Here is a 57671-nt window from a genome sequence, read left to right as displayed (position 1 = left end):
CATAAACAAATCACGTAGGGATAGCATTAGCACGGCGACAAGAATGAGAAACATTCCCGTAAAATCAATGGAGTAGAAGATTTCATGCATCACCATTACCGAGAAGAAGACTGAGGATACTGGCTCTATGGCTGCCAACAAACTGCCCTTGACCGCACCGATGATAGCACTGCCTTTAAGGAAAAAGGTGTAAGCAAAGACCGTCCCAACAATAATAATGCCAAATAAGGCAAGCAGGTTGTCAGGCGTCAAAACCAAGGGGTATTGCCAAGAGCGCGTCAAGATGGGAAAAACCACTCCGCCCATGAGCATACCAAGACCAACTACCGTAAAACTCCCAAATTCACGAATCAATTTTGCAGGGAGAACAATGTAAAAAGAATAAGTCACCGCTGAAAAAAGTCCCCAGAAAAAACCCTTGGGTGTTATGGCTAAACCGTCAAAACGGCCATGCGTGGCAATGATAAAGGTGCCCAAAATAGCTAAAAGAATAGCCACACTTTCAGACAAATCTGGCAGCTGCCTCTTTTTAGCAGACACATAAGCCAAAATCAAAATCGGTGCTACGTATTGCAAAACCGTCGCCGTTCCTGCATTGGTGTACTGAATAGCCATCAAATAAGCATATTGGTTCATCAAAAGCCCAATCAAAGCAAAGACTGCAATTTTAGCAAGCACCCTTTTTTGTCGAATGGCCAGTGAGAAGTGCTGGGGCTGATAGACCATGGCCATGACTGTCAATAAAAGACCTGACACAATCAAACGCAAGCTGCTTAGCAAATTGATATTCATGCCGTTTGCCATGAGGTACTGCCCAGAAATTCCTGAAATCCCCCAGGTAATACCTGCTACCAGCACCATGATTGTTCCCTTGATATTTTTATCCATCTCAGCTCCACTCCACAAAAAGTCATTTCGGCTATCAGTATAGCACAATTCCTGCCAAGGCGATATCCCTTTTCTGACAATACTTGTTAAAAAAGGGTAAAAAAAAGCCCAAAATAATTGGACTTTTTGCCCCTTAGTCTTCTTTTAGTTTTACCAATTCTTGTGCCAAGAGTTTAAGGGCAACTTGTGGGTTGGCTTTTCCTTTTGTGGCTTTCATCAAGAATCCTGTAAAAGCTTTGTCGGCATTGCGTTTGCCTGACTTGAAGTCCGCAACCGCAGCTTCATTGTCTTCAAAGACTTGGTGGATAATTGGAATGAGCACAGCTGGATCAGAAATTTGCACCAAACCGGCTTCTTCAACGTATGCACGTGCTGAACCACCGTTTTTAGCCAAATGAACAAAGACTTTTTTGGCGATTTTTGATGAAATGGTACCATCTGCAATGATAGCCAACATTTCAACAAGGTTTTCAGGGGTTAATGAAATCTCTGAAAGGGTTTTGTTTTCGCTGTTTAAGAATTGAGCGACTTCCCCTTGTAGCCAGTTAGACACTTGTTTAGCATCACCGCCAAGAGCTACGGCACTTTCAAAGAAATCAGACGTTTGTTTTGTTGCTGTTAATTGCGCCGCATCGTAGGCACTCAAGCCAAAGGTATTGATGTATTTGGCACGACGGTCTTTTGGAAATTCTGGCAAGGTGCCACGAACAGTATCAATCCACTCATCTGAAATTTCAAAAAGAGGTAGGTCTGGCTCTGGGAAGTAACGGTAATCTGATGACCCCTCCTTGACACGCATCAAAATGGTTTCCCCAGTTGCTTCATCATAACGACGGGTTTCTTGTTGGATTTCACCACCTGAACGCAAGACTTGGGCTTGGCGTTTTTGCTCGTAAATAAGCCCTTTACGCACGTTATTAAATGAGTTCAAGTTCTTCAATTCGGTTTTGACACCAAAAGCCTCTTGACCGTAAGGGCGAAGAGAGATATTGGCATCCACACGCATCGAACCTTCTTCCATTTTCACATCAGAAATGCCTGTGTATTGGATAACTTCTTTCAAGGCGGTCAAATAAGCATAGGCTTCTTCTGGCGAACGCATATCAGCTTCTGACACGATTTCAATCAATGGCACACCTTGACGGTTGAGGTCAACGTAAGAATAACCGTCTGTTCCGTGCGTGTTTTTACCAGCATCTTCTTCCAAGTGCGCACGCTCGATACGGATTTTCTTGGTTGAGCCGTCTTCTAATTCAATCTCAATCCAACCGTTGTAGCCAATTGGTTCATCAAATTGTGAAATTTGGTAGGCTTTTGGATTATCAGGATAGAAATAGTTTTTGCGGTCAAAGTGCATATTTTGGTGAATATCCATGTTCAGAGCCAAAGCAGCCTTGATACCAGCATCAATTACCCCTTTATTCATCACTGGCAAGACCCCAGGGAATGACCAGTCAATAACATTGGTGTTGGCATTTTGCTCATTACCAAAGTGGGCTGAGGTTGGTGAAAAAATCTTTGAATTGGTATTTAACTCAACGTGGACTTCAAGTCCAATGACAGTTTCAAAGTTCATTAGTCCTCACCTCCAAAAATAACGGGTTGTTGTTTGTGATAATCTGTTGTTGCTTCAAAGGCCGCAGCAGCTTGATAAATAGTTTCTTCACTGTATTTTGGACCGATTAATTGCATACCAACCGGAAGGCCGTGGGCAAAACCAGCAGGAATTGAAATACCTGGAAGCCCTGCTAAGTTGACAGGAATTGTTAAAATATCTGCCAAATACATAGCAACAGGGTCATGGTTTAAACTATCCAAATCAAAGGCAACGCTTGGAGAAGTTGGCCCCAAAATCAAATCGTAATCCGCAAAAATATTGTCAAAATCACGGATAATCAAGGTACGCACTTGACCCGCTTTTTTGAAATAAGCGTCGTAGTAACCTGATGACAAGCTAAAAGTACCAAGCATGATACGGCGTTTTACTTCGTCACCAAAACCTTCGCTACGTGTGTTGACATAAATATCGTCAAGATTGTTGTAATTTTCAGTGCGGTAACCATAACGAATACCGTCAAAACGTTGCAAGTTTGATGAAGCTTCTGATGAAGCGATGATGTAGTATACCGCAACACCGTACTTGCTATGTGGCAAGCTCACTTCTTCAACCGTCGCACCCAGTTTTTCAAAGTGTTTCGCAGCGTTAAGAATAGTTTCTTTCACTTCAGGGTCGATACCTTCACCAAGGTATTCTTTTGGCAAGGCAATTTTCATGCCCTTGATGTCTTGACCAATTTTAGCTGTAAAGTCAGCTACTTCACGGTTTGATGATGTTGAATCTTTAACATCGTTTCCAGCGATGACATTCAACAATTGGGCATTTTCTTTGACAGTTGGAGCAAATGGTCCGATTTGGTCGAGCGAGCTACCAAAAGCAATCAAGCCAAAACGTGACACGCGTCCATAGGTTGGTTTCAATCCAACAACACCATTGAAGGCAGCGGGTTGTCGGATAGAACCACCTGTATCAGATCCAAGTGACAAACGCACTTGACCTGAAGCAACTGCAGTAGCAGAACCACCTGATGAACCACCTGGCACCTTGCTGTGATCCCAAGCATTTTTAGTCTTTTTAAAATAAGAAGTTTCGGTTGAACCACCCATGGCAAATTCGTCCATGTTAGTCTTACCGATAACAATCATGTCTTTTCCGTAAACTTTTTCAACAGCTGTCGCATCAAAAATAGGTTCGTAGTTGTAAAGCATTTTAGACGCAGCCGTTGTCAAGATACCGCGTGTTGAAATATTATCTTTGACCGCCAAAGGAATTCCTGACATCACGTTATCAGCGTCAATTCCTTTTTCGTCAATCGCTGCAGCTTGTGCAAGGGCAGATTCTTCCGCCACCGTAATGAACGAATCAACTGCTGATTCGCGTTCTTTAATATCGTCTAGGGTTGCTTTGGTCAATTCAACCGCTGAGATTTCTTTGTTGACAAGAAGATTGTGCAACTCGTCAATTGATTTGCTATTAAATGACATTAAGCATCTCCTCCGTCTTCCAAGATAGCAGGAACTTTAATGTAGTAGTTCTCTGATTGAGGCACATTTTTAAAGAGTTCATCGCGGTCATCACCAGCCACCGCCACATCTTCACGCATAACGGTTTTACGATCCGCCATTGTTGTCGTGACAGGAACCCCATCTGTATCCACTTCGTTTAAGAGTTCTACCATATCGACAATTTTAGACAACGTTGTCGCAAATTCTGATGTTTCTGCTTCAGAAAAGGACAATTTTGACAATTCAGCCACATGACGAACTTCTTCTTCAGAAATTTTCATCTCTTTTCTCCTTGATCAATTAGAATCATAACCTAAATGACAATACAGTCCTTAAAATTATACCATAATTTAAGGTGCTTTTACATGAAAAAAGAAGTGCCTTCCCACTTCTTTCCTTGTTTTAAATCACTTTTGCACCCAAAACATTCTTAAAATGGTTGAGGGCAAACTGATGGTTTTCTTCCGTTAGACTGGCTACGGCATCCGCATAAACTTCGATGTCATACCCCAAATTATAGGCATCAATAGCCGTATGAAGCACACAAATATCCGTCAAAACACCTGTCAAAGCAAGGGTTTTAACCCCGCGTTCGCGCAAACGAATATCCAAATCCGTCCCAGAAAAGGCAGAATAATGGCGTTTGTCCATCCAAAAGACACGGCTGTCTTCTTTGATGGTTGCATACACATTGGCTAATTGACCGTATAAATCACGCCCATCGGTTCCCTTGATATTGTGTGGTGGGAACAACTTGGTTTCTGGGTGAAAGACATCACCTTCATCGTGCCCATCAATGGCAAAAAAGATATAATCCCCTGCCTCATAGGCTTCCTTGGTGATGCGAGCAATAGCTTCTTCAATGGCTTGAGCAGGCTTTCCTGCCGTCAATTTTCCATCATCAGCGACAAAGTCTTTTGTGTAATCAATCGAAATTAAGGCTCTTGTCATTAATAGTTATATTCCTTTAATTTGTCAAAAATACCTTCATTGATGACTTTGAGATAAGTTCCCTTCATTCCCAATGAACGGCTTTCAATGATACCTGCAGACTCTAGCTTACGCAAGGCATTTACAATAACAGAACGGGTAATACCAATACGGTCTGCAATGACTGACGCCGTCAAACGACCTTCTGTACCATCCAATTCACCCAAAATGGCTGAAACAGCTTTCATTTCAGAATAAGATAAGGTGTTAATCGCCATGTTGATAGCGGTTTGTTTACGAATCGTTTCTTCTAGATTTTCTGTTTGAAGGTTGAGCAATTGAATCCCCACTACGGTTGAGGCAATTTCGACAAGAATCAAATCATCTTCTAAGAATTCTTTATCGTTACGCCAAATAATTAGCGTTCCAAGGCGCATACCGCCTCCGTATATTGGTGCAATGGTGGTTAGACCATCTGGGTAAATATCTTTTGATTCAACTGGGAAAATCGTTAATTCGTTATCGACAGATAGGTTTGCTTCTGTATCATAGACACGACTCGCCGCTTTTACATAGCCTTCTGGAAATTGTTTGGTTTCAAAAAATTCCTCAACACGGTCAGTATTGGTTTTATACTTCATTGCATAACCAAGAAGGGTTCCTCCTCCGTTGATGATACAAGCATTACAATCAATAATATCAGCTAATTTAGATGCCATAGCATTATAAGGTAATTCAGCATCCAAATGGTCCACTGACCGTTGTAGAATTGATGTAATTTTACGTGTTTTTTCTAATAAATTCGGCATGTTTTACTTCCTTTGCTTTAGTTGCGTTACAATTATATCAGAGGTGTTCTTATTTTGCAAATAATTATCTGAAAATTCCTTTATCTTCTGACTCTTCTCTTTTTTCTCAGCTTTTAAACCGCAAAAAATAAGGTTTTCTCCTTATAATTAAGGAAAAAACCTATACCTTTATTAGCGTCGGTATTGACTTAAGACGCGGGTTAATTTGGCTTGAACTTCTGCTAATTCTTCCACTCGTGGCAAATAAACGATACGGAAATGGTCAGGTTCGGTCCAGTTAAAGCCTTTACCTGGCACGAGCATGACTTTTTCTTGTTTGAGCAATTCCAAGCAGAATTGTTCGTCGTCATCGATGCGGTACATCTCGCGGTCAATTTTAGGGAAAATGTAGAGTCCAGCAGTTGGTTTGACCGCAGACAAGCCTGGAACTTCGTTGACAGCCTTGTAAATAAAGTTGCGTTGTTCGTAGATACGACCACCTGGCATCAATAATTCATCCACTGACTGATAACCGCCGAGTGACGTTTGCACCACGTGTTGCCCAAGAACATTGGCACATAGACGCATATTGGCTAACATATTAAGCCCTTCGATATAACCGCGTACATTGGCTTTTGGTCCTGAGAGCACCATCCACCCCACACGGAAACCACAGATGCGGTGTGATTTTGACAAACCATTCATTGAAACACAGAAAACATCTGGTGCCAAGCTAGCAATAGCCGTGTGTTTTTGCCCGTCCATCACAAGACGATCATAGATTTCATCCGCGAAAATAATCAAATCATTTTGGCGAGCAATTTCCACAATCTCTTTCAACAAGTCCTCAGAATACAAGGCTCCTGTTGGGTTGTTTGGGTTGATGACAACGATGGCTTTGGTATTTGATGTGATTTTTGATTTGATATCATCAATATCAGGATACCAATCGGCTTGTTCGTCACAACGGTAATGAACGGCATTTCCACCCGCCAAACTAATGCAAGCTGTCCACAAAGGGTAATCAGGCATTGGCACCAAGACCTCATCACCATCGTCCAAAAGAGCTTGTAAAGAGATGGAAATCATTTCAGAAACCCCATTGCCTAGGTAAATATCATCGATATCCACATGTGGAAAACCTTTTAGCTGACAGTATTGCATAATGGCTTTACGTGCCGAGAAAATCCCTTTACTGTCTGAATAGGCTTCACTATTACGGGCATTGACAATTAAATCGCGAATGACCTCGTCAGGGGCTGTAAATCCAAATTCTGCTGGATTCCCTGTGTTTAGACGGAGAATTTTTTCGCCATTTGCCATCATGCGATTGGCTTCGTCTAAAATGGGACCGCGAATATCATAAGCAACGTGTTCTAGCTTTGAAGATTTGTCAAATGTTTTCATAGAATTTACCTCGTTGCCAATATTATAAACTTTCCGCCTTAAATTTTCAATTCTCTAACGATTCTAAAGGTAAATTTTCTTGTGTGAAAAAGGCTCTGATAAACTCTGCTTTTTCTGAATGGTTTTCTGTTAAGATAAAAAGAATTCAGAAAAATACTCAAACGTTTTCAATTTCACATAAAAAGGAGTATAATGAATGTGAGGATATTCATAGTTTAGGCCATTTAGGTGCCTATTGTCCTGCATATCACTTTATATCTCATAGGAATGAGGGAAATGTTATCTTTTCATTCTTTGGTTAACATAATTAAGGAGGCAGTTATGTCACAACATTATGAACGAATTATGATTGCGGTTGATGGTTCTTACGAATCTGAGTTAGCTTTTGAAAAAGGGGTAAACGTTGCTTTGCGTAACAAGGCTGAATTGATCTTGACACACGTCATTGACACACGTGCCCTACAAAGCATTGCGACCTTTGACACTTACATCTACGAACAATTAGAAGAAGAAGCTAAGGGTGTTTTGGAAGGTTTTGAAAAGAAAGCCCATGAAAGAGGGATTGAAAAAGTCAAACAAGTCATTGAATTTGGTAATCCTAAGACCCTTCTTGCGCGTGATATTCCTGATAAAGAAAAGGTGGATTTGATTATGGTAGGGGCGACTGGTCTTAATACCTTTGAACGCTTGCTTATCGGTTCATCATCAGAATACATCATGCGCCATGCTAAAGTGGACTTGTTGGTCGTGCGTGATAGCCAAAAGACTTTCTAAAAGGACAACTGAACTCGGCCTAGTTTTTGCGACTAGGTCTTTTTGCATACGAAAAAACCAAGCTTAGGATGTCTTAGCTTGGTTATTTTTTTGGCGCTGAAAAGCGTGTTGAATTTGTCGATTTAATTTCCGATGAATGGTTGGTTCTGGTGCAAAACGTTCTTCCCAATCATCTGGTTTTAAAATTTTATGAGTGATAGGGTCAAAATGCGCCTTGCCGTCAGGGAAAACTTTGCCCATATTAGCCTCATGAACCGCGTCAAATAACGGTTTAGGGTCAACACCCATCAATACAAATGAACCATAGGTCAAATACAGCAAATCCGTCAAGGCATCCACTTGCCCAACCAAAGGCGTTTCATGGTGTTCCTTGCTTTCTACCTTGCGTGCCGCCTTGTCAATAGCCGCGTGCAATTTGACCAGCGAATCGTTAAAGATAGCCTCATCTCCATGACTAGCTGCATAGAGAAATTCCACGATTTCTTCGACCTTGAAATCCGAACGGTGATTAGCCTCTTCATTTTCATAGACTCTTGGCATTTCGCAGGTTGTGCCATCCATGACCTTATGGAACATTTTCACCTTGTTGAAGTTTTCGTCTTGGCTATCAAAACTTTCTTCTTGCTCTAGATGAATCAAGCCAAAGTGAGCCAAAGCTTTTGAGATACCGTCGTTATTGTTGGTTTCTGTGGTGTAATGGGCAATGTCTTTGAGAGAAGCTTCCGCATTTCCCATCGCGACACCGATACCAACACCCGATAGCATTTCCTTATCATTGTCAGAATCGCCAAAGGCCATTACCTCAGACAAATCAAAGCCAAATTGCTTGCCTAAACGCTCGATGCCGTGTATTTTGGATTGGTTGTAAGAAATCAAATCCGCTGAATAAGGGCTGCTGCGCGTTACCTTAATCTGTGGAAAACGGTTCTGAATGTTTTCCGTTTCGTCCTCGGTCGCAATCAAAACCACCTGATAAATGGGCCGGCGCATCAAGGTCAGCAAGCCATTGACATTTTGCGGTTTGAAACGACGAATGAGGTGTTTAAAACTACGCTCGACTGCTTTTGCCCATTGCTTGGGAACAACCGAACTCACCACTTGCCCAAAACGGCTAGTCCCCATGTCAATAATACGCGAGCCAACCAAGCCCGAAGCTGTCCCCAAAGAAATCTCGCGACGCTTGTCATTGGCATAACGGATAATGCGGTAAACAGTGGACACAGACAAAGGATTTTGGTAAACCACCACATCACGCGTGAAAATATACTGCCCATTATAAGTCACTGCAAAATCCAAGCCCAGATTTTCAAGGTAAGGCTGCACAAAACTTGGTCCCCGACCTGTTGCCACGCCGACAAAAATTCCTTGTTCTTTTAAATTGTTAATGGCTTTTTTTGTGGATTGTTGGACGTTTTTTCGGTCGTTTAACAGGGTGCCATCAATATCAAAAAAGACTGCTTTTATCGCCAAATCAGTTTCTCGCTCTCCATCTTTATGTTAAAATAGATTATAACACATTTTTGAAGGAAGTTTTAGAACAATGAAAAAAATCCTTGTCTTGCACACAGGCGGTACAATTTCCATGCATGCTGATCAAGCGGGTAATGTTCGACCAGATACGGATAATCCTATGAATCATATTGGTGTCAGTCTTGATAACATCGAAGTGACAGCAATTGATTTTTTTAATATCCCAAGCCCACACATCACCCCTAAACACATGCTCCAGCTTTATCAAGAAATCAAGCAAAAAGCTGCGGATTTTGACGGAGTGGTCATTACCCACGGTACAGACACCTTGGAAGAAACGGCTTATTTCCTAGATACCATGGAAATTCCTAATATTCCTATCGTTATCACAGGCGCCATGCGCTCGTCAAACGAACTAGGAAGTGACGGGGTGTACAACTACCTCAGCGCCCTTCGTGTAGCCAGCCATGACGATGCTATTGGCAAGGGGGTACTGGTCGTGATGAACGATGAAATTCACGCTGCTAAATACGTGACCAAGACACACACGACCAACGTATCAACCTTCCAAACACCTATCCACGGCCCACTTGGCATTATCATGAAACACGATATTGTATTCTTTAAAATGGCCGATACGCGTGTTCGCTTTGATTTGACTGATATTTCAGGAACTGTGCCAATTGTCAAGGCCTATGCAGGGATGGGGGGAGATGGTATCATCAGTTTCCTTAACCCTGACAATGTTTGTGGAGTCGTGATTGAAGCCTTGGGAGCTGGTAATGTGCCACCACGCGCTGCCCAAGAAATCGTGCACCTCATCGAGCAAGATGTCCCAGTTGTCTTGGTATCACGTTGTTTCAATGGGATTGCGGAGCCTGTTTATGCCTACGAAGGCGGTGGCGTCCAACTCGCCCAAGCAGGGGTTATGTTTGTCAAGGAATTAAACGCTCAAAAAGCGCGCTTAAAACTCCTTATCGCTCTAAACGCTGGTTTGAAAGGGCAAGCCCTCAAAGACTACATTGAAGGTTAGGCCGCTTATCTTTTCAAAAAGACACTCAAAAAAGCTCAGCTTAAATCAAGCTGAGCTTTTTGCCATTCCATGGGCTTTGGTGTCTTATCATGGGTGTTGTTTTTCCGCTGCCCTTGTCATGTCAAAAAGGAGAGGTCAGCAACTCACCGACCGTAAGCAGGTCTAGGATGAATGGTTTTAGCAAAATATTTGTGATAAGTGACTCTTACTGTCATAAGCCTTCCCCCTCACTTCATTTGATGGTTTTATTATAAGGGAAAAAACTTAAGCATGGCTTGCAAAAAACTTGCACAAAGCTTAATCAAAGGTGTCCTTGTCTTTGAGATGGTCGGAAATCACCTGCCACCTAGCGTCTTTTTGCCAATTATCTTCCGCCACAATCTGCCTTGCCACCCGTCTGGCTTCCTCTAAAATGGGATAATCTTCCACGATATCCGCCACTTTAAATTCGGGAATACCTGATTGGCGAGTGCCAAAGATTTCACCTGAACCGCGCATTTTGAGGTCAGCTTCTGCTAATACAAAACCGTCCGTGGTTTCTGTCATGATTGTCATGCGCTCTTTTCCTGTGTCTGTTTTGGGATTGGCCACTAAGATGGCATAAGATTGCTTATCCCCACGGCCCACTCGTCCGCGTAGCTGGTGCAATTGGCTAAGCCCAAAACGGTCAGCATCCATAATCAACATGATAGTTGCATTGGGCACATTGACACCAACTTCAATGACGGTGGTTGACACCAAAATCTGACTTTTTTGCTGCTTGAAGTCTTGCATGATAGCATCCTTTTCTTCGTTTTTCATGCGACCATGCATGAGGGCAACTGTCGCAGTTCCTGCGAAATATTGGGACAATTCGTCGTGCAAAGCAACTGCATTTTTCAAATCCAAGGCCTCAGATTCTTCAATGAGAGGTGACACCACATAGGCTTGGGCACCTTTGGCTAACTCCTTTTTCATCCAATCCAAGACAGTAGGCAACTGCTCATGCTTGACCCAACGTGTGATAATAGGCTTTCGCCCCGCAGGCAATTCATCAATAATGGAAACGTCCATTTCCCCAAAAGCCGTAATAGCCAGCGTTCTGGGAATAGGCGTCGCGGTCATCATCAAAACGTCAGGGTTATTGCCTTTTTCACGGAAAATACGACGCTGATTGACACCAAAGCGGTGCTGCTCATCTGTAATAACCAAACCCAAGCGGTGATAGGTCACTGCGTCTTGAATCAAGGCGTGTGTTCCCACGACCATATCAATCGAGCCATCTGCCAACGCCGCGAGGGCTGTTTTTTTCGCAGCCGCCTTCATGCCTGACGTTAAAATCGCGATCGATAAGTCTGGAAACAATTGACGCAAACTTTCAAAATGTTGTTCCGCTAAAATTTCCGTGGGCACCATCAAGGCTGACTGAAAACCTGCGGTGTAGGCGGCATACATGGCAAGACTAGCCACAACAGTCTTTCCTGACCCCACGTCCCCTTGCAAAAGGCGATTCATGTGAGCACCTGAACGCATATCGGCTAAAATGGCCTCCAAACTGCGTTTTTGCCCACCTGTCAAGGCAAATGGCAGAGTAGCAATCTTTTCAGCCACTTTTTGAGCATCATAGGCAATCACCTGACCGTTGCTTTCTGCCTTATTATCCGCCTTTAGAACCTGCAAATTCATCTGAAAATAAAACAGTTCCTCAAACTTGATGCGGCGCAGGGCCTGTTTGTATTCGGCGATGTCTTTTGGAAAATGCATGGCAGCGGTGGCTTGAGCACGTCCTAACAGACGGTATTTGTCCAGAAGGACTTGGGGGAGATTTTCAGGTAACCAATTCAAAGCCCCCATATCAAAGGCTGACTGGATAGCCTTGACCAGTGTTTTTTGTGAAATGCCTTGAGCCACGCGGTAAACAGGTTGCATATCATCTGTGACCTGAGCCAAAATTTTCATTCCAGTCACCGTTGCTTTCAGGGCATCCCATTTTCCAAAAATAGCAATATCACTGCCCAAGGTCACCTTATCCGCTAAATAAGGTTGATTGAAAAAAGAAACAGCAACAACTGCTTCGCCCTGCCGAATTTTAAAGGACAGGCGATTACGTTTATATCCATAATACTGCACGTTCGCTGGTGTCACAACTGTTCCGACGATAACCGAACGCTCCCCGTCAACCAACTCAGAAATGCGTTTGCTTTTAAAATCCTCATAACGAAAAGGGTAGTAGAGCAACAAGTCCTCAATCGTATAAATACCTAATTGCTGGCATTTTTCGGCTGTTTTGGCACCGATACCTTTTATTTCCACAATGGGTGATTGTAAGTTCATAAAACCTCACTTTGCTGCTTAATAGCAAAAAGAGATTCTAAATCGCTGCTTTTTCGTCACAGCGAAGTAGAATCCAATTTATTTTGAATACACACGAGGCACACGGTCACTTAATAGACAAAGCACTTCATAATTGATGGTACCACGTTTTTGGGCTAAATCCGTCGCAGTGATAACTTGGTCGCCGTCTTGTCCAATCAAAGTCACCTTGGTACCAATTGGAAGTTTTTCTGGCAAGCGAATAGTGATTTGGTCCATTGACACACGCCCAACGATTTCACACCATTCCCCATTGACCAACACATAAAAGCCTTGCAAATCACGGGTCCAGCCATCTGCATAACCAATCGGAACCGTCGCAATGTATTCATCCCCTTGAGCCACGTAAGTAGCCCCATAACCAACAGAATCACCAGCTGAAATTTGCTTCACATGTACCAAAGAAGATTCCAAGCTGAGAGCAGGTTTGATCGGATAAGGCAAGGCTAATTCCGTACCGCTTGGGTTAAGGCCGTACATCACAATGCCTAAACGCACCATGTTAAAAATGGTTTCGCTATGCCACAGACTCGTTGCCGAATTGCTGGCGTGAACAAGGGCTGGCGTTTCGCTCAAATGCGTAATCAAGTCTGTGAAAAAGGCTAGCTGTTGATTGAATTTAGTGTCGTCAGCTTCATCAGCCGTTGCAAAATGCGTGAAAATTCCTGCCACATGAGCGCCAGCTTTTTTCAAATCCGCCAACAAATGCTCTGCCTCATCCAGACTTCTCACACCAATCCGACCCATGCCAGAATCGACTTTCAAATGAACATCCAAGTCCGCCAAAGAGATGCCTTGCGCCAAGGCCATGTCCAACCATTCCTGACTAGCCACCGTCAAGGTCAAATGATGCTCGCGCGCGATTTCCACTTCTTCTGGCATAATAACTCCCAGAATCAAAATGGTCTTGTCAATGCCAGCTTCACGCAACTCCAGCGCTTCATCAATATTGGACACGCAAAAGCCATCCACCAAATGCGAAATCGCCTGCGCCACTTGCTTAGACCCATGCCCATAAGCATTAGCCTTTACCACCGCAAAAGTCTGCTTCCCTTGAGGGATATTAGCTTGCACACTTTCAATATTTTGGCAAATCGCTTCTAAATCAATTAAGGCCTTAGTCGGTCTATGTAAACTCGAAATCATGTCATTCCTCCAAAGATAATCATTTATGAGAAGTCGTCTAATGTGTGATTTCTAATCCTTTCAACCAGAATCATCCTCTAAGATAACACTGGCCTGGGCATAATCTCCCGAGTGAGAGATGGAAATAAAAGTCCTTCCCGAAAAAGGAGAGCGGGTAATCACCGGCGCTCCTTGGGAATTATTTAAAATTTCGATATCCTGAAATCGCAGTTTTCCAATGCCCGTCCCCATTGCCTTAGCAAAGGCTTCCTTTCCAGCCCAACGCCCTGCCAAAAAGGCCATTTGGCGTTTTAAGTTGGTATGTTCTGAAAAGCGCCTAAACTCCGCTTCTGTTAAAATGCGTTGAGCAAATTTGGGGTTCTTCTCATAAGCTTGTTGAATTGCGGAAATGTCTTGTAAATCAATACCATGCCCAATAATCATGTGACTCCCTTACCTCAGCTTATCCGCACCTGCTAACTCTCCTCAAAACTAAGGAGCTGAGAGAAATCCCCAGCTCCATTATATGTTAGTGATTAGAAGAGCAAGTCCTCATAGGAATCATGTCGCAATGTTTCATGAATTTCACGGATTAATTGTTCAGTTTTATCCCAGCCCAAACATGGGTCAGTGATGGATTTTCCAAAGACTTCTGGCGTGTCTTGACGACCGTCCTCAAGGTAAGACTCAATCATGAATCCACGCACATAAGCTTTGATTTTCTCATTCCAATCTCGATTGATTAGGGTTTGACGAACAATACGCACTTGTTCTAGGTAATTTTTCCCTGAATTGTCGTGGTTGGTGTCAATCACGATAAATGGATTTTGAAGTCCCATTTTTTCGTACAAGCTGATCGCTTTGAGCAAATCATCGTAGTAATAATTTGGCTCATTTTCACCGTGTTCGTTGGTTGCCCCGCGCAAGATAGCATGAGCTAACGGATTGCCGTCCGTTTCCACTTCAGCATTTTGGTAAATGAAATTTTGCACATTTTGCGCGGCATAAATACCATTAAACATAACCTGTAAGTTACCAGACGTTGGGTTTTTCATACCTGTCGCCGCATCAATTCCTGATGCTACAAAGCGGTGTTCTTGGTCTTCAACCGAACGCGCCCCAATAGCGTGGTAAGAAACCAAATCATCTACTAGCGGTAAATTAGCAGGGTAAAGCATTTCATCAGCCGTAGTCAAACCTGTTTCAGTAATCACGCGATAATGCAAGTGACGAACGGCTGCCACTCCATTAATCAAATCAGGTAATTTTGAGGTATCTGGCTGGTGCATCAAGCCCTTATAGCCGTCACCATTAGTACGTGGCTTAGCGGTATAAACACGCATCACAATAAAGATGCTATCTTTAACTTCTTCTTGCAATTTTGCCAGGCGGCGAGCGTATTCCAAAACAGCCTCTTCATTATCTGACGAACAAGGACCAATCACAAGAAGCAGGCGCTCATCTTCACCTCTGATGATACGAGCCAATTCCTCGTCACGCGCCTCTTTCTTTGCAAGAAAGTCTCCTTCTAATTTTGAGATGGCCTTAACTTTTGCAATGTCAAGCGTTGCACTTTTTTGATGTATTCCCATAATTATTTTCCTAATGTGCCGTAAATTTCACGGATTAATTGTTCCGTGTTGTCCCAACCAAGACAAGGGTCGGTGATTGATTTTCCGAAGATTTCTGGCGTATCTTGACGACCATCTTCAAGATAAGATTCAATCATGAAACCACGCACGTATTGCTTAATTTTAGCATTCCAATCACGATTGATTAGGGTTTGACGGACAATACGCACTTGTTCCAAATATTGCTTACCTGAGTTGTCATGGTTTGTGTCAATCACGATGAATGGGTTTTTAAGCCCTAATTTTTCATAGTGTTCGATGGTTTCAAGAACATTGTCATAGTAATAATTTGGGACGTTTTTACCATATTCGTTGGTTGCTCCTCGAAGAATAGCGTGTGCCATGGCATTTCCTGACGTTTCCACTTCTTCACCGTTGAATAGGAAAGATTGTTTGTTTTGAGCAGCGTAGATACCGTTGAACATAACGTTCAAATTACCAGATGTTGGGTTTTTCATTCCTGTTGGAACATCGATACCAGATGCTACAAAACGGTGTTGTTGGTCTTCAACAGAGCGTGCTCCAATCGCGATATAAGACACCAAGTCATCCACCAATGGAAGGTTTTCAGGATAAAGCATTTCATCAGCAGTTGTCAAGCCTGTTTCTGAAATCACGCGGTAGTGCAAGTTACGTACCGCTTTGATACCGTTAATCAAGCTTGGTGATTCTGATGTATCAGGTTGGTGCATCAAGCCTTTATAGCCATCCCCATTGGTACGTGGTTTGGCAGTATAGACACGCATCACCATAAAGACGCGGTCTTTCACTTCTTCTTGAAGTTTTGCCAAACGATGAGCGTATTTGAGAACAGCCTCTTCGTTATCTGATGAGCAAGGACCGATGACCAAAAGAACACGGTCATCTTCGCCTTTCATGATCGCTTCTAATTCGTGGTCACGCGCTTCTTTTCTCGCCAAAGCCTCACCAGTTAAGGCAGATTCTTCCTTTAGCGCATCGAAATCGATTTTTTTACTTGTTGCTTTAAATGACATGAATCATCCCCCTTAGTATCGAAAAGTTTAGATTTTTTCTATTATATCACTTTTGGCTCTGTTTTCAATCAACTTTTCTGAATTTTCAGTAGACAGTCTAAAATTGTTTGCGACCGTGACAGTTTTTGAATTTCTTACCTGAACCACATGGGCAAGGATCGTTACGTTTAACGTGAGAGAAATCAATATCTTGTGTCGCTTGGTTTGGTGTTTGCGCCGCAATATTCTTTTCAGCCATTGTTGTGGCGTTTTGTGACACACGTTCACGTTCTTGTTGGTGAATTTGTGCTTTCATCATGGTTCTTGTTACATCAAATTCAATCGCACCAATCATAGCTTGGAACATACGGAAACCTTCAGATTGATATTCCACCACAGGGTTATTTTGGGCATAACCACGCAAACCAACAGATTGACGCAATTGATCCAAAGCATCAATATGGTCTGTCCATTTATTGTCAACAACCATCAAAATAAGCACTTTTTGGAATTCTTTGACGGCATCAGGTGTTTTCAATTTAGCCATTTGCGCATCGTAAACGACCATCGCACGGTTAAAAAGTTCTTCTTTGATCTCATCAAAGCTCAAGTTTTCCAAATCAGATTGTTGGATAGATTGCTCATCAACTAGGTTGTTCTTAGCAAAATTCAAAATAGCGGCAAGTGCTTCGTCACGATCTGAATGGCTGTGTGCCTCAACAGTACGTTTGATGGTGCGTTTAATCATCGCTTTGATTTCAGGACCTAAATCACGGTCAGCTGTAATCACGTCACGACGTTCTGCATAAATGATTTCACGTTGTTCACGCATAACATCATCGTATTGCAAGACTTGTTTACGTGTATCGTAGTTGTTCCCTTCAACACGTTTTTGGGCAGATTCCACTTGACGTGTCAACATACGCGAACGAATAACCGCATCTTCTTCATCAAGATTCATACGGTCAAGGAAGGCCTTAATACGGTCTGAACCGAAACGACGCATCAAATCATCTTCAAGTGACAAGTAAAATTGTGATTCACCTGGGTCACCTTGACGTCCTGAACGTCCACGAAGCTGGTTATCAATACGACGGCTTTCATGACGTTCTGTTCCGATAACGCACAAACCACCCAATTCACGCACACCTTCACCAAGTTTAATATCGGTACCACGACCAGCCATGTTGGTTGCGATAGTGACTGCACCACGTTGACCAGCGTTCATGATGATTTGAGCTTCTTTAAAGTGGTTTTTCGCATTCAAAACTTCGTGTGGAATGCCTGCATCCACCAAGCGTTTTGAAATAATATCAGATGTTTCAACGGCAACTGTACCAACAAGAACAGGTTGTCCTTTAGCATGACGTGCCTTAACATCTTCAACCACTGCTTTGAACTTAGATTCCAAAGTTGGGTACAAGAGGTCTGGATGGTCAATACGAGCAACTGGTTTGTTCGTTGGTATCGGAATGATACGCATGTTGTACACTTCACGGAACTCTTCTTCTTCCGTTTTAGCGGTACCAGTCATTCCTGCCAATTTCTTATACATACGGAACATATTTTGGTAAGTAATTGAGGCACTTGTTTTTGATTCTTCTTGAATGCGGACGCCTTCTTTAGCTTCGATGGCTTGGTGCAATCCATCAGAGAAACGACGACCTTCCATCGTACGACCTGTAAATTGGTCAACGATTAGAATTTCACCTTCTTGGCTAACCACATAGTCAATATCCAAAATCATGATGTAGTTAGCGCGAAGAGCATTGTCGATATAGTGCGTCAAGGCAACATTTTCCAAATCGTAAAGATTGTCTAAGTGGAAGTATTCTTCTGCCTTGTCAATCCCGTAATCCGTCAAGCTAATGGTCTTAGTTGGCACATCGACGATGTAGTCTGTGCTTGTCAAAGTTTTAACAAAACGGTCCGCACGAATGTACAACTGACTCGTTTCTGAGCTAACTTGACCAGACACAATCAATGGTGTTCTAGCTTCGTCAATCAATACTGAGTCCACCTCGTCAATCAAGGCGAAGTTTAGCGGACGTTGTACCATGTCTTCCTGACGAACAACCATATTATCACGCAAGTAGTCAAAACCAACTTCTGAGTTGGTTGAATAAGTGATGTCACAGTTGTAAGCTTCACGTTTTTCAGATGATGATTTCGCTGACAAGTTGATACCAACAGAGAGTCCTAGCCAGCTGTACACTTCACCCATTTCTGTCGCGTCACGCGTTGATAGGTATTCGTTAACCGTAATAACGTGCACCCCTTCGCCAGAAATGGCGTTAAGGTAAACTGGCATAGTCGCTGTCAAGGTTTTCCCTTCACCAGTACGCATTTCAGGAACATCACCATTGTGCATCACGATACCACCCATAATTTGCACACGGTAAGGGAACAAGCCCAATACACGTTTGGCTGCTTCACGCACAACCGCGAAAGCTTCTGGCAACATCTGGTCGAGGGTTTCGCCGTCCTTGTAACGTTGTTTAAATTCAGGAGTCTTTGCTTTCAATTCGTCGTCTGACAAAGCTGCCATAGCGTCAGCATAAGACTCAACCTTTTTTGCTATTCTTTCTAATTTTCTTATTTCACCTTTATCGTTTTCGATAACAGTCCGTAGAATATTTGCCATTCCAATTCCTTTCGATAAACTTGTCAGCCCATTCTATCATAAAAACCCTTTAAATTCAAGAATTCAGCGTACTAGCATCTGCTCAATTGAGGGTGTTAGAAGCGTTTTTCAAACGCGCAAAAAGACTGAGGTAACGGCCCTCAGTCCTAACATTCTTATAAGAAATTAACGTTCTGATACTTTCTTAGCCAAAGCAAAATTACCTAGGGTTGCTGAGCCATTTTCGGCTACACCTGGTGTAACAATGTACTCTGCAACATCTGGAACAGGAACATAGCCATTTAACAGGGCGCTAAATTTATTACGAACGCGATGCAGCATATGCTCTTGTGCCATAACACCACCACCAAACACAATGACTTGTGGGCGATAAAGTAAAGTTGCTTGAACAGCCGCTTGGGCGATGTAGTAAGCTTGGACATCCCAAACTTCAGAATTGAGCTCAATCAATTCACCGCGAATACCTGTACGCCCTTCAAGCGAAGGACCTGCTGCCATACCTTCCAAACAGCCCTTGTGGAAAGGACAAGAACCTGTGTAGTCATTAGTAACATCTTGTGGGTGTGGCGCCACATAAACGTGACCCGCTTCGGTGTGTCCGATCCCACCAACAAATTCACCATTTTGGATAGCACCCGCTCCAATTCCTGTACCGATAGTGTAGTAAACAAGGCTCTTAACCCCTTTACGAACAAGGGTTTCACCATATGCAGAACTGTTAACATCGGTTGTAAAGTAAAAAGGTACTCTAAAATGTTTTGAAATCAATCCAACCAAGTCCACATTTGCCCAATGAGGTTTTGGCGTAGTCGTAATGTAGCCATAGGTTTCTGAATTTTCATCCACATCAATCGGACCAAAAGACCCAATAGCGACACCTGCTAAGTCTTCCTCAAAGCGCTTGAAAAAGGCAACCACTTTGTCAATGGTTTCATAAGGTGTAGTCGTTGGAAATTGCGCCTTTTCCACTACTTGAAATTGCTCATCACCGACAGCACAAACAAATTTCGTCCCGCCAGCTTCTACGCTACCGTATAATTTTGTCATGTTTTTTACCTCAATATATTATATTTTTTCGATTTGTCAGTGAAAGAGTGGTGACAATCACCTCTCTACTGAATCTTTTTTATTTAACGTCTAGCAAGTTATCCCCTTCACGGACGCTACCATCAGCGACTGGTGTTACTTCAGAGTAGTCAGCTGTATTTGTGATGATAATCATAGTCGTATCATCAAGTCCCGCGTCAGCGATTGCTTTGCTATCAAATGTTCCAAGAACATCGCCTTTTTTCACTTTTTGGTTAGCTGATACTTTTTGAGTAAAGCCTTTACCTTCCATTGACACGGTGTCAATACCAATGTGAATCAAAACTTCTGCTCCGTCGTCAGATTTAAGGCCGTAAGCATGACCTGTTTCAAAGGCAATTTGAACCGTACCATCAACTGGTGAGTAAACTATGTCACCACTTGGTTTAACAGCAATCCCTTGACCCATTGCCCCAGATGAGAATACAGGGTCGTTAACAGATGCCAAGGCAACTGTTTCACCAGCTAATGGGCTAACAATTGTTTCTGCTACTGCTTGAGTGGTAGGAGCTTGACTTGGTGCTGCAGTTGTTGTTTCTGCTTGTTTAGCAGATTCTTGAGCCGCTTGTTCTGCAACTGCTTCTGCTTCGAAAAGACCTGCTTCTCTTGTTTTACCGTAGATGTAAGTCAAAGCAAAGGCAATGGCGAAGCTGATAAGTTCACAAAGAATGTAGAATGGAATAGATGTTGCTTTGATTGAAAGGAATCCAAGGAAACCTGCTGAACCAAGTGATACGGCAACAACTTTAAGCAATCCTGCTACTGCAGCTGCTACCCCTGAACCAATCAAGGCACAGAAGAATGGGAAACGGTATTTCAAGTTAACCCCGAACAAAGCAGGTTCGGTAATACCTAGAAGGGCTGATACCCCTGCAGATGAAGCAAGACCTTTTGTTTTAGAATTTTTCGTTAAGAACCAGATGGCAAATGTCGCCGCACCTTGGGCAACGTTGGCCATAGAAGATACTACGAAGATGAAATCTCCGTATCCAATACCTTCACGCCAAGCTGAAAGCAATTGTGTTTCGATAGCTGGGAAGGATTGGTGCAGACCTGTCATAACAATCAATGAGTAAGTACCACCAAAGATACCCATACCAATGAATCCAGTTGTGTTATACAACCATACAATCCCATCTGTGATTGCATTTGACAACATCAACATCACTGGACCAATGACTGTGAAGGTTACAAAACCTGTAATCATCACAGACAAGAGTGGTGTGAAGGTAAAGTCAACTGATGATGGCAAACGTTTGTGGAAGAATTTTTCTAAGACTGAAAGCAACCAAACTGCTGCCAAAACTGGAATAACTTGGTAAGCGTAGTTGGTTTGTGCTACATGGTAACCAAAGACATTCCAATATTCGCTAGCCCCACCAAGGTCTGGTGTGGTCATAATCATACCAATGGCAGCCCCTAGGAATTGGTTAGCACCAAAGCGTTTCGCAGCTGAGATTCCGACCAAGATAGGCAAGAACATAAATGGTGCAGCTGACATCAATTGAATCATTGCTGAGATACCCTCAATAGCAGGGTACATCTCTTCAAGTGATTTTGGTCCAAATAAGTCTGGTGAGGTTAAGAAGTTGCGCAATGCCATCAACAAACCACCTGCAACCAGGGCAGGAATAATTGGAACAAAAATGTCTGACAACAACTTAATCAAAGCCATGATTGGGTTAAATCGCCCATTGTTGTTAGCAATTTGTTTTAAATCATCTGTAGAAACTTCTGACAAACCTGTCTTTTTAATCAATTCGTCATACACGAAGTTGACATCCCCAGCACCGATGATAACTTGGTACTGACCGTCAATTTTGAAAGTTCCTTTAACATCTGGATTTTCATCCAATGCTTTTTGATCGACTTTGCTATCGTCTTTCAATACAAGACGAAGACGAGTCGCACAGTGGGCAGCTGCAACAAGATTATCTTTTCCGACCGCTGCAATAACGTCAGAAGCTACTTTTCCATAATCCATTACATTAACTCCTTTTGTCTATTTATTAAGCGTGTGAAAGCGTTTCACTTGTTTACGTTTACATTCTACCACATCTGTCAAAAATATGTCAAGCGTTTGATATATTTTTTTATTTTTTGCCAAAAACAATTGATTTTTAAATAGAAAACGTTTACTATATAGGTATAGATGGATTACTAAAAGGAGAAAGACCCCTATGGATTTACCTAAAGAAATACGATACCGAGCGTATTCCGACTGGAGTACCGAAGAAAGAGCTGCTATTGCAGAAAATGTCAACAAGTCACCTTGGCATGTCACTTATCACATTGAGCCAAAAACAGGCTTATTAAACGACCCAAACGGCTTTTCTTTTTTTAACGGCAAATACACCCTTTTCTACCAAAATTGGCCATTTGGCGCAGCTCATGGCTTGAAAGAATGGGTTCATACCGAGTCAGAAGATTTGGTGCATTTCCATACAACTGGCGCAGAATTGCTGCCTGACACCAAGCACGATAGCCACGGGGCTTATTCAGGTTCAGCCTACGAAATCGACGGCAAATTATTCCTATTTTACACAGGAAATGTCCGTGATAAAAACTGGGTACGTGACCCTTTGCAAATCGGGGCTTGGATGGACAAAGACCACAAGATCACCAAATGCAAAGACGTGCTTATTCAGCAGCCTAGCGACGTGACTGAACACTTCCGTGACCCACAAATTTTCAAATACGATGACCAATTTTATGCTATTGTTGGAGCTCAAAGTCCTGAAAAATCAGGCTTTATCAAGCTTTACAAAGCCCTTGACAACAACGTTGAAAACTGGGAAGAAGTGGGTAATCTTGACTTTGGCGGAACAGGGTCAGAATACATGATTGAATGTCCAAACCTTGTTTTTGTGGATGGAAAACCAGTCCTACTTTACTGTCCACAAGGTCTGGATAAGGCAGAATTGGATTACCAAAACATTTACCCAAATACCTACAAAGTGTGTCAAACGTTTGATACAAAGATCCCTAAATTGGTTGATCCATCAACAATCAACAACTTGGATTATGGATTTGAAGCTTACGCAACACAAGGGTTCAATGCGCCTGATGGACGTGCTTTGATTGTGAGTTGGATTGGATTGCCAGATATTGATTACCCAACTGACCAATACGACTACCAAGGGGCACTTAGCTTGGTCAAAGAATTGTCTATCAAAGACGGCAAACTCTACCAATACCCTGTCGAAGCCATTACAAGCCTGCGTTCAAGCTCAGAACCGCTTGCTGACAAAGCCGAAACAGCAAACATTTACGAATTAGAAGTTACTTTTGCTGCTGACCAAGTATCAGAATTATTACTATTCGCTGACGACAAAGGAAACGGCCTACGTTTGACTGTGGATACTGCCAACGGAAAAGTCATCCTTGATCGTAGCAAAGCTGGCGTGCAATACGCAACTGATTTTGGTCAAACCCGTGAATGTGACATTGAACCAACAGAAACCACTGCCAACATCTTCGTCGATCGTTCAATTGTTGAAATTTTCATTAACAAAGGAGAAAAAGTATTTACCAGCCGCGTCTTCCCAGAAGCAGGGCAAAGCGGTATTCAGCTCACAGCTGGGGAAACGACTGGAACATACTTTGAGTTAACAAAGTAACATGGTAGCAAAATTAACAGATGTCGCTGAATTAGCTGGTGTTAGTCCAACCACCGTGTCGCGTGTCATCAATAACAAAGGGTATTTATCTGAAAAAACCAAAAGCAAGGTTCAAAAAGCCATGCAAACCTTGGGTTACAAGCCCAACAACCTCGCTAGAGGTCTGCAAGGCAAGTCAGCCAAATTGATTGGGCTCATCTTTCCAAATATCAGCAATATTTTTTATGCCGAACTCATCGAACATTTGGAAATCGAGCTTTTCAAACGTGGCTACAAGACCATTATTTGCAACAGTCAAAACGACCCTGCAAAAGAAAAAGAATACCTCGAAATGCTTGAGGCTAATCAGGTAGACGGGATTATTTCATCTAGCCACAATCTTGGCATCAAGGACTACAATCGTGTTGAGGCACCCATTGTTTCTTTTGACCGCAATCTCGCGCCAAATATCCCGATTGTATCCTCTGATAATTTCGAGGGAGGAAAAATGGCCGCTAAAACCTTGCAAAAGAACGGTTGCCAGCAAATCATTATGATTACAGGAAATGACAATACGGACTCACCAACAGAACTGCGTGCCCTTGGCTTTTCTTTCCAAATTCCACAAGGAAAAATCTTCAAAGTGCCAAACAACCTCTCTAACATTCGCCGTGAAATGGAAATCAAGTCCATTATCGCCAACAACAAACCTGATGGGGTCTTCGTTTCTGATGATTTGACTGCAATTTTGACCATGAAAATTGCCAAGCAACTCAAACTTCAAGTACCTGAAGATTTGAAAATCATTGGCTATGACGGCACGACTTTCACCGAAAATTTCATTCCTGAACTTACCACGATTAAACAACCGATTGACGAAATTGCTAATTTAATTGTTGATGTTCTGATCAAAAAAATAAAGGGAGAAAAGACCAGCAAAGACTATGTTTTGCCGATTTCTTTACTCCCTGGTGGCAGTATTTAAAAAGCAAAAAAACAAGCTGAACAATCAGCTTGTTTTTTTACATTGTAATAAACTGGCTTAGCAAACCATTGACAAATTTTGCAGATGTGTTATCTGAATATTTCTTAGCAATTTCAATGATTTCATTGACAGCCACGCGACCTGGTGTTTCGTCAAAATACTTGATTTCAAACAAACCTAGGCGCAACAAAGTTTTATCCGTTAGGGTCAAGCGTTCCAAAGACCAACCTGCTTTTAAATGCTCTTCAATTTGCTGGTCAATGTCTGCTTGAAAGTCTTGCACACCTTTGACAAGGCTAAGGAGAAAGACAGGAATATCAACTGTCACTCCTTCATCATCAAGCATGGGTTTGTCGTAAATGTAGGCAAACTCCGCAGCTGACAAGACATCTCCCCCAAATTCTAGGCTAAACAGGGCTTGGAAAGCACGCTCACGAAGGTCACGTCTGGAATTGGTAAAATTATTAGTCATCCAAAAAATCCTCATCAAACAATGCTTTTAAGTCTGGTTTAGGAGTCTTTTCAGGAACAATGCCTTCTACATGAATGTTTACAGATGAGATGGTTACTTCTGCCATGTCATAAACGGCTGCTTTTACCGCTTTTTGGATAGCAATAGAAACAGCAGGGACATTGACACCGTATTGTAAATAGACATAAATATCCGCATTAACTGTTCCATCTTCTTCTGTTTTAAGATAGACACCTTTGCCCAAAACGGTTTTGCTAAAGCTATCTGTCACCGCTTTGTTACGAAGGGAGTGAACACCATCAACCTTAGTTGCAGCAATACCTGTAATGACTTCCAGTACACGTGGTGAAATGACGATATCACCAATATTTTCAGTTGTCATAAGCATTCCTTTCTAAATACATAAAGGTAAAAAAGTAAAGAGTACAAACTGCCTCTCTACTTACTTTACTGGCTATTACGCACGTGATACGTAAGTACCTTCTTGAGTGTTGATGACTAATTTTTGACCAACTTCAATAAAGTCTGGCACGTTAACCACAAGACCTGTTTCAAGAGTGGCTGGTTTACCTGAACCTGTAACAGTTGCTCCTTTGATTGAAGGTTGTGTGTCAGTAACGATCAATTCAACAGTTGTTGGAACAGTTACACCGATAACTTCTGTACCGTAGAATTGAATTTTAACTTCTGAGTTTTCAAGGATGTAAAGCAATTCTTCTTCAACGTTGGTTACTGGAATTTCGTATTGTTCGTAGCTTTCAGTATCCATGAAGTATGCGGTGTCATCCATTTTGTAAAGGTATTGGGCAGCACGCGTTTCAATGATTGCTTGTTCAAATTTTTCTTCTGGGCGGTAAGTCGTATCAAAAGTTGAACCAGAACGAACGTCGCGGAGTTTCATACGCATAACAGTGTTCCCTTTACCTGGTTTGTGGTGGCTTGCTTCAAGAACTTTGATAAGTTTGCCATCTGATGTTACGAAAGTCATACCTGCTCTAAGCTTACTTGCTTCAATCATTTATTCATTACCTCTTATAAATTAGTTATCGTCTTATTTTACCATAAAATAGAGCATGGCTCAAATGTTTTATAGGGGAATGTCTAGTCAAGGGCTTTAAGCATCTTTTCCCAAATGCACTTCTGGGATGTCATGCTGCACATAAGCCACGCCTTTTTGCTCCATCAGTTCAATGGCAAACGGATGCATGCGGTAAGCTGTCTTGTAGGTGATTTTCTTGACACCTGCTTGTAACAAGGCTTTGGTGCAGTTGATGCACGGAAAATGGGTCACATAGATTTCGGTACCTTTTGTAGAAATGCCTTCTTTGGCACATTGGATGAGGGCATTCATTTCGGCATGAACCGTGCGAATACAGTGCCCGTCCTCCATCTTATGCCCAACCTCATTGCAGTTATCAGTAGCAGACACCCCACCGTTGTATCCTGTGGCGATGATGCGGTTATCCTTGACCAATACAGCCCCAACAAAAGCACGGTCACAGGTGGAACGCTTGGAAATCAGCTCCGCATTTGCCATAAAATAATCTTGCCAAGAAAGTCTATTTGTCATCGTTTCTTCCTCTTATGCTTATCTAACGCTTGTACAGGCTCGTTTAAGGTAAGACAATCAATTCTTTTGGTGCCAAGGTCAAGACTTCGCAACCCTCTTCTGTGACGATAAGGTCATCTTCGATACGGACACCAAATGCATTGTCCAAATAAATGCCTGGCTCGTCTGTAATCACCATACCTGCTTCAACCACTTCTTCTGATTGACCAAAGTAAGGAATTTCATGGATATCCAGTCCGATACCATGACCAATACCGTGCGTGAAATAATCACCGTAACCCGCATTGGTAATCACATTACGCGCTGCCTTGTCGTAATCTTTACGAACCATACCTGCCTTAACCGAATCAATCACAGCTTGGTTCGCTTCCAAAACCAACTGGTAAACCTCACGCTCCTTGTCGCTAATGTCACCGATGTGAATGGTGCGTGTCATATCGCTAACGTAATGATTGTAGTAGCAACCAAAATCAAGCGTCAGCATATCGCCAGATTCAATGACCTTGTCACTCGCTACACCGTGTGGCATAGCAGAGCGTTTACCTGACGCTACGATGGTTTCAAAGGAAATACCTGATGCCCCATATTCACGCATCCGAAAATCAAGGAAATTGGCGACTTGCAATTCTGTCGTTTGCCCTGCCTTGATAAAGTCCAGCACATCTGTAAAGGCACGGTCAGAAATGGAACAAGCCTTACGGATGGTTGCCATTTCAGAAGCATCTTTAATCATGCGCAATGCTTCCATGAAGTTGGTTTGGGCTTGCAGATGATAACCTGCAAATACCGCTTGCAGATTTTGATAGTAGGCAAAAGACACTTGACTATCAAAGCCAATTCTTTCCAACTTATCTGCTTGGATAACCTTGGCAATCTCTTGCAGAGGGTCACGGCTTTCAATGATGTCAAATCCTTGTACGGATTGTTTCGCAATCAAGGTATAGCGGGCATCTGTCACAAACAAACAGCGTGTTTTAGAAATAAAAACCGTCGCTGACGTCCCCCAAAAACCAGTCATGTAGTAAATATTGTTTTGACCAGTCACCAAAAAACCATCAATACCAACTTTGTCCAACTTTTCTTCAAAACGTTTCAATCTTGTCAACATAGGACTCTCCTTTGCAAGTCTTTTCCCCATTATATCAAAATAAGTTAAAAGCGGATACAAGATTTCGGCATATCACGGAAAAAGCCTCTCCAAATGGCATATACCTTGGAAAAGCTTTCTTGATATTATGATAATTTGTCTTTCAAATATTGTCCTGTGTAAGAACCTTTGACTTTGGCGACTTCTTCAGGCGTACCTGTGGCAACGATTTGACCCCCGCCGACACCACCTTCTGGACCAAGGTCAATCAAGTAATCCGCCGTTTTAATGACATCTAAATTGTGTTCAATCACGATGACGGTATTACCATCATCCACAAAACGTTGGAGAACTTGAAGCAAGCGTGCAATATCATCCGTATGTAAACCCGTGGTTGGCTCATCAAGAACATACAAACTCTTACCTGTTGAACGTTTGTGCAATTCACTTGCCAACTTCATGCGTTGGGCTTCCCCACCTGATAAAGTGGTTGCCGATTGTCCCAAAGTGATGTAGCCAAGCCCCACGTCTTTAATCGTTTGCAGTTTCCGAGCAATTTTAGGAATGGCTGCAAAGAATTCTACCGCGTCATTGACTGTCATTTCAAGAACTTCGGCAATATTTTTATCCTTGTAACGAACTTCTAGGGTTTCACTGTTGTAACGTGTCCCATGACAAACCTCACAAGGCACGTAAACATCAGGCAAGAAGTGCATTTCAATCTTGATAATCCCATCACCCGAGCAGGCTTCACAACGTCCACCCTTGATATTAAATGAGAACCGTCCTTTTTTGTAACCACGAATTTTGGCTTCGTTGGTTTGGGCAAATAAATCGCGAATATCATCAAATACACCTGTATAAGTAGCTGGGTTTGACCGCGGTGTTCTTCCGATAGGGCTTTGGTCAATGTCAATCAAGCGGTCAACGTATTCCACACCTTCTAGGGCACGGTGTTTGCCAGGTTTGGCAGCATTACGATTTAATTTTTGGGCGACAGCTTTTTTCAAAATGCCATTTACCAAGGTCGATTTTCCAGAACCTGACACACCTGTCACGGCAATAAAGGTTCCCAAAGGAAAATCAACGTCAATGTTTTTCAGGTTATTTTCACTAGCTCCCTTGATAGACAAGAAACGCCCATTGCCTTGACGGCGTTCTGTCGGCACAGGAATAGCTTTTTTCCCTGACAAATACAAGCCCGTGATGGAATTGGGGTCCTTGGCCACTTCTTCTGGGGTACCTGAAGCAACGATTTCACCGCCAAAGGCTCCTGCTCCTGGCCCCACATCAATCAACCAATCCGCCTGACGCATGGTGTCCTCATCGTGTTCCACAACAATCAAGGTATTGCCCAAATCACGCATTTTCTTCAAACTAGAAATCAAGCGGTCATTGTCCCTTTGGTGCAAGCCAATTGAAGGCTCGTCAAGAACGTAAAGCACACCAGAAAGGTTGGAACCAATTTGCGTTGCTAGGCGAATGCGTTGGCTTTCCCCACCAGACAAAGTCCCTGCCGAACGTGACAAGGTCAAATAATTCAAACCAACATTGTTTAAGAAAGTCAAACGGTCTTTGATTTCTTTTAAGATAGGTTTGGCAATGACACTTTCATTTTCAGAAAGTTCCAAGTGTTTCAAGTGTTCCAAATGGTCAGACACAGACAAATCAGACACTTGCCCAATGTTCAAGCCATCTTCACCACCCACGCGTACACTGAGGGCTTGCGGGTTCAAACGGTAACCATGACAAGCTGCACAGGTCAATTCGTTCATGTATTCTTTCATGACCTTGCGGGTGAAGTCACTATTGGTTTCATGGTAACGGCGGTTAACATTGTTGACAACCCCTTCAAAAGGAATATCAATGTTGCGTTCGCCACCAAAATCATTGACATAGTGAAAATGAAATTCACGCTCACCTGAACCATATAAGACAAGGTTCTGGTCGTCCTCGCTCAAATCCTCAAAAGGCGTATCCATATCCACGCCAAAGGCTTCCATAGCTTGCTCCAACATGGTTGGGTAATATTGTGACGAAATGGGATTCCACGGAGCGAGTGCCCCTTCACGCAGCGTCTTGTGACGGTCAGGCACCACCAAATCCACATCCACTTCTAATTTAATTCCTAAGCCATCACAGGTCGGACATGACCCAAAAGGCGCATTAAATGAAAAGAGGCGAGGTTCCAATTCTGGCACGGTAAACCCACAAACAGGGCAGGAATAATGTTCTGAAAAGAGCAATTCATTGCCATCCATGGTGTCAATGATGACATAACCATCAGCCAAACGAAGGGCTGATTCGACCGAATCAAACAAACGCGACCGAATGCCTTCTTTGTTAATCAAGCGATCCACAATGATTTCGATATTATGTTGCTTGTTCTTAGACAACTCAGGGACTTCTGAGACCTCGTAAACATCTCTATCGACTCTAGCACGCACATAACCATCCTTTTGAATGCGACTAAAAATGGTCTTGTGTTGCCCTTTTTTACGACGAACAATAGGTGCCAAAATCTGCATCCGTGTCCGCTCAGGCAAGGCTAGGACTTGATCCACGATTTGCTCAACAGACGAAGCCTTAATCGGTCCATGCCCATTGATACAATAAGGCGTCCCTACACGCGCGTACAACAAACGCAAATAATCATTGATTTCCGTTGTCGTTCCCACCGTTGAACGAGGGTTTTTACTGGTAGTTTTTTGGTCAATGGAAATGGCAGGGCTAAGCCCCTCAATCGAATCCACATCTGGTTTTTCCATGTTACCAAGAAACATACGGGCATAAGCTGACAAGCTTTCCACATAGCGGCGTTGCCCTTCTGCGTAAATCGTATCAAATGCCAAACTCGACTTTCCCGATCCAGACAAGCCTGTCACCACAACCAGCTTATCCCTAGGAATATCCACATTAACATTTTTCAAATTGTGGGCACGCGCCCCACGAATCGTTAGTTTTTCTTGCATATTTCTCAACCAGCAGTTCCAGTCCGCCGCCATATCTCAATAGTAGCGCACCTCTAATAAGAACTGATAATCCTTTCTAATTAGGCATTTCCACATGTTCCATCTTCATTATAACAAATTTTCTGTGACTTACTTTCCCAAAAAACTCCGAATTGTAGTATAATAGGAGAGTATGTAAATTTTCCTTTTTTCGTTATGAAAAACAGTGTCTTTTTACAGGCTAAAAATTTAGAACACGATTTGGCTGATAGTGAAAGAAATGTCAAATCCTGTATCTCAGGTAAAAAGGAGGGGTTGTTTTTATGGAACAAATGTTTCTATCAACAGCGTTAGAATTTAAAGAAATCAATACATTCGAGCCAGGCGCTTGGATTAACTTGGTTAACCCCTCCCAGGAAGAATCAGTGAGGCTGTCTGAACAGTTCAACATTGATATCACTGACCTACGTGCACCACTTGACCTCGAAGAAACCTCACGTATTGCCGTTGAGGACAACTACACTCTCATCATCGTTGACGTACCGACCTATGAAGAGAGGAACAACAAAAGTTACTACGTCACCATTCCTTTGGGAATTATCGTGACAGAAAATGCCGTTATTACGACTTGTCTGCAAGAGTTGACCCTTTTTGACAACTTTTTCAATCGCCGTGCGAAAAATTTCTACACTTTCATGAAAACACGCTTTGTTTTCCAATTGCTTTATCGCAATGCTGAGCTTTTCCTAACTGCTCTTCGTTCTATCGACCGCCAAAGCGACCGTATCGAAGCCGAACTGGAAAATGCCACACGCAATGAGCAACTCATCGACATGATGGAGTTGGAAAAATCTATCGTGTACTTGAAAGCGTCTCTAAAATTCAACGAGCGTATTGTCAAGAAACTCTCAAGCAGCAACAGTTCTTTGAAAAAGTACATTGAAGACGAAGATTTGCTGGAAGACACCTTGATTGAAACGCAACAGGCCATCGAAATGGCTGGCATTTACGAAAATGTCTTGAATGCCATGACCGAAACAACAGCCTCTATCATCAACAACAACCAGAACACCATCATGAAGACACTCGCCCTCATGACCATGATTTTGGATATTCCAACCGTAATCTTCTCAGCTTATGGTATGAACTTCCAAAACAACTGGCTACCGCTAAACGGTTTACCTCATGCCTTTTGGTACATCGTCTTTATCGCCGCTTCTATGAGTGCCGCTGTCGTGATTTACTTCTTTAGAAAGAAGTGGTTCTAATGAATGAATTGCCCCACACCCTCTTGTTAAATCCTAATCATTTGACGCAGGGTGTTTACTAGTTAGAGAAAGTAAATCATTTGTTTTCTCTAACTAGTAATTTCTCTTGATGTAAAGACATTACTGGATACACTTAATCATTTGTTATTTCAAAAAACAGGAGAATAGACCTAATGGATCTCAATCAGCTTACTAAAAAGAATCAAGAATTCATTCACATTGCTACCAATCAGTTGATTCGTGATGGCAAATCAGATGAGGAAATCAAAGCTATTTTAGCAGATGTTTTACCAACCATCGTTGAAAATCAGAAAAAAGGGATTACCGCCCGTTCACTTCTTGGCGCACCAACAACTTGGGCTGCTTCTTTCACAACACAAGAATCAGAAACCCAAGACGCTAACAAAAAGAAAAACGATAACCCTTGGTTGATGTGGTTGGATACATCACTATTATTCATCGGCGTCGTAGCCCTTTTAAATGCTGTTATGGCTTTCTTTAGCACGTCAGCAACAAGCTTTGGTTTGCTCTCACTTATCGCCCTTGGTTTTGGTGGTGGGGCTGCTATGTATGTCACTTACTACTTTATTTACCGCCACGCTGGCAAACCAAAAAGCGAGCGTCCTGGCTTTGGTAAAACCATCCTTGTTATCGGACTTTCAATGATGGCTTGGGTATTGGTTTACACGGCAACAGCCTTCTTACCACTTGCCCTCAACCCACAATTGCCAGCAGTTGTCATGCTTATCATCGGAGCTGCTGCTCTACTTGGACGTCATTATCTTCAAAAACGCTACAACATCCTTAGCGCTATGACGCCACAAGCTTAACAGTCAAACCCCTCACTTTTAAAAAGTGAGAGGTTTTTTTGATGCTTTTGATCATACAAAAAACGACTTCACAAGGAAGTCGTTTTTAGCGTCATCACAACGAATTAGTCTTCGTTTACGAATGGCATAAGAGCCATAACGCGAGCGCGTTTGATAGCTGTTGTTACTTTACGTTGGTTTTTAGCTGATGTTCCAGTAACACGACGTGGAAGAATTTTACCACGTTCTGATACGAAACGGCTAAGAAGCTCAGTATCTTTGTAATCAACATATTCAATTTTGTTAGCTGCGATGTAATCAACTTTTTTACGGCGTTTGAATCCGCCACGACGTTGTTGAGCCATGTGTATTCTCCTTTATATTATAGTGTTTCAAGTCCGATAAACTTGGTCATTCCATACTTTAGAATGGAAGGTCGTCGTCTGAAATGTCCATTGGGTTTGAATTGCCAAATGGGCTTTCGTCGCGACCAAAATTTGGTGTTTGTTGTGAAGGTTGTGATGAAAAACCACTATCATGTGAATTATCCCCAAATGATGGTTGGTTATTGTAACCAGCATTGTAAGAACCACCTGATTGGCCTTCACGTGTAGCACGACTTTCCAAGATTTGGAAATTATCTGCAATTACTTCTGTTACGTAAACGCGTTGACCTTGTTGGTTTTCATAGTGACGGGTTTGAATACGTCCTGTAATACCAACCAATGTGCCTTTTTTAGCCCAATTAGACAGGTTTTCTGCTTGCTGACGCCAAATCACACAGTTGATAAAGTCAGCTTCGCGTTCACCATTTTGGTTTTTAAAGTTGCGGTTTACCGCTAGGGTAAAAGTCGCAACAGCTTGATTTGATGGGGTGTAACGAAGTTCTGCATCGCGGGTCATACGACCAACAAGTACTACATTATTTATCATAACACACCTTCTTACGCGTCAAGTTTAACAATCATGTGACGAAGAATGTCGCCGTTGATTTTTGAAAGACGGTCAAACTCGTTAAGAGCTTCAGCGTTTTCAGCTTCAACATTGACAATGTGGTAAAGTCCTTCACGGAAATCTTTGATTTCATATGCAAGACGACGTTTTTCCCAGTCTTTTGATTCTACAACAGTCGCACCGTTGTCAGTCAAGATAGAGTCAAAACGTGCTACCAAAGCATTTTTAGCTTCTTCTTCAATGTTTGGACGAATAATATAAAGAATTTCGTATTTAGCCATTGATATTTCCTCCTTTTGGTCTAATGACTCGCATCCTTGGACACGAGTAAGTGAGGCATACTCACAATAAATAATTATACTATATTATCCTAGAATGTGCAAGAGATTTATCTAAGGTCAAGTATTTCAAAACCGATACAAAGATTGAGGCAGGTAAAACAATGTTCATCACAAGTTTAGAAACATTCCCACCAAAGTCTGGTCCAAACCAGCCTTTTTCATTGAGGTAAAAACCTAGGGCAATGATAAAGATAATGGGTAAAATATTTTCAATTGATGTTAAAATACTCATCTCCTGATACCCCCTAAATTAGTAGTTAGGATACCATTTAATGTCTTGAACGGCTTTTTCCATATCACCGTCAACTTGTGCCAAACCTTCTTCTTGTGCTGTTTTGGCTACGGCATTGGCAACGTAGATAGAGAACTCTGTCAAGCGAGAAACTGGTGGCAAGACAGGTGCTCCTGGTTTACCTGAGTCAACCAAACCACTAAGTGAGTGAGCTGCTGCACCAATCATTTTATCAGTCAATAATTTTGCTTTAGAAGCCATAACCCCTAGACCAAGACCTGGGTAAATCAAGGCATTGTTAGCTTGACCGATTTGGTAACAAACACCTTTGTATTCTACATCTGCTACTGGAATACCAGTCGCAACGAAGGCTTTACCATCTGACCAACGAATCAAATCCTCAGCAGTTGCTTCAGCCAATTTAGTTGGGTTACTCAATGGGAAGATGATTGGGCGTTCTGTAAAGCTGCACATATCTTCAACGATTTCTTGTGTAAAGGTACCAGGTTGTGTTGACGTACCGACAAGAATAGTTGGTTTGATCGCTTTGACCACTTTTGAAAGTTCGGTTAATTCTTCGCTGTTTTCAAATTCTGAACGTTTACGTGCAAATGGTTTTTGTTCTGGTGTCAAATCATCCATGTCATCAGAGAGCAAACCTTGTTTATCTACCATGTAGAAACGACTGTAAGCTTCTTCTTCTGTAAGGCCTTGTTCCATCATTTCCAAAAGAACGCGGTGGGCAATACCTGCACCCGCTGTTCCTCCACCGAAGCAAAAGTAACGTTGGTCTGTTAATTTTTCACCAGTGATATCAAGCGCACCATAGATACCTGCTAGAGTAATGATACCAGTTCCTTGGATATCGTCGTTGAATGTTGGGATTTTATCTTTGTATTTGTTAAGGATAACAGACGCATTGCTACGTCCGAAATCTTCCCAGTGCAAGTACAAATCAGGGAACAAATCTTCAGCTTCTTTAACAAATTGGTCGATAAAGTCGTAGTAAGCTTCACCACGGATACGTTTGTGGCGATTTCCTAGATAAAATGGGTTGTTTAATAATTCTTCGCGGTCTGTACCAGCGTCAATGACAACTGGTAAAACCGTTTTAGGGTCAATACCTGCTGCTGTGTAAATCATCAATTTTCCGACTGAAATATCCACACCTTGTGTACCCCAGTCACCAATACCTAAAATACCTTCTGCATCGGTTACAACGATAAGGCGGATATTACGATCGCCTGCTGCATTTTTAAGGGTATCAAGAATGTCTTCAGGGTGTTCAACAGAAAGGAAAGCCGCATATTGCGGATCAACAAACAAATCACTGTATTGTTCGATAGATTCTGCAATAACTGGATCGTAAACAATTGGGTTAAATTCAACAACGTGTTCGTTAAACAAATAGTAGAACAAGGTTCTATTTGTGTTGAAAAATTCCATCAAGAAATGGCGTTTTTCCAAATCGATGATTTACGTTGATAGTGAGCATACGCTTGTTCTGCTTGTTCTTCTATGGTTTGAACTTTTGGAGGAAGTAAACCAACTAAACCAAGTTCTTTACGTTCTTCCAAAGTAAAAGCAGTTCCCTTATTCAAAAAAGGATCATTCAAAATGTCATGTCCTAACATAATAAATATCCTCTCTTTTAATAAATAAATTAGCAAACAAAATTACATAGGCATATTACAACTTTTCACATAAAAAGTAAAGACATAGGTTCTGATATTTTAAAAAAAACGTACCCACCTCTAAACTCTGCCCAACAGGCATAAGAGCAAGAGGTTGGATACGTTAATCTTGGTCTAGTGTGCGATTGTCAATACGGTAAATCGCTAATAAATCACAGGCTAACCATGATGATTTCATGTAACTAATGTAGCGTGGTTGCCATTCTGGTGCAAATTTTTGCTTGTATTTACGCAATCCTTCAAACGAGTAAAAACGTGACGTGAAGGAATAAACAAGGAAACCAATGCGTTCTTGGATAAAACTGTCTTTATTGATTCCCACATTTGATAGCGGCGCCATGCCCAAATCAAAGTAGCGGTAGCCTTCTTCCTTGTAGTGCAAGAAGAGAGAAATAAAGAGGTAATCCATAACGCCAGATGGGCTTTCTTCCTTGTCATAACGCATTAAATCAACGGTAACAACAGATTCTTCTTCAGCTAGGATAATGTTGGCAAAAGCCACGATTTTTCCTTTGTCATTACGTACCAAAGCTATCGGCGTCATTTGCAAGTAATCTTCCTTGAAAAAACCTAGTGAGAAGCCTTTTTCCTGACGGCCATCCAGCCACGAATCTGAAATGCTGCGAAGCTGTGTGATTAGCTCAGGCGCATAAGGCGGTTGGATAATATCAAATGTGAAGCCTTCTTTTTCCACAAAGTTAAGGGCACGGCGGAAGCTCTTGCTGCTTTTACCCGTCAAAGTGAAATCTTGCAGATGAACCAAAGCAGACTCCCCAAATTTCATGAATTCAAACCCACATTCATGCAGGTAGAGGGTCAATTCTTGACCGATTTCATAAAAGACTGGCGAATAATTGAGGTCCCTAGCTGCTCGGATAAAGGCGTTGATAGCAGGCTGGAAGTTGTCCTTATCGCCAATCGGCTCGCCCATCACCACGGCTTTGTTATTATCCAGTGAAAATTGAAGCACAACACTTGCTTCTGGTTTATTAGGGTACCAAAACAGCTGCTTGTCCCCCAAGAATGGTAAAAAGCTATCAGAGGTGTTGCCATGTGTGTCCAAAAACTGACGATAGGCTTCCGCATCGAAAGACTCGCCTAGTTTCTTAGAGCTCTTTCGCAAAAGGTGCACGATAATCGTGTAGCAAATACCCACGACAATAATCGTTCCAAGGAAAGAAATGGCAAATTTATTAAGCTGTAAAATTTCTTTGTGATGAATCAAATAATGCGGCATGCCTAGGAAAAGGTAGCTAATGATTAAGCCTAGAAAAATCACGCTATCTTTCAGCAAGGATTCCCAAGAATAAATCAAACGGTCAACAGTCAGGTTATTTTTGAAGAAAACCAATAACAGTAACAAGATAATCAAATAAAGCGACGTGAAATTGCTAAAGGATTTGGCATTTATCCAAATAAGCGACACGAAAATGAGCCCAATGCCAAAAGGCAGTGCTTGACGCACGCGCTCTAACAAAGAACGCCCTAAAAGAATGTAAAGACTTCCGATTAAGATACTTGGAAATTGCCAAATGAGGTTGGCATGAATAGGATTCATCTGTTTCAACCAGTGAATTTGATTGACCTTCTCTGGAATGGTAGCTGATAACACGAGGAAAATCCCAAACAAAACCACCAAACCATAAATCAAACGTCTTAGCAAAGTAACGGTTAATTCTTTTGGAATGCCTTTGTAGTGGTCGTTGATGGTTTTACCAAGATTTTTAACAAATAGCACCACCCCAAGGGCAAATGGCAAAATATCGTAAACCATACGGTAAAGCAAGGTCCACAAAATTACGTCAGTGCTGGCAAATCCCATCATGGTCAAAGCTGTCATCATAGTCAAATCAAAACTTCCGATTCCACCAGGAATGAAAGAAATCATCCCAAACAAAATGGCTAAGATGTAAGCTCCAGCAACTTGGACAATTGAAAAATGGAAGCCCATCAAATACCCAACTGCAAGGAATGACCCAACACAACCTGACCATTCCAAAACAGAAATCAAAGTTAATTCCAAACGCACCTTTCGCTCAACATTACCAAAAAAGGTGAGGTTTTCCCTTGATGATATCCACAAGACGACTGGGAAATAAAAGGCTGCTACCACAAAAATAATCAAAAAACGGTGTAGATAGGAGCCTTCTGTGAACAACCCTGCAAACAGCAAAATCACTGTGGATAAGACAGACAAACCAGAGCTAAAATAAGGGAGCAGACGGGACAAGACCTTGATGCTTTTCCCGTTGTCAATGCCGTCACTGTACAAGGCTAGACGCAAACCAACATCTATAATTCCACCAAAACCAATCATATTATTTATGGTGTTGATACTCCAACTATTTTCAATAATGTACTTTTTAGAGTGCGACGTCCCAAGCAAACGGTTGAAAATAACGTCATAACCAATCATCGGCATAACGGCCACTAAGCCAATCAAAATCATTAGAACGATATTGAAAGGGGGAATGCTAGCAAAGGCTGACTGTAAGGTCGGCCACGAAATGGTTTTAGACAATCGGAAAAATTCGACTAAAACCAAGATGAAAATCGATAAACTAAATCCTATTTTGATCTTGGATTCATTGGTTTTGAAAAAATTGATGACTTTCTTCATGCGTTCTTATTCTCCTCTAGTTGCGTCAAAAAGTGATTCACTTCCTTATTAAAACGTTTGGGACTGAGGTAAGCCATATTGTGCAGACGAAATGGTACTGAAACCAAATGACCATTACCAAGATGATTAGCAATTTCAAGCGAATGCTCATAAGAAATCAAGTCCCATCCACCAATCAAGACCAAGGATGGAACGGTAACACGAGCTAAATCATTCAGATGAATGGGCATATCCTCCATCATCAAACGCATATTTATCATATAATTTTCCAATTGTGGGAAATACGGCAACAATCGCTTCATCACACGGTACAAAACGTGTGTGGACAATCCAGCATACCATTTCTCACCATACAGGCGAATGTTTCCAGCATTTAAGACCAAACCTGTCACCAAGTCAGAGTATTTCAAAGCAATAGTCAAAGCCAAGTTTGCCCCGTCACTATAACCAATGAAAATAGCCTTGTCGATGCCCAATTCCTTCAGCGCATAAGCAATATCATCTGCCATCAAATCAAAGGAATTGACCGCCTTTTCATTAGTTGATTGCCCATGACCTCTGCTGTCAAACAAAACCAACTGGTATTTTTGAGAGAAATAAGGAATTTGTTTGCTAAAGTAATGGTAATTGCCGTTATTACCGTGTAAAAAGACTAAGGTTTCACCCTCACCGACAATCTGATAATGCAATTGTGAACCGTCAGGTAAAGGGATAAAGGTTTCTGATTCAGTATCCTTACTGGCATCTCTACGGCATTTGATAAGCAGCAACAAGCCAATGCTTAACAAAACAGGAAAGAGATAGGTTTTTGGAAAACCAATAAAAGAATAGACAATCATACCTGCTGTTAGCGGTGCATTCATGGTAATTCCCAAGAAACTACAAGCAGCAACGGCTAGATAGATTTGAGATGGGTCATTAAAACCAAAAAGAGCAGCCACCAAGCACACCACCTCTCCAAAAGCAACTCCCAGTGAAATCGATGGCGTCATTGTCCCACCGTAAGACCCAAATCTCAAGCAAAGTAAGACAATGGCGTATTTACATGTAAATAAAACCAAGGCATCAGGCAAACTCAAGCTGTCAAATCCAGCTTGCACCAAAGGTGCCCCATTCCCCAGCAATTCTGGAAAACGATAACTTTGCACAGCAAGAAGGACAAAAACCAAAGGCAATTGCCATAAAATGCGACTATCTTTGGTGCGATTTTGGCTGGCGTGTTTACTAATACGGCTAAACAAACGCGCCACAGGTATGGTCGCAAAGGTTAAAATAACCGTCACCACAAAAGTCACCCAAGTCACAGGCTGAGGATTGACATGGTAAAGCGGTGCATCGCTAATTCTCAAGTGGGCAATAGCTGTCGCTCCATAAGTCGTGATGAAAGCCACCACCACATTTATAGCCGTCAAAGGAATGCCAAGCACTTCAAAGACAAATATCAAGCTGGCAAAAGGAATTTGGTAAATGGCTGCTAAACCTGCTGCCGCCGAACTCGCCACCAAAACCGAACGCTGGTCACTATCTAGCGGAATTTTTCTAACCAAATGCGTTGAGAACAAACTCCCTAATTCACGCGGAGCCACTTCTTTACCAACAGGCGCCCCCATACCAACCGTGATAACTTGCAAAAACAAATGCCCTAATTGTCGCCAAAAAGGGGGATATTCTTCTATTTCTGATTGAGGTGAAATTTGCTTTTTCAAAGGAATTAGACGTCTTCCTTGCCTCTGAAGAAAATACCACCCCAAAGCACTTAGCAAACCAGAAACCAAAACAATGCCGCTACGTTGCAGCGCTGGCACGGTGTGTAAAATGTCTTCCCAAAGAAAATCAAAAAGATCATGCAACACAATAGCGCCTAAACCAACTAGAATAGCCATAACAAGCGCTAATAGTATTAGCCTAATCTTATTTCTACTCGTAAATACTGTATCCATACCTTCTTACCTTAAACCAATTGAAAAAGTTAGCTGTCCTTAACAAATCTGTTAGGTGTATCAGAAATATTCTAACATAAAAACGAACGAACTGCACCTTGTACTTGTCGAAGATCAGTTATTATCTCTATTATGGTATCACAAAAGCCCCGCAAAAGAAAAAGACTAGAACTGCTATTTTGCTTTTCTAGACTTTTCTTTGATAGCATCAAAAAAGCACTCTAGAAAGTAGCTAGAATGCTCTTTAGTCAACGTTTTTAAGTTATTGTCATTAATAAGTGATTTTCACTATTGCTTTTTTAGGGTTATTTATATCTCATAGAGTTGTCATGGGAGTACACTAGAGTTAATTGTCACCGTTTTTATAACGGCCTACATTCATCTTCATCATATTGCACCTCCGTGGGTTCTTTCAAATCAGAAGCCTCATTTTACATTGGACTCACTCCTACTAATGTTTGTTAATCCGAAAAGAGCGATTGACTCGTCGCCACTTTGGCTTAACTTGCTCTACTTTAAAACTCCTAACATGAATTGCTTTCATATCTATCTTTTGTCTTATCAAACATGGAAGCAATATGATTAGAAGCCCTATCGATTACTATTGTTACTAGCGAAAAAGTCAACCGGTTGCTTTTTCCATCTAGCCGTATCTAATCGTCTGCTTCCAACACCATTTCTTCTAAAATATGGCACCACTCCCTTTAGAAATAACGTCGTTTTATGCCGTTATTGATCTCCATTCTTATAACGTCCTACATTAACCATCAACATAAGGCATCCCTCCAATGTACTTTGTTACAAGATTTCTCGTTTACGATTAGGGTGATTAATCACCATTTTTATAGCGTCCTAGATTAAACCTCATATAGTCCACCACCTTCATAAGGTTATCCCTGCCTACCTAAATCCAAGTTGGAGACTAATCTCCGTTTTTATACCGAGCGACATGATGTTTCAACATAAGAATCATTACCTCCTTATCTTGTTTTATCTGTCATCCTTCTTTACACTTTTATTATAATGTAACCGATTACAATTGTCAAGAATTTTGCTGCTTTTTTTGTCTATTTTTTTCGATAAGTCGCTTTTGCTACTATCCGCCTAAAAACTTTGATACAATAAACGCATGATTGATTTAAAAGATTACGGTATTGAGATGTGGGAGGATGATACCATTTTGTCCTTTCGCCGCACTTTGTTGGCTTGGTACGACCAAGAAAAACGGGATTTGCCTTGGCGACGAACCAAGGACCCTTACGCGATTTGGGTGTCTGAAATCATGCTACAACAGACACAGGTCCGCACGGTTATTCCCTACTACAAGCGCTTTTTAGATTGGTTTCCCACCATTGAAAGTCTGGCAAACGCTCCTGAAGAAAAGCTCTTGAAGGCTTGGGAAGGACTGGGGTATTATTCTCGTGTCCGCAATATGCAAGCAACTGCACAGGATATCATGATGCGATTTGGCGGGCAGTTTCCAGCCAACCACAAGGACATTCTTTCTTTGAAAGGAATTGGACCTTACACGTCTGGAGCTATTGCAAGTATTGCTTTTGGTCTGCCTGAACCAGCTGTGGATGGCAACGTGATGCGCGTGATGGCTAGGCTTTTTGAAATTAACTACGATATCGGTGACCCTAAAAATCGGAAGATTTTTCAAGCTGTGATGGAAAAACTCATTGACCCTGACCGTCCTGGGGACTTTAACCAAGCTTTGATGGATTTGGGAACCGACATTGAATCTGCCAAAAACCCACGACCACATGAATCACCAATTCGCTTTTTCTGTGCGGCTTACCTAAACGGTACCTATGACAAATACCCCATTAAATTGCCTAAGAAAAAGCCTAAACCGCTTGATTTGACTGCTTTTGTCATCCGAAATGCTGACGGGGAATTTCTCATGGAAAAAAACACCGAGGAACGATTGCTAGGAGGCTTTTGGTCTTTTCCTATCTTGGAAATGCCTGACCAACAAACTGATAAAAAGGCAGACTTTGAGGAAGGTTACCACATACACCCAACTTGGAGTACGGCCACTTTCACGCCTGTTAAACATACCTTTAGCCACCAAAAGTGGACCGTCACATTGATTGAAGGCACCGTCGCTTCACCACAATTGACGAAAGGCAAAGAACTGCGCTGGGTGAAAAAAGACGCTTTGAGCGACTATCCCATGGCAACCCCACAGAAAAAATTATTAGAAAACTATTTGACGTCTAAAAAGACCCAATAGACACAAAAAACCTCAACGCCAAGCGTTGAGGTGCATTAGGAGATTTATGGGAGTTCTAGGCTAGGATACCTATCACTCACCAAACAATAACTTCAATCAGTGATTAAAGCCACTGCTATGAAAAAGAAAGTTTATTAGGAATGATTATAGTATAAGCGGTCTAGCTTAATGAAACCTAAACGTTTACTTATAGAAACCGTAAAGCAAACCAATGGAGATTTAAAGATAGTTAAAATACGCCAAATCAACTGTCAGGGCATTAGCCGTCACAAACTGGTGCTTGCCATTAAACTGAGCAAAATGGGTTGCCGCTTGAATGCGATAAACCTTGGCAAATTCCTGATAAAGCACAGCATCCATCTCACTCACATTTAAGAAATAAACGGTTTGGTTCATCTGTCCCAAACGGTCCAAACCTCTTTGGGTTTCAGCCTGTTCCAAGCGTCCGATAAACAACAAAAACGTTTCTTTCATATCCATTTTATTAAGCAATTCATGCAAGGTGATGAATTGGATATTGTCAGAAATGCCTTTTTTATCACGGCAGAAAAACCATCTGCCTGCTAATGTCAATAACCCTAAAACAAGAAAAGCCCTCATATCATACCTCCCACTTATTTATTCGTAAACGAAATGACTTGTGGGTGGAAATGAGGGATTTTTTTGAATGAAACTACTTAATCCATGACTAGCATTGATTTAATGGCTTTGCGGTCACGCATATCTTGATAGGCTTGATTGATATCATCTAGAAAATAAGTGTGGGTAAAGACACGGCCTGGATTGATATCCCCGTCAAGAACAGCCTTGAGAAGAATTTGCTTATCGTAGGTTGTCACAGAAGCTGAACCACCACCGATGATAATGTTTTGTGAAAAGGTTGAACCAAGTGGGCGATTATCGTAATGGGGCACACCCACAAAACCAACACGACCGCCGTTGTGGAGAACTCCCAGAGCTTGGTCAATAGCTGCTTCCGTACCGACACATTCTAGAGCAACATCCGCACCACCACCGAGAATGTTACGCACCTTGGCAATACCTTCTTCGCCACGTTCAGCAACGACAGCATTAGCACCTGAAGCCAAAGCCATTTGCTGACGGTCCTCATGTCGGCTCATCAAGATAATCTGAGAAGCCCCGCGCATTTTGGCCGCAATAACCGCACATTGACCAACGGCACCATCACCGATAACAACGACCTTGTCGCCTGGCTTAACGTCAGCAACACGCGCAGCATGATAACCTGTTGGCATAACATCAGCCAAAGTAAGGAGTGATTTCACCATACCTTCTGAATAATCAGACGGTTGCCCAGGGATTTTAATCAAAGCCCAGTTAGCATAGTGGAAGCGAACATATTCTGATTGGAAACCAGAAGACCAGTTTGTATAGCCAGGGTGGTTATCACACGTTCCGTCAAAACCAGCACGGCAAGCATCACATTCCCCACAACCGTGAGTAAATGGCACGATGACAAAATCACCAGGTTGAACAGTAGTAATGGCAGGGCCAACTTCTTCGACAATACCAAGCGCTTCATGACCTGAATTGACCGAATGCGCTGCTTTTTTATCTCCATTGGCATAAGCCCAGAGGTCAGAACCACACACGCAAGCACGAACGACTTTGATAATGACATCATCATCGGCTTGTAATTGTGGTTTTGGTACCTCTTCAATAGTCATCAGACCAGCTTTTTCAAAAATGGCAGTTTTCATTGTAAATACAGGCTTTGCTTGCCATCAACATGATGACAAGTGAGCCCCTCCTTTCTTAATATTGATATTGGGACAAAACGCTCACTTATCCGCGTCCCAAACGAGTAAGCGCCAAAAGTGTGAAAACACTTTCTATTTGATTGACACCGTTATTATAATCCTTTGAGTGCACTCTAAATCAAGCCATATGAACAAAAAAAGTCAGGAAAATCCCGACTTTTATGATTAGCTTAATTCTGCGACGATGTCTTTGATTTGTTCTTTGGTGTGAACCCCAGCTACTTGTTTAACCACTTTGCCATCTTTCTTGAATAACAAGGTTGGGATTGACATGATACCAAATTCTTGTGCGGTATTTGGGTTTTCGTCCACATCGATTTTAACGATTTTAAGAACATCTTCATCGATTTCTTCTGATAATTGGTCTAAAATTGGGGCTTGCATCAAGCATGGACCACACCAAGTTGCCCAAAAGTCCACTAGGACAAGCCCTTCGTTTGTTTCTGCTTCAAATGTTGCATCTGTCACGATATGTGCCATAATCTTACCGAGAACTGCCAAGACGTCAGTTCTTTTTTCCTTTTCTAATAGTCTATGTGCCTATTTTACGGGAAACTTTAGCGTTTGACAAGTAATTGCTACGTTTTCCGTGATATAATGCTATTATCATCTCAATTAAGGACAAACCATGAAAGATTACGCAGATTTTTACCAACGGCTAACGCAACCTATCCGAAAAAGACCCGCATCCATTCGCTGCTTACGCTTAAGCAATAGCCTCGTCACCAAGATAATGTACCTCATCTATCCTATCTTACTTATCTATCTTTGGTGGCAAGCTCCCAAGCGTCTAATGGCTTTTATCCTTATCCCAGCTCTTGCTTTTGTGCTGGTGTCCGTCATTAGAAAACGCCTCAACGTCCCACGTCCCTACGAGGCATGGGCCATTACTCCTTTGATTGCTAAAAATACCAAGGGGCAATCTTTTCCAAGCCGTCACGTTTTTTCAGCGACCATTATCAGCATGGCTGTCTTACGACTGAATATCATCTTGGGCAGCATCTGCTTACTTCTGTCCCTCCTTTTAACTTTTTGCCGTGTGCTTGGGGGCGTCCACTATCCACGCGATGTCACGGCAGGTTTTCTCATCGGACTTGCTTGCGGGGCATTGCTCTTTCTTTTTTAATCATCACAAAATCTCCCTAGCGATGCCGTTAGAGAGATTTTTTTGTTTAACCTAAATTAGCAATGGTACAACCGCTACCGCCTGCGTTTTGCGGAGCGTATCCAAATGATTTCACGTGTTTGTTACGGCGAAGGTATTTGGTAACACCCTCACGGATAACACCCGTTCCGATACCGTGAATAATGTCCACCTGCGCCATATTATTAAGCAAGGCTTGGTCGATAAACTCATCCAATTCTTGCATGGCTTCTTCGTAACGTTTGCCTCGCAAATCCAATCTAGCACGCGGTCCTGTGCTTTTTTGGCTTTTCTTAACCACATTGACTTGTTTTTTCTTCGGTTTTTGAGCTTCCTCTTGGACTTTGACAAGGGTAAATTCGTCCTCTTTCAAAGTCATCTTAATCAAGCCAATCTGAGCTTCCCATTTGCCATCTTTGACTTTATTGGTCAAAGTACCCCGTTGTCCGTAAGCCGTCACGATGATATCATCACCCACGCGCGGCGCGCGTAATTTCTTGGCTTTCTTGAGAACCTTATTTTTAGACAAATCAACCTCAGGCGCCAATTTTTTCAGCTGGCTTTTGGCTTCGATGACTTCATGTGGTTTTAAGCGTGCTTTTTCATGCAGATTTTTGAGAATAGCTTCGCTTTCTGCCATCGCTTTGTCTACAATTTCCTGTGCTTTGACGCTGGCCTTTTCCAACTCCTTGTCCTTGGCGTGTGAAAATTCATTGTAAAGCTTCTTGACTGCACGGTTGAATTTGAGATTTTCTTGCTCCACTTCTTTGATGTGGTCCAGGCGTTTGCGGCTTTCACGCGTCTGAGCTTCCAAACGTTCGATGATGCGGTTAACATCGGTATCTGAATCCGTCAATCGCTCTGCTTCATTGACAATAATTTCTGCCAAACCAAGACGGCGAGCAATTTCAAAGGCGTTTGAACGTCCAGGAACCCCTTGCATGAAATGGTAGGTTGGACTGAGTGTGTCCGTATCAAATTCCATGCTTGCATTTTCAACAAAATCCGTTTCGATGCCGTAGGCTTTTAACTCTGGATAGTGGGTGGTTGCCATGGTTTTGACTTCCAACAAACGCAAGTGCTCCAAAATCGCCATGGCTAGGCTAGCCCCTTCTTGTGGGTCCGTACCAGCACCCAATTCATCGACCAAAACAAGGCTATCTTTATCAGCTTGGTCTAAAATACTAACGATATTGGTCATGTGGCTTGAAAAGGTTGACAAGCTCTGCTCAATAGATTGCTCATCACCAATATCTGTAAAAATTTCCTTGAAAATAGCAACCTTGCTGCCTTTATCGGCTAAAATCGGCAAACCTGATTGTGCCATCAATTGTGCCAAGCCCAAGGTTTTCAACATAACTGTCTTACCACCTGTATTGGGACCCGTGATGACTATAATCGTCAATTCCTGCATAAAATGAAGGTCATTGGCAACAGGATTGAGCAAGAGTGGGTGACGGGCTTGCAAGAGTTGAACGGTCTTATCGCTTGATAATTGTGGCACCACAGCGCGACGCTCTTGCATAAATAAGAATTTGGCGCGCACAAAGTCCAAATGCCCTAGCACCCAAGCATTGTTGCGAATGATTTGGGTATGCGGGCGAAGCATATTGGACAATTCGCGTAAAATACGTGCCATTTCGTGGCGTTCGTCAGCGCGCAATTGTGTGATTTCTTCGTTTAATTGCACCACAGCGCGTGGCTCAATATAAACTGTGCTTCCAGATGCTGAAATATCATGCACAACCCCAGAAATACGGTTGCGGTAGGTATTTTTCACAGGCAAAACCGCACGGCCATTACGGCTAGCAAGCAAGGTTTCTGTCAAATGGTCAGCTTGTTTTTTCAAAATATCTTGCAAAATCTGACGCACACGACTCTCACTGTGATTGATTTGACGACGAATCCTGCCCAATTCAGCACTGGCGAAGTTTTCAATAAACCCGCCATCGTTGATAGCCTGTAAACTTCCCTGTAAACTTGGAAGCAGTTCAAGCTTATCAAATAAGGTATTTAGAGCTGTCAACTCGACATTTTCCAAATCATTGTAAAAATGTTTGACCTCTGCAGACACTTGCAAGACTTTCTTGATATCGATGATTTCTGAAATGTTAACATCTGCTTCTAATTCCAGACGGCGCATGCTCTCAGAAACATCACGCAAACTGCCCATACCAAAGGAATGATGTTCAATGAAAATCTGCTCCATATCTGACATTTCATCAAAAGAACGCAAGATACGGTCAGCCTCTGTCATTGGTTCTAATTTGTGCAACTCCTCTTGCCCTTGCTCGGTTTGCAAGTAACTTTCGAAAAGTTGCTTGACTTTATCAAATTCTAACTGTTCTAAAATTCTTGTATTCATGCTTTCTTATCCTATAAAAATAAGGGCTAAAGCCCTTTATTAATTCAAAACAGACCCTGCCCACAAATCTTTGATACTGTTGACAAATGGGTAAAAAGAGTCCACTAAAAATCGGACCAATCCACTGCCTGAGAGGGTATTTTGCACTAAACTCAATGGAACGGTTGTCAGCAAGGTCAAAACCAAGCTGAAAAACATCATCGTAACCAGCACCGAAAAAACACCGCTCACGACATTAGCACCAACATTGTCCCAACGATTAACAGGTGCCAAATGAACAAAAACACCCAGCAAACGAAAAGTCAGATAAGCTAGACTGTAAATAGCGGTAAAGGCAGCCCCTGCATAATAAACTTGGTCCAAATCAAAGAGAGGCACATCCCGCCAAAACGCCATGGTCGCGCCTTGAACCGCATTGGCATAGGGAAGCCACAAGGTCAGCCTATCTGCCAAGGGTTGATAGAACTGCCCCGCAATAACAAGCGACAACACACTAGCCACAAGGTAGTAGGTTTGCAGAACAATTCCGCGCGCATACCCAATGTAAAACTGCCAAATAAAAACGATTAGAAGAATAGCAGATATCATACTTAATCCTCGTTAGCGTCTGATTTACTGGCTTTCTCCTTGATGTCAACAATCGTTTCCGAGCGAAGCGCCATTAACTCTTTCTCCATTTTTTCAACTTCTATTTCACGGCTAAGCTGAGTTGAAAGGGAATTGATAGCCATTAAAATAGCAACCATTTCATCATCAGCTTGGGGTAATTTTTCTTTAATAGCGGCGTATTTTTCTTTTGCAACTCTTTCGACTTCTTCCATAAAGAGATTATCTTGATCTGTCGTCAAGGTAATTGTCTTTTCTCCAAAAACAAACTTATACCGATTTTTACTTTTCATATAGTCACCTCCTTGACATTATACCGTAAAATAGCCATTTCGTAAAATACTAGGAGAAAAAACAAGACTTTGGCTATCTATTTGAGCATAGCCTTTGGTTTTATGATAAAATGGGACTATGAGTACAGTTGTTATAACTTTAAAAGAGGCAGCTTTGCAGAAACTTATAAAAACATTTAATAGCCAGCAAGTTGCCAGTAAAAATCCCTATATCACATTTGCAGCCAAAGTAGATAAGGTGATGATTTCAGTTTACACGTCAGGAAAGGTCGTCTTTCAAGGTGAAAAAGCTGAGGAAGTCGCTAAATATTTTGGCTATCAAGCGCCTGACGCATCCATCCAAACAGCACCCGCAGGGCAAAAACTAGCCCTCATCGGGTCAGATGAGGTGGGCAACGGTTCTTACTTTGGGGGCTTGGCAGTTGTGGCTAGTTTTGTCACTCCTGACAAACACGCCCTGCTTAGAAAACTAGGAGTGGATGACTCCAAACGATTGACCGATGCCAATATTCGCAAAATCGCTCCTATTCTCAAGCAAGAAATTCCCCACCGCGCTCTCCTCCTATCTCCTAAAAAATACAATCAGGTCGTGGGAGCTGGCAAACAGTACAATGCTGTTTCTGTCAAGGTAGCTTTACACAATCAAGCTATTTATTTACTACTAAAAGATGGCTTCAAACCGCAAAAAATCGTCATCGATGCTTTTACCAGCCAACAAAACTATCAAAAATATATCAAGCAAGAAGTCAACCAATTTGACAATCCCTTGACACTAGAAGAAAAGGCTGAAGGCGAGTATTTGGCGGTGGCGGTCAGCTCGATTATTGCAAGAGATTTATTTTTGGACTATTTAGACCAGCTCAGCCAAAAAATCGGCTATCCCTTGCCAAGTGGGGCAGGGCAAAAGTCCGACTTTATTGCCAGTCAGATTTTAAAAACGCATGGAATGGCTGGTTTAGCAGAAACAGCTAAACTGCATTTTGCAAATACAAAAAAAGCTCAAGAGCTATTACGGAAAGGAAATTGAGGAAGCATTATGAAATTTCTTAAAGAATGGGGACCTTTTATCCTCTTTGTTTTGGTGCTAGGTCTTAGTCGCTTATTCCTTTGGCAGCCTGTCAAAGTCGATGGGCACTCAATGGACCCAACCTTAGCAGATGGAGAACGCTTGATTGTCCTTGACCACACGAAAATCAACCGTTTTGATATTGTTGTGGCTAAGGAAACTGAGGACGGACAAACCAAGGAAATCGTTAAACGTGTCATCGGGATGCCTGGTGATACGATCACTTACAATGATGACACGCTTTACATCAACGGTAAAGAAGTCGATGAAAAATACCTTGATGAGTACAAACAAGCCTTTGATGACGACCAACTCCAAGACATTTATGCCTATAATTCGCTCTTCCAAGAGTTGGCTGAGAAAGCAGACGCCTTTACTACGGATAGCGATGGCAATACTGAATTTACCGTTAAAGTGCCAAAAGGCGAGTACTATCTCATGGGAGATGACCGCATCGTATCGAAAGACAGCCGTGAAGTCGGAACTTTTCCGAAATCATCCATTGTTGGTGAAGTCAAATTCCGCTTCTGGCCACTTTCAAAAATCGGATTTATTGAATAAACGCACAAGGCTAGAAAAAACTCTAGCCTTGTTTTTGTTTTTCCTTTAACAAAGAAATGGTATAATAAAGCCATTCTGAACAAGCAAATGACACTAAAACAAAAATAATGAGGACAGACTTTTCATGGAATACTTTTTTTCTGGCACGGTTGAGCGAGTCATTTTCGAAAATGCTAGCAACTTTTTTAGGATTGTCTTGATAAGTATCGAGGATACTGATGCAGATTTTGATGAACCTGAGATTATCGTGACGGGGACGATGGCTGATATTGCTGAAGGCGAGGACTACACCTTTTGGGGCGAGTTAACCCAGCATCCAAAATACGGGGAGCAACTAAAGGCCTCACGTTACGAGCGTGCCAAACCCACTTCTTCTGGCTTGATCAAATACTTCTCAAGTGCCCAATTTAAAGGCATTGGCCGAAAAACGGCTGAGAAGATTGTGCAACTTTACGGTGACAATACCATTGATCATATCTTGGACGACCCTAGCCGATTAGACAACATTGCTGGTTTGTCCAAGGAAACCAAGGACCGTTTTTTAGCTCGTCTAAAACTGCATTATGGAACAGAGCAGATTTTAGCCAAACTGGCCGAATACGGCTTAACCAATCGTGTTGCCGTTGATATTTTCAATCATTATAAAGAAGACAGTTTGGAAATTATCCAAGAAAATCCCTACCAACTGGTTGAGGATATTCAAGGAGTTGGTTTTAAGATTGCAGATCAACTGGCAGAAGAATTGGGCATTGAGGCAAACGCACCACAACGTTTTCGAGCAGCACTTGTGCACACCCTTTTTGAAACTTCTATGGAACGAGGCGACACCTATGTGGAAGCACGAGATTTGTTAGAGCAAGCCATTACCACTCTCGAAGAAGCACGCCCTGTCGAATTGGACCCCGCAGCTGTCGCTCAAGAATTGTCAACACTCATCACAGAAGACAAGGTGCAAAACATTAGCACCAAGATTTTTGACAGTAGCCTTTTTTATGCCGAAGCTGGTATTAAAAAGCATCTGACACGTATCCTTGACACCCCTTTGGAAAATACTTTTTCGGACGATGACATTCAAGAAGAAATCGCAGCTGTTGAGGAAGATTTTGCTATTTCTTATGACCAAGTCCAACGCAAGGCTATTCAAGAAGCTTTGCAAAGCAAGGTATTTATCTTGACAGGTGGGCCAGGGACTGGAAAAACCACGGTTATCAACGGCTTGATTGCTGCTTATGCGCAGCTCCACCGCATTGACCTCAATAAAACAGACATTCCTATTATCTTAGCAGCACCGACAGGACGAGCCGCACGACGAATGAATGAATTAACTGGCCTCCCCAGTGCAACCATTCACCGTCACTTAGGCTTAAATGGTGACAACGACTACCAAGCCATGGACGATTATTTGGATTGTGATTTGATTATCATTGACGAATTTTCTATGGTGGACACTTGGCTAGCTAATCAACTCTTTAGTGCCATTGCTTCAACAACTCAGGTCATTATCGTTGGGGATAGCGACCAGCTACCGTCTGTTGGTCCAGGACAAGTGCTTTCTGACTTGTTAAAAATTGACACACTCCCCCAACTTGCCCTCACCAAAATCTTTAGACAATCTGAGGATTCGACCATTGTCACGCTTGCTAACCAAATGCGACAAGGCCAATTGCCTGCCGATTTCACACAAAAAAAGCCTGACCGCTCTTATTTTGAAGCCAGTGCTACCTACATTCCTGATATGATTGCCAAGATTGTCCAATCTGCTGTTAAAAGTGGTATCAACCCGCAGGAAATTCAGATTTTAGCACCCATGTACCGTGGTGCCGCAGGGATTAACCGTCTCAACACCATTATCCAAGACTTGCTCAATCCCTTGGACAATCAGCAAGATTTTGCGTTTGGTGAGATGAGTTTTCGTAAAGGAGATAAAATTCTCCACCTTATTAACGATGCCGAGCTAAATGTCTTTAATGGCGACATCGGCTACATCACAGATTTAATTCCCGCCAAATACACCGAATCCAAGCAAGACGAACTCTATTTGTCCTTTGACGGTAATGAGGTCATTTACCCTCGCAACGAATGGCACAAAATCACCCTTGCCTACGCCATGTCTATCCACAAATCGCAAGGGAGTGAATTTCAGGTGGTTATTTTGCCAATTACACATCAAAGTCGCCGCCTCCTACAACGCAACCTCATCTACACCGCCATTACACGTTCCAAGAGTAAATTGGTGATGCTAGGAGAACTTGCCGCCTTTGATTATGCCATCAAAAATGAAGGTGATAAGCGCAAAACTTATCTTGTGCAGCGTTTTAGCAACGATAATCTAGCGCAAGAAACAGCTGAAAAACAGGTAGAAACACCACAAGAAACAGCTACACCCGAAAATCAAAATTACCAAAATGTCGCTGTTCCCGCAGACACCGCTGTCGAAGAACAGATTCAGTTAACCTTGGACATTGACAACCAAGTGGAGCAAGAAACTCAAGCCTATCGCCTGACAGAGGAAAATATCCCTTTCATCGACCCCATGATTGGCTTGACAACAGCCGACATCGAACGTTTTTTCAAATCCTAACACTAACCCCCAGACCTACTTTCGGCTGGGGGTTATCTCATGACCTCTCATGACTTGGCAGAAGGCTATTTACAACGCTTCAATTTATGGTATAATAATTTGTATTATGACATTAGTATAATTTGATATTTTGGAGGTTTGGTATGGTTTCTTATGAAAAATTACGTCAGTCCTTGCGTTCTTGGACATTGTTCATCGCTTGGATAAATGTACTCGCCGCTATCGGCAAGATTTCAGGTATTGTCAGCTACTTTGCCATCAGCAATAATTTAGATGAACTAAAGAAAACTGTGGATACTGAGGTTTATCAAACCCTGGTCGCTGCAAGTAATATTTGGTATCCCATTATCTACATCGTTGCTTTGGTGACTAACGTTGTTGTGGCTTATCTGGCTTTTAGGAACCTTGCCAAAATCAAAGAAAACGTACCTAGCTTGATGCCTTACCGTATTGCCTTGGGCTACACTGTTGTCTATAACGTTGCTATTATCATCTTAGCAGTTGCCTTGGGGGATTCACTTAGCATCACACTCTTTTTATTTCCTATTATCTTCTTGGTGCTTTATGGTTATGTTTACAACAAAGCTATCAAACTCTTGTACCGCGACGACGCAGTTGAAGTCAACTAAGTACATCACATCATTAGAAAAGCCACTGCTATTAAGTGGCTTTTTTCTATTTAAAGATGGAGGGCAATGGACTCGCTTGTATTTTCTAGTTGAGTTGCCGTGACACCTAAAAGACGTATGCCTTTTGAAGACTCTTCCAGCTGGTCAAAAATAGCTTGAGCCATTTGACTAATCGTTTTGGCATCATCTGTCGCCACGTCCAGCGTCATGCGTTTGGTCAAGGTCGAAAAATCTGAATAACGCACTTTTAAGACAATCACGCGCCCCAATTTTTGATTTTTCTTGAGGTTGTCAGACACGCGCTGCGCATTTTTGGCAATCTCTGAGCGAATACTGGCTTCATCATACAACAATTTGCCATAGGTTTTCTCACTCCCAACCGATTTGCGAATGCGATTGGGTTGCACAGGTGCATTGGAAATGCCTCTTGCTTTTCGATACAAGTCGTAGCCAAAACGCCCAAAAAGGTCAATCAAGGTCATCTCAGACAAGCCCAGCAAATCCTCGCCCGTGTAAACGCCCATGTGATGGAGCTTATCCACCGAACGCTTCCCCACACCATGAAATTTTTCAATAGGCAACTGTTTTAGAAAATCTTGAGCATCTTCTGGCAAAATCAAGGTCAATCCCCTTGGTTTTTCAAAATCCGATGCCAATTTAGCCAAGAATTTATTATAAGACACCCCAGCCGAACACGTTAAACCAAGCTCTTGCCAAATGTCATACTGAATCATTTTAGCAATCTTAACCGCTGACTTGATGTTCAGTCTATTATGCGTCACATCCAGATAAGCCTCATCAATCGACATAGGCTCTACCAAATCCGTGTAACGCTTAAAAATAGCCCGAATCTGCAGCCCAATTTGACGGTATTTGTGATGATTACCAGAAATAAAAATGGCTTGCGGGCAACGCTCGTAAGCTTCTTTTGAGGACATGGCAGAATGCACGCCAAACGTTCTAGCCTCGTAATTACAAGTTGACACGACCCCACGACCGCCTGTTTTCCTAGGGTCTGCCCCAATAATGACAGGGTGCCCCTTCAAATTAGGATTATCACGCTCCTCCACCGAAGCAAAAAAAGCGTCCATATCAACATGAATAATTTTTCGAGATGTGTCATTAATTAAAGGGAAAATCAGCATTAAGGTATCCTTTCTCCATTTATTATACCAATTTTTAGGTTTTTTCGGTTATTTTACCTTTTTTAGTACAGTTTATTCGTATTATTCAACTGTACTAGTAAAGATTCTCACATAATTCGCTGATCTCCCCTTTGGAAAACGCTTACCATATGTTAAACTATATTTGTAAATGTAACAGATAACTTGTTACTAGAATTTAAGGAGATCTCTTATTATGGCGACTGTTAAGACTACTACAGATGTTTTTGAAAAAGCTTGGGAAGGCTTTAAAGGTACTGACTGGAAAGAAAAAGCTAGTATTTCTCGTTTCGTACAAGCCAACTATACCCCATATGATGGTGACGAAAGTTTCTTGGCACCTGCGACTGAACGTTCACTCAAAGTGAAAAAAATCGTTGAAGAAACAAAAGCACATTACGAAGAAACGCGTTTCCCAATGGATACACGTCCAACATCAATCGCTGATATCCCTGCTGGATACATCTCAAAAGAAGATGAGTTGATTTACGGTATTCAAAACGACGAGTTATTCAAATTGAACTTCATGCCTAAAGGCGGTATCCGCATGGCAGAAACAGCTCTTAAAGAACACGGTTATGAACCAGACCCAGCTGTTCATGAAATTTTCACAAAACACGTGACAACTGTAAACGATGGTATCTTCCGTGCTTACACATCTAATATCCGCCGTGCCCGTCACGCCCACACTGTAACTGGACTTCCTGATGCATACTCTCGTGGTCGTATTATCGGTGTTTACGCACGTCTTGCCCTCTACGGAGCAGACTACTTGATGAAAGAAAAAGCAAACGACTGGAACGCGATTACAGAAATTGATGAAGAATCAATTCGCCTTCGTGAAGAAGTTAACTTGCAATACCAAGCCCTTGGTGAAGTCATTAAATTGGGTGACCTTTACGGTGTCGATGTTCGCCGACCTGCGATGAACGTCAAAGAAGCTATCCAATGGACAAACATTGCTTTCATGGCTGTTTGTCGTGTGATTAACGGTGCGGCTACTTCTCTTGGACGTGTGCCCATCGTTCTTGATATTTACGCAGAACGTGACCTTGCTCGTGGTACATTTACAGAATCTGAAATCCAAGAATTTGTTGATGATTTCGTATTGAAACTTCGTACCGTAAAATTTGCTCGTACCAAAGCTTATGACGAACTTTACTCTGGTGACCCAACATTCATCACAACTTCTATGGCTGGTATGGGTGCTGACGGACGCCACCGTGTTACAAAAATGGACTACCGTTTCTTGAATACTCTTGATAACATCGGTAACGCTCCAGAACCAAACTTGACTGTTCTTTGGACAGATAAATTGCCATACGCTTTCCGTCGCTACTGCATGAAGATGTCACACAAACACTCTTCTATCCAATACGAAGGTGTGACAACAATGGCAAAAGACGGATATGGTGAAATGTCATGCATCTCATGTTGTGTGTCACCACTTGACCCAGAAAACGAAGAACAACGCCACAACATCCAATACTTCGGCGCACGTGTAAACGTCCTTAAAGCCCTTCTTACTGGTCTAAACGGCGGTTACGACGATGTTCACAAAGATTACAAAGTCTTTGATATCGAACCAGTTCGCGACGATGTGCTTGATTTTGACACTGTCAAAGCCAACTTTGAAAAATCACTTGACTGGTTGACAGATACTTACGTAGATGCCCTTAACATCATTCACTACATGACTGATAAATACAACTACGAAGCTGTTCAAATGGCATTCCTGCCAACAAAACAACGTGCTAACATGGGATTTGGTATCTGTGGTTTCGCTAATACTGTCGATACCTTGTCAGCTATCAAATACGCAACAGTTAAACCAATCCGTGACGAAGATGGCTACATCTACGACTACGAAACTATCGGAGATTACCCTCGTTGGGGTGAAGATGACCCTCGTTCAAACGAATTGGCTGAATGGTTGATTGAAGCTTACACAACTCGTCTTCGTAACCACAAACTTTACAAAGACGCTGAAGCAACTGTATCACTTCTTACCATCACATCAAACGTTGCTTACTCTAAACAAACAGGTAACTCACCAGTTCACAAAGGAGTTTACTTGAACGAAGATGGTAGCGTGAACCTTTCTAAATTGGAATTCTTCTCACCAGGTGCTAACCCATCTAACAAAGCTCGCGGTGGTTGGTTGCAAAACCTTAACTCATTGGCAAGTCTTGACTTCTCATATGCTGCCGATGGTATCTCATTGACAACCCAAGTATCACCACGTGCTCTTGGTAAGACCTTCGATGAACAAGTGGATAACCTTGTGACTATCCTTGATGGTTACTTTGAAAACGGTGGTCAACACGTTAACTTGAACGTTATGGACCTTAAAGACGTTTACGATAAGATCATGAGTGGCGAAGACGTTATCGTTCGTATCTCTGGTTACTGTGTCAACACAAAATACCTCACAAAAGAACAAAAAACAGAATTGACTCAACGTGTCTTCCACGAAGTACTTTCAATGGACGATGTCGCTGAAACTCTTTCTCAAAACTAATATATAAAAAAGGGCTCATTGTCAACTGTAGTGGG

General features: G+C 42.2%; 47 protein-coding genes and 2 pseudogenes (1 of these 49 running past the window's edge). 13 read left to right on the top strand and 36 right to left on the bottom strand.

Annotated features, from left to right (window positions below):
* From B3R79_RS04210 to B3R79_RS04180, 7 genes are all read right to left on the bottom strand, one after another.
* Positions 1-888: the 5' portion of a DMT family transporter gene (locus B3R79_RS04210; protein WP_235281170.1), read on the bottom strand. The gene continues 36 nt to the left of window position 1, outside the view; 888 of the gene's 924 nt are visible here — the first part of the coding sequence; its start codon is at positions 886-888; its stop codon lies off the left edge, out of view.
* Positions 889-1021: 133 nt separating this feature from the next.
* On the bottom strand, positions 1022-2464 hold the full coding sequence (gatB, locus tag B3R79_RS04205; protein ID WP_154455167.1) for an Asp-tRNA(Asn)/Glu-tRNA(Gln) amidotransferase subunit GatB: 1443 nt from the start codon (positions 2462-2464) through the stop codon (positions 1022-1024).
* On the bottom strand, positions 2464-3930 hold the full coding sequence (gatA, locus tag B3R79_RS04200; protein ID WP_168260383.1) for an Asp-tRNA(Asn)/Glu-tRNA(Gln) amidotransferase subunit GatA: 1467 nt from the start codon (positions 3928-3930) through the stop codon (positions 2464-2466). Before gatA ends, gatB begins: the two co-directional genes overlap by 1 nt.
* A complete protein-coding gene (gene gatC / locus B3R79_RS04195; protein WP_154455169.1) occupies positions 3930-4232 on the bottom strand; it encodes an Asp-tRNA(Asn)/Glu-tRNA(Gln) amidotransferase subunit GatC in 303 nt (100 codons plus the stop codon). The genes gatA and gatC overlap by 1 nt, the downstream gene beginning before the upstream one ends.
* Positions 4233-4353: 121 nt before the next feature.
* Positions 4354-4902 (bottom strand): cysteine hydrolase family protein, encoded by a 549-nt coding sequence (locus B3R79_RS04190; RefSeq protein WP_154455170.1) that lies wholly within the window; start codon positions 4900-4902, stop codon positions 4354-4356.
* A complete protein-coding gene (codY, locus tag B3R79_RS04185; RefSeq protein ID WP_168260381.1) occupies positions 4902-5690 on the bottom strand; it encodes a GTP-sensing pleiotropic transcriptional regulator CodY in 789 nt (262 codons plus the stop codon). Before codY ends, B3R79_RS04190 begins: the two co-directional genes overlap by 1 nt.
* 171 nt (positions 5691-5861) lie before the next feature.
* The gene (locus B3R79_RS04180) at positions 5862-7076 is read right to left on the bottom strand and encodes a pyridoxal phosphate-dependent aminotransferase (RefSeq protein ID WP_168260380.1); all 1215 of its coding nucleotides are present in this window, start codon (positions 7074-7076) and stop codon (positions 5862-5864) included.
* Positions 7077-7397: 321 nt separating this feature from the next.
* Between B3R79_RS04180 and B3R79_RS04175 the strand changes: the two genes are divergently transcribed.
* Positions 7398-7850 carry a universal stress protein gene (locus B3R79_RS04175; protein WP_168260379.1) on the top strand — a complete coding sequence of 151 codons (453 nt, stop codon included), beginning with the start codon at positions 7398-7400 and terminating at the stop codon, positions 7848-7850.
* A gap of 63 nt (positions 7851-7913) precedes the next feature.
* Here the strand turns inward: B3R79_RS04175 and B3R79_RS04170 are convergent, their stop codons facing one another.
* Positions 7914-9320 carry a Cof-type HAD-IIB family hydrolase gene (locus B3R79_RS04170; protein WP_293693931.1) on the bottom strand — a complete coding sequence of 469 codons (1407 nt, stop codon included), beginning with the start codon at positions 9318-9320 and terminating at the stop codon, positions 7914-7916.
* 70 nt (positions 9321-9390) lie between these two features.
* On the opposite strand from B3R79_RS04170, the gene B3R79_RS04165 reads away from it, so the two are divergent.
* Positions 9391-10353 (top strand): asparaginase, encoded by a 963-nt coding sequence (locus B3R79_RS04165; RefSeq protein ID WP_154455176.1) that lies wholly within the window; start codon positions 9391-9393, stop codon positions 10351-10353.
* Between the two features lie 297 nt (positions 10354-10650).
* Here the strand turns inward: B3R79_RS04165 and recG are convergent, their stop codons facing one another.
* The 8 genes from recG to B3R79_RS04125 form a co-directional block, all read right to left on the bottom strand.
* Positions 10651-12666 carry an ATP-dependent DNA helicase RecG gene (recG, locus tag B3R79_RS04160; protein WP_293693929.1) on the bottom strand — a complete coding sequence of 672 codons (2016 nt, stop codon included), beginning with the start codon at positions 12664-12666 and terminating at the stop codon, positions 10651-10653.
* A gap of 78 nt (positions 12667-12744) precedes the next feature.
* Positions 12745-13851 (bottom strand): alanine racemase, encoded by a 1107-nt coding sequence (gene alr / locus B3R79_RS04155; protein ID WP_154455178.1) that lies wholly within the window; start codon positions 13849-13851, stop codon positions 12745-12747.
* 60 nt (positions 13852-13911) lie between these two features.
* A complete protein-coding gene (gene acpS / locus B3R79_RS04150; RefSeq protein WP_154455179.1) occupies positions 13912-14274 on the bottom strand; it encodes a holo-ACP synthase in 363 nt (120 codons plus the stop codon).
* A 92-nt stretch (positions 14275-14366) separates the two neighbouring features.
* Positions 14367-15422, bottom strand: coding sequence for a 3-deoxy-7-phosphoheptulonate synthase (locus tag B3R79_RS04145; protein WP_154455180.1), 1056 nt, complete (start codon positions 15420-15422; stop codon positions 14367-14369).
* 2 nt (positions 15423-15424) lie between these two features.
* On the bottom strand, positions 15425-16456 hold the full coding sequence (locus B3R79_RS04140) for a 3-deoxy-7-phosphoheptulonate synthase (protein ID WP_293693927.1): 1032 nt from the start codon (positions 16454-16456) through the stop codon (positions 15425-15427).
* A gap of 97 nt (positions 16457-16553) precedes the next feature.
* Complete coding sequence (gene secA, locus B3R79_RS04135; protein ID WP_168260375.1) at positions 16554-19079, bottom strand: preprotein translocase subunit SecA; 2526 nt, start codon at positions 19077-19079, stop codon at positions 16554-16556.
* A 165-nt stretch (positions 19080-19244) separates the two neighbouring features.
* Entirely contained in the window at positions 19245-20126 is an 882-nt protein-coding gene (gene scrK, locus B3R79_RS04130) for a fructokinase ScrK (protein ID WP_168260374.1), read from the bottom strand.
* Between the two features lie 79 nt (positions 20127-20205).
* On the bottom strand, positions 20206-22149 hold the full coding sequence (locus B3R79_RS04125; RefSeq protein ID WP_293693923.1) for a sucrose-specific PTS transporter subunit IIBC: 1944 nt from the start codon (positions 22147-22149) through the stop codon (positions 20206-20208).
* A gap of 196 nt (positions 22150-22345) precedes the next feature.
* Here B3R79_RS04125 and B3R79_RS04120 point away from each other — a divergent pair, with 196 nt between their 5' ends.
* On the top strand, positions 22346-23785 hold the full coding sequence (locus B3R79_RS04120; protein ID WP_154455185.1) for a sucrose-6-phosphate hydrolase: 1440 nt from the start codon (positions 22346-22348) through the stop codon (positions 23783-23785).
* A gap of 1 nt (position 23786) precedes the next feature.
* On the top strand, positions 23787-24749 hold the full coding sequence (locus B3R79_RS04115) for a LacI family DNA-binding transcriptional regulator (RefSeq protein WP_168260372.1): 963 nt from the start codon (positions 23787-23789) through the stop codon (positions 24747-24749).
* A 37-nt stretch (positions 24750-24786) separates the two neighbouring features.
* Here the strand turns inward: B3R79_RS04115 and nusB are convergent, their stop codons facing one another.
* The 6 genes from nusB to uvrA all read right to left on the bottom strand — a co-directional run bounded on the left by nusB (position 24787) and on the right by uvrA (position 30850).
* The gene (gene nusB / locus B3R79_RS04110) at positions 24787-25221 is read right to left on the bottom strand and encodes a transcription antitermination factor NusB (RefSeq protein WP_154454932.1); all 435 of its coding nucleotides are present in this window, start codon (positions 25219-25221) and stop codon (positions 24787-24789) included.
* Positions 25214-25603: an Asp23/Gls24 family envelope stress response protein gene (locus B3R79_RS04105; protein WP_154454933.1), complete on the bottom strand. Its 390-nt coding sequence runs from the start codon at positions 25601-25603 to the stop codon at positions 25214-25216. Before B3R79_RS04105 ends, nusB begins: the two co-directional genes overlap by 8 nt.
* Before the next feature lie 75 nt (positions 25604-25678).
* The gene (gene efp, locus B3R79_RS04100) at positions 25679-26239 is read right to left on the bottom strand and encodes an elongation factor P (RefSeq protein ID WP_168260370.1); all 561 of its coding nucleotides are present in this window, start codon (positions 26237-26239) and stop codon (positions 25679-25681) included.
* Between the two features lie 96 nt (positions 26240-26335).
* Positions 26336-26791 (bottom strand): deoxycytidylate deaminase, encoded by a 456-nt coding sequence (locus tag B3R79_RS04095; RefSeq protein WP_293693919.1) that lies wholly within the window; start codon positions 26789-26791, stop codon positions 26336-26338.
* A gap of 43 nt (positions 26792-26834) precedes the next feature.
* The gene (locus tag B3R79_RS04090; RefSeq protein WP_168260369.1) at positions 26835-27899 is read right to left on the bottom strand and encodes a M24 family metallopeptidase; all 1065 of its coding nucleotides are present in this window, start codon (positions 27897-27899) and stop codon (positions 26835-26837) included.
* A gap of 125 nt (positions 27900-28024) precedes the next feature.
* Positions 28025-30850, bottom strand: a complete 2826-nt coding sequence (gene uvrA, locus B3R79_RS04085) for an excinuclease ABC subunit UvrA (protein WP_293693917.1) — start codon at positions 30848-30850, stop codon at positions 28025-28027.
* Between the two features lie 302 nt (positions 30851-31152).
* On the opposite strand from uvrA, the gene B3R79_RS04080 reads away from it, so the two are divergent.
* Both B3R79_RS04080 and B3R79_RS04075 read left to right on the top strand, forming a co-directional pair.
* Positions 31153-32097, top strand: coding sequence for a magnesium transporter CorA family protein (locus tag B3R79_RS04080; RefSeq protein WP_168260367.1), 945 nt, complete (start codon positions 31153-31155; stop codon positions 32095-32097).
* Positions 32098-32270: 173 nt separating this feature from the next.
* A complete protein-coding gene (locus B3R79_RS04075; RefSeq protein WP_154454939.1) occupies positions 32271-32927 on the top strand; it encodes a DUF1129 domain-containing protein in 657 nt (218 codons plus the stop codon).
* Positions 32928-33031: 104 nt separating this feature from the next.
* On the opposite strand, the gene rpsR is transcribed toward B3R79_RS04075, so the two are convergent.
* The 7 genes and pseudogenes from rpsR to B3R79_RS04040 all read right to left on the bottom strand — a co-directional run bounded on the left by rpsR (position 33032) and on the right by B3R79_RS04040 (position 40687).
* On the bottom strand, positions 33032-33271 hold the full coding sequence (gene rpsR / locus B3R79_RS04070; RefSeq protein ID WP_000068664.1) for a 30S ribosomal protein S18: 240 nt from the start codon (positions 33269-33271) through the stop codon (positions 33032-33034).
* A gap of 58 nt (positions 33272-33329) precedes the next feature.
* The gene (locus B3R79_RS04065; RefSeq protein WP_168260366.1) at positions 33330-33839 is read right to left on the bottom strand and encodes a single-stranded DNA-binding protein; all 510 of its coding nucleotides are present in this window, start codon (positions 33837-33839) and stop codon (positions 33330-33332) included.
* Between the two features lie 11 nt (positions 33840-33850).
* Positions 33851-34141, bottom strand: coding sequence for a 30S ribosomal protein S6 (gene rpsF, locus B3R79_RS04060; RefSeq protein WP_154454941.1), 291 nt, complete (start codon positions 34139-34141; stop codon positions 33851-33853).
* 91 nt (positions 34142-34232) lie between these two features.
* Positions 34233-34433, bottom strand: a pseudogene (locus B3R79_RS04055) (AEC family transporter); the annotation flags it as partial.
* Positions 34434-34451: 18 nt separating this feature from the next.
* Positions 34452-36067 (bottom strand): annotated as a pseudogene (locus tag B3R79_RS04050) (malolactic enzyme).
* Between the two features lie 163 nt (positions 36068-36230).
* Positions 36231-38747, bottom strand: a complete 2517-nt coding sequence (mprF, locus tag B3R79_RS04045) for a bifunctional lysylphosphatidylglycerol flippase/synthetase MprF (protein WP_293693912.1) — start codon at positions 38745-38747, stop codon at positions 36231-36233.
* Complete coding sequence (locus B3R79_RS04040) at positions 38744-40687, bottom strand: alpha/beta fold hydrolase (protein ID WP_293693910.1); 1944 nt, start codon at positions 40685-40687, stop codon at positions 38744-38746. Before B3R79_RS04040 ends, mprF begins: the two co-directional genes overlap by 4 nt.
* Before the next feature lie 1129 nt (positions 40688-41816).
* Between B3R79_RS04040 and mutY the strand changes: the two genes are divergently transcribed.
* Positions 41817-42926, top strand: coding sequence for an A/G-specific adenine glycosylase (gene mutY / locus B3R79_RS04035; RefSeq protein ID WP_293693908.1), 1110 nt, complete (start codon positions 41817-41819; stop codon positions 42924-42926).
* Positions 42927-43145: 219 nt separating this feature from the next.
* On the opposite strand, the gene B3R79_RS04030 is transcribed toward mutY, so the two are convergent.
* From B3R79_RS04030 to trxA, 3 genes are all read right to left on the bottom strand, one after another.
* Positions 43146-43526, bottom strand: a complete 381-nt coding sequence (locus B3R79_RS04030; RefSeq protein ID WP_168260362.1) for a hypothetical protein — start codon at positions 43524-43526, stop codon at positions 43146-43148.
* 77 nt (positions 43527-43603) lie between these two features.
* A complete protein-coding gene (locus B3R79_RS04025) occupies positions 43604-44647 on the bottom strand; it encodes an alcohol dehydrogenase catalytic domain-containing protein (RefSeq protein WP_293693906.1) in 1044 nt (347 codons plus the stop codon).
* 225 nt (positions 44648-44872) lie between these two features.
* Positions 44873-45187: a thioredoxin gene (gene trxA / locus B3R79_RS04020; protein WP_154455395.1), complete on the bottom strand. Its 315-nt coding sequence runs from the start codon at positions 45185-45187 to the stop codon at positions 44873-44875.
* A gap of 148 nt (positions 45188-45335) precedes the next feature.
* Here trxA and B3R79_RS04015 point away from each other — a divergent pair, with 148 nt between their 5' ends.
* Positions 45336-45833, top strand: coding sequence for a phosphatase PAP2 family protein (locus B3R79_RS04015; RefSeq protein ID WP_168260361.1), 498 nt, complete (start codon positions 45336-45338; stop codon positions 45831-45833).
* Positions 45834-45879: 46 nt separating this feature from the next.
* Here B3R79_RS04015 and B3R79_RS04010 read toward each other — a convergent pair whose 3' ends face one another.
* The 3 genes from B3R79_RS04010 to B3R79_RS04000 are packed head-to-tail and all read right to left on the bottom strand — an operon-like array spanning position 45880 to position 49115.
* Positions 45880-48216: an endonuclease MutS2 gene (locus tag B3R79_RS04010; protein WP_293693903.1), complete on the bottom strand. Its 2337-nt coding sequence runs from the start codon at positions 48214-48216 to the stop codon at positions 45880-45882.
* 39 nt (positions 48217-48255) lie between these two features.
* Positions 48256-48804, bottom strand: a complete 549-nt coding sequence (locus B3R79_RS04005) for a CvpA family protein (protein WP_293693901.1) — start codon at positions 48802-48804, stop codon at positions 48256-48258.
* 2 nt (positions 48805-48806) lie between these two features.
* Positions 48807-49115, bottom strand: coding sequence for a hypothetical protein (locus tag B3R79_RS04000; RefSeq protein WP_168260358.1), 309 nt, complete (start codon positions 49113-49115; stop codon positions 48807-48809).
* Positions 49116-49233: 118 nt separating this feature from the next.
* On the opposite strand from B3R79_RS04000, the gene rnhC reads away from it, so the two are divergent.
* From rnhC to B3R79_RS03980, 4 genes are all read left to right on the top strand, one after another.
* On the top strand, positions 49234-50142 hold the full coding sequence (gene rnhC / locus B3R79_RS03995) for a ribonuclease HIII (RefSeq protein ID WP_293693898.1): 909 nt from the start codon (positions 49234-49236) through the stop codon (positions 50140-50142).
* 6 nt (positions 50143-50148) lie between these two features.
* Positions 50149-50742: a signal peptidase I gene (lepB, locus tag B3R79_RS03990; protein WP_168260401.1), complete on the top strand. Its 594-nt coding sequence runs from the start codon at positions 50149-50151 to the stop codon at positions 50740-50742.
* 124 nt (positions 50743-50866) lie between these two features.
* The gene (locus B3R79_RS03985) at positions 50867-53323 is read left to right on the top strand and encodes an ATP-dependent RecD-like DNA helicase (protein WP_293693896.1); all 2457 of its coding nucleotides are present in this window, start codon (positions 50867-50869) and stop codon (positions 53321-53323) included.
* Positions 53324-53466: 143 nt separating this feature from the next.
* A complete protein-coding gene (locus tag B3R79_RS03980) occupies positions 53467-53952 on the top strand; it encodes a hypothetical protein (RefSeq protein WP_293693894.1) in 486 nt (161 codons plus the stop codon).
* Positions 53953-54002: 50 nt separating this feature from the next.
* Here B3R79_RS03980 and dinB read toward each other — a convergent pair whose 3' ends face one another.
* Entirely contained in the window at positions 54003-55097 is a 1095-nt protein-coding gene (dinB, locus tag B3R79_RS03975) for a DNA polymerase IV (protein ID WP_168260355.1), read from the bottom strand.
* 214 nt (positions 55098-55311) lie between these two features.
* Here dinB and pflB point away from each other — a divergent pair, with 214 nt between their 5' ends.
* Positions 55312-57636 carry a formate C-acetyltransferase gene (pflB, locus tag B3R79_RS03970; protein ID WP_154455382.1) on the top strand — a complete coding sequence of 775 codons (2325 nt, stop codon included), beginning with the start codon at positions 55312-55314 and terminating at the stop codon, positions 57634-57636.
* The last annotated feature ends 35 nt before the right edge of the window (positions 57637-57671 follow it).

This window comes from Streptococcus sp. UBA3373, from assembly GCF_002360305.1.
Classification (GTDB): Bacteria; Bacillota; Bacilli; order Lactobacillales; family Streptococcaceae; genus Streptococcus; species Streptococcus alactolyticus.
Note: the sequence above shows the minus strand (reverse complement) of the source record. Positions and strands in the feature narration are given on the sequence as shown.

Excerpts from the sequence above, each read along its gene's own strand:
- scrK (WP_168260374.1), bottom strand. The coding sequence starts at position 20,126 with ATGACAAAATTATACGGTAGCGTAGAAGCTGGCGGGACGAAATTTGTT.
- mprF (WP_293693912.1), bottom strand. The coding sequence starts at position 38,747 with ATGAAGAAAGTCATCAATTTTTTCAAAACCAATGAATCCAAGATCAAA.
- B3R79_RS04180 (WP_168260380.1), bottom strand. The coding sequence starts at position 7,076 with ATGAAAACATTTGACAAATCTTCAAAGCTAGAACACGTTGCTTATGAT.
- codY (WP_168260381.1), bottom strand. The coding sequence starts at position 5,690 with ATGCCGAATTTATTAGAAAAAACACGTAAAATTACATCAATTCTACAA.
- B3R79_RS04000 (WP_168260358.1), bottom strand. The coding sequence starts at position 49,115 with ATGAAAAGTAAAAATCGGTATAAGTTTGTTTTTGGAGAAAAGACAATT.
- gatC (WP_154455169.1), bottom strand. The coding sequence starts at position 4,232 with ATGAAAATTTCTGAAGAAGAAGTTCGTCATGTGGCTGAATTGTCAAAA.
- B3R79_RS04010 (WP_293693903.1), bottom strand. The coding sequence starts at position 48,216 with ATGAATACAAGAATTTTAGAACAGTTAGAATTTGATAAAGTCAAGCAA.
- B3R79_RS04040 (WP_293693910.1), bottom strand. The coding sequence starts at position 40,687 with ATGGATACAGTATTTACGAGTAGAAATAAGATTAGGCTAATACTATTA.
- B3R79_RS04115 (WP_168260372.1), top strand. The coding sequence starts at position 23,787 with ATGGTAGCAAAATTAACAGATGTCGCTGAATTAGCTGGTGTTAGTCCA.
- uvrA (WP_293693917.1), bottom strand. The coding sequence starts at position 30,850 with ATGCAAGAAAAACTAACGATTCGTGGGGCGCGTGCCCACAATTTGAAA.
- B3R79_RS04145 (WP_154455180.1), bottom strand. The coding sequence starts at position 15,422 with ATGGGAATACATCAAAAAAGTGCAACGCTTGACATTGCAAAAGTTAAG.
- B3R79_RS04080 (WP_168260367.1), top strand. The coding sequence starts at position 31,153 with ATGGAACAAATGTTTCTATCAACAGCGTTAGAATTTAAAGAAATCAAT.
- B3R79_RS04075 (WP_154454939.1), top strand. The coding sequence starts at position 32,271 with ATGGATCTCAATCAGCTTACTAAAAAGAATCAAGAATTCATTCACATT.
- B3R79_RS04125 (WP_293693923.1), bottom strand. The coding sequence starts at position 22,149 with ATGGATTATGGAAAAGTAGCTTCTGACGTTATTGCAGCGGTCGGAAAA.
- pflB (WP_154455382.1), top strand. The coding sequence starts at position 55,312 with ATGGCGACTGTTAAGACTACTACAGATGTTTTTGAAAAAGCTTGGGAA.
- gatB (WP_154455167.1), bottom strand. The coding sequence starts at position 2,464 with ATGAACTTTGAAACTGTCATTGGACTTGAAGTCCACGTTGAGTTAAAT.
- B3R79_RS04090 (WP_168260369.1), bottom strand. The coding sequence starts at position 27,899 with ATGTTGACAAGATTGAAACGTTTTGAAGAAAAGTTGGACAAAGTTGGT.
- B3R79_RS04140 (WP_293693927.1), bottom strand. The coding sequence starts at position 16,456 with ATGTCATTTAAAGCAACAAGTAAAAAAATCGATTTCGATGCGCTAAAG.
- alr (WP_154455178.1), bottom strand. The coding sequence starts at position 13,851 with ATGATTTCGAGTTTACATAGACCGACTAAGGCCTTAATTGATTTAGAA.
- secA (WP_168260375.1), bottom strand. The coding sequence starts at position 19,079 with ATGGCAAATATTCTACGGACTGTTATCGAAAACGATAAAGGTGAAATA.
- B3R79_RS04065 (WP_168260366.1), bottom strand. The coding sequence starts at position 33,839 with ATGATAAATAATGTAGTACTTGTTGGTCGTATGACCCGCGATGCAGAA.
- B3R79_RS04030 (WP_168260362.1), bottom strand. The coding sequence starts at position 43,526 with ATGAGGGCTTTTCTTGTTTTAGGGTTATTGACATTAGCAGGCAGATGG.
- gatA (WP_168260383.1), bottom strand. The coding sequence starts at position 3,930 with ATGTCATTTAATAGCAAATCAATTGACGAGTTGCACAATCTTCTTGTC.
- B3R79_RS04165 (WP_154455176.1), top strand. The coding sequence starts at position 9,391 with ATGAAAAAAATCCTTGTCTTGCACACAGGCGGTACAATTTCCATGCAT.
- rpsF (WP_154454941.1), bottom strand. The coding sequence starts at position 34,141 with ATGGCTAAATACGAAATTCTTTATATTATTCGTCCAAACATTGAAGAA.
- B3R79_RS04025 (WP_293693906.1), bottom strand. The coding sequence starts at position 44,647 with ATGAAAACTGCCATTTTTGAAAAAGCTGGTCTGATGACTATTGAAGAG.
- trxA (WP_154455395.1), bottom strand. The coding sequence starts at position 45,187 with ATGGCACATATCGTGACAGATGCAACATTTGAAGCAGAAACAAACGAA.
- recG (WP_293693929.1), bottom strand. The coding sequence starts at position 12,666 with ATGAACTTACAATCACCCATTGTGGAAATAAAAGGTATCGGTGCCAAA.
- rnhC (WP_293693898.1), top strand. The coding sequence starts at position 49,234 with ATGAGTACAGTTGTTATAACTTTAAAAGAGGCAGCTTTGCAGAAACTT.
- dinB (WP_168260355.1), bottom strand. The coding sequence starts at position 55,097 with ATGCTGATTTTCCCTTTAATTAATGACACATCTCGAAAAATTATTCAT.
- B3R79_RS04005 (WP_293693901.1), bottom strand. The coding sequence starts at position 48,804 with ATGATATCTGCTATTCTTCTAATCGTTTTTATTTGGCAGTTTTACATT.
- B3R79_RS04120 (WP_154455185.1), top strand. The coding sequence starts at position 22,346 with ATGGATTTACCTAAAGAAATACGATACCGAGCGTATTCCGACTGGAGT.
- B3R79_RS04095 (WP_293693919.1), bottom strand. The coding sequence starts at position 26,791 with ATGACAAATAGACTTTCTTGGCAAGATTATTTTATGGCAAATGCGGAG.
- B3R79_RS04015 (WP_168260361.1), top strand. The coding sequence starts at position 45,336 with ATGAAAGATTACGCAGATTTTTACCAACGGCTAACGCAACCTATCCGA.
- B3R79_RS04175 (WP_168260379.1), top strand. The coding sequence starts at position 7,398 with ATGTCACAACATTATGAACGAATTATGATTGCGGTTGATGGTTCTTAC.
- B3R79_RS04105 (WP_154454933.1), bottom strand. The coding sequence starts at position 25,603 with ATGACAACTGAAAATATTGGTGATATCGTCATTTCACCACGTGTACTG.
- mutY (WP_293693908.1), top strand. The coding sequence starts at position 41,817 with ATGATTGATTTAAAAGATTACGGTATTGAGATGTGGGAGGATGATACC.
- rpsR (WP_000068664.1), bottom strand. The coding sequence starts at position 33,271 with ATGGCTCAACAACGTCGTGGCGGATTCAAACGCCGTAAAAAAGTTGAT.
- acpS (WP_154455179.1), bottom strand. The coding sequence starts at position 14,274 with ATGATTATTGGGCATGGTATTGATTTACAAGACATTTCCGCAATTCAA.
- nusB (WP_154454932.1), bottom strand. The coding sequence starts at position 25,221 with ATGACTAATAATTTTACCAATTCCAGACGTGACCTTCGTGAGCGTGCT.
- efp (WP_168260370.1), bottom strand. The coding sequence starts at position 26,239 with ATGATTGAAGCAAGTAAGCTTAGAGCAGGTATGACTTTCGTAACATCA.
- B3R79_RS03980 (WP_293693894.1), top strand. The coding sequence starts at position 53,467 with ATGGTTTCTTATGAAAAATTACGTCAGTCCTTGCGTTCTTGGACATTG.
- B3R79_RS03985 (WP_293693896.1), top strand. The coding sequence starts at position 50,867 with ATGGAATACTTTTTTTCTGGCACGGTTGAGCGAGTCATTTTCGAAAAT.
- B3R79_RS04190 (WP_154455170.1), bottom strand. The coding sequence starts at position 4,902 with ATGACAAGAGCCTTAATTTCGATTGATTACACAAAAGACTTTGTCGCT.